Here is a 57178-nt window from a genome sequence, read left to right as displayed (position 1 = left end):
GGAAGGCGACTGCACAGGTCGTGCGTGACATTCGCGGCACGAAGGCGCGGGCGTTTCAGGATGGCGTGATCGAGATCGACCGCCGGCATGCCGAGGCAGTCGCGCGAACCGCGCTGTCACACGTGGCGGCAACGACGCGAGACCGATTCTTCGAGGCGAACGACGACATCCTTGGCGACGAGGTATGGGTGAGCACGCTGGACGGCCGCACGTCGCAGGAATGCCGCATTCGTGACGGCAAGCGCTACACCAGGGGGGGGCACCGGCCGGTGGGACACTCCTTGCCTTGGGGAAGCGGTCCGGGGCGGCTGCACTGGCAGTGCCGAAGCACCGCCATCGCGCTGCTCAAGGGGCAGACGGAGCTGTTCGGCACCCGCGCATCGAAGGGCGGTCAGGTCGATGCGAACGAAGGCTACGGGGCATGGCTGAAGCGCCAGCCGGCGAGCGTGCAGGACGACATTCTCGGGCCGTCGCGCGGGGCGCTTTTCCGCCGTGGGGGGCTGCAGATCGAGCAGTTCTCGAACGACAAGGGCAAGACACTGACGCTGGCCGAGCTGGAGGAACGGCACGCTGCGGCGTTTCGTCAGGCGGGCGTAGAATCGCGGGCGTGAAACCCCGCCACCTCACCGTCATCCCGAAGGCTCCAGCGCCCGACACGCCGCAGGAGCGCGGCCGCGCGCGCATCAAGGCGATGCCGAAGCCGGCCGAGATCGCGCAGTGCCCTCGATGCGGAGGGCGTGAGCTGATCGAAGCTCGGACGGGGGTGACGATCAGCAGAGGCCGGGCCAGCGGCGGCACGAAGTGCTTCTTGTGCGTGCTGTGCCTGGCGAGGGGCGAGCGTGTCATCGTCTCCTGACCTCGGGGTCCGGCGCTATCACAAGCTTGATCTCGCCGCGGATATGCTGATCGAAGCTGATGAACGAATTCGAGACGCGGCTTCGAATGTTGACTACGTGGCAGCGATCCTCCTCGCTGGCGCCGTGGCTTACATTGTCTTTCCGATCCTTGAGGAGGACGGAGTCATCCCTGTAAGAGAAGTGATGGCGAAGCTCGACAACCTCTTTGAAGGTCGCTTGCCTGGGTCCAAGAAAACCAATGCTTCCGACTTCCTCGTCAGTTACAACGCCCTTAAGCACACGGGGGGAAGGGGCCGCGGGGCGGCAAGCGAGAATCTTGAAGTGGAGATGTGCCTTTACTCGGAGGCCGTATCCATAATGGAGGACACCTTGATGGACGCCGCCCAGCTGCGGCCCGGCGACGAGACCCGCCAGCGTTTCAAACTGCGGATACAGCACCTTCTCACGTCAGACCTGTATTCCTTCGATTGATGGTCTGAAGCAATTCAATATGAGCCCGCTGCGTGCGGGCTTTTTCACATCCAGCCTCGGCCTTTGCCGGGGCTTTTTCGTTTCTGGAGGCCCCATGCCGAACATCAACGCAGGGCAGCGGACCGGCATCAACATTCCGGCGGGACAGGTGCTCACGCTCATCGGCTCATCGAGCGTCACCGGCATGCTGCGCATCTTCTCGCCGGACCGCGCGAACCGTTCGCAGACCAACGTTATGCCGGGAACGTCGAGCTACGGCCCGTACCCGGCAGACGTCAATGGTGAGCTCCAATGCTGGTCGGGTGATGTCGGCTATGCGGTGGCAGCATCTGCTGTGCCGAGTGCCAGTAGCGGATTGCCGCCGGGGGGGGATGCGGACTACGCCGCTGCGGTGGTGGGGGCGGCTGGCGCGGTAGTCCCGTTGCGCAGGTCGATTTCCGGTCTGCCCACCGCAATGGCGTTTGGCAATTCGATCACCGCGCAGAATCGCATTGGTGCAAACACCGTCAATGGTTCTGTGTCGTTTGATGCGCACCTGTGGTGGGCGCAGGCGCTGTCCGGACATGCGTTCGAGTGGCTTCAGACCGGCGCCACGGTTCAGGTCGGCGCATCTGCTTCGTCGTTGCTGACCCAAGGCATCTATGGGTATAGCGGTGCCACGTCGGTCGATATCTACAGCACGGCGTTTGCGGCGACCTTGGCAGCGTATCGGCCCAACTACGCGCTGATACAGATGATGGAAAACGACGTCACGCAAATCGTGGCGGGCGCCATCACGCGCGCACAGGCTCAGACCGCTTATCTGAACACGATTGCCGGCTGCATCGCGCAGGGAACCCGTCCGATCTTCATCGGCTGCCTGCCGTCCAAGAGCTACAGCACTGCGGCACACTCGGCGGAATACTGGGCGCTCACGAATTACGTCGAAAGCCTGCAATCTCAGTATCCGAACCTGATCTACGTGCCCGTATCTGACCTCTACACAGACAGCGCACTCACGACCCCGCAGCCGCTGTCCTCTGGCATCTATGCGAACTACACCGATACGTCTGTGCATCCGAAGGTCGCAGCCCCGCTGATCGGCGCGCGGATTGCTGACGTTCTGGCGGCCTGCGGTATTCGCGGGTTCGGCCTGATTCCAGGCCCTGGCGATGCGCGGTTCATTGGCGGCAACGCATTTACGTGCGGGACTGGCGGCACCGCCAGCGCGCCCGTAACGGGTAGCGTGGTCAATAATCTGACCATCGCCAACAATATGACTTCTGCGACCATCGCGGCAGCGGTAGTAAACGCGAATGGCCGCCAAGCGCAACGGGTGACTATTTCCGCAGGCACATCGACTGGATTTCAAAACCTCTACAGTCAATTCACGTCCGCTATTAACGCAGGAGCTTCGTCATTTTCGGTTGGCGACGCTGTGCAGCTATTTGTCGAATTAGAGATTGACAGCACTGTGAACCTGACCGGGTTGCGCGATCTGACCCTGGAGCTTGCGCACACGGGCGGCGCTGTCACCCCATACCAGATGTTCAAAAAGGCAAATGCGGATACGTTCGATACGATAACAATACCGACTGGACGAAAAATGCTGCTTGCGACTCCGCTTTCCGCAGTTACTGCTGGTACGACAGCGTTGCGAGCGTTCTTCTATGCCTACGCGAGCCAAAATGCGGCGGCAGCATCCGGGCAGTTCTTGAATACGAAATTCAGCATCGTGAATTGGTCGAAGACGAACTGATCCCACAGCCCGCCCCGCGCGGGCTTTTTCATTTCAGCCGTCGCGGATGCGCGGCCACTGTCTCCGGGCGGAAGCCCATAACCCCAAGGATGGAAATCCATGAAACTGAAGCTCGATGATCAGGGCCACGTCGTGGTCCAGGACGGCAAGCCGGTGTATGTCCACGATGACGGGAAGGAAATCCCGTTCGACGCCCCGTCTGCCCTGTCGAAGATTGGCGACCTGAACCGGGAAGCCAAGGGCCACCGCGAGCGCGCCGACGCAGCCGAAGCCAAGCTGAAGCCGTTCGAAGGGATCGAAGACCCCGCGGCGGCGATCAAGGCGCTGGCCACCGTCAAGAACCTCGACGACAAGAAGCTGGTGGATGCCGGCGAGGTCGAGAAGGTGAAGACCGAGGCGATCAAGGCGATCGAGGAGAAGTACGCGCCGACCGTGAAGCGTGTCGAGGAGCTGGAAGGCCAGCTCTACGGCGAGAAGATCGGCGGCAGCTTCGCACGCTCGAAGTTCATCGCCGAGAAGCTCGCCATCCCGGCAGACATCGCCCAGGCCGCCTTCGGCAAGCACTTCAAGATCGAGGACGGCAAGGTCGTGGCGACCGACGCGAGCGGCAACAAGGTTTTCAGCCGCGCGCGACCGGGCGATCTGGCCGACTTCGACGAAGCTCTGGAACACCTGGTCGAGACCTACCCGCACAAGAACCACATCCTGAAGTCGTCCGGCGCCTCCGGCGGCGGCGCTTCGGGCGGTGGCGGCAGTTCGGGTGGCGGCAAGTCCGTCACGCGCGCTCAGTTCGAAGCGATGGATGCGCAGGCTCGCGTGGCTCACACCTCGGCTGGTGGCACGGTCACCGACTGACGCACGAAACAGAAGCCGGAGCGATCCGGTAACCCCATGCGAGCCCGCCATTGAGCGGGCTTTTGCTTTTCTGGAGATTCAACACCATGGCAAATACGCTCACCGGGCTCATCCCCACCCTGTACGAAGCCCTGAACCGCGTTTCGCGCGAGATGGTCGGCTTCATCCCCGCGGTCACCCGCGACAGCAACGCCGAGCGCGCCGCGCTGAACCAGACCGTCCGTTCTCCGATCGGCGAAGCAGGCGCGCTGGAAGACGTAACCGCCGGCACGAATCCCGCGAACAGCGGCGACACGACGGTCAGCTACGTGGATGTGACCATCACGAAGTCGAAGGTCGCGCCGATCCGTTGGAACGGCGAAGAGCAGAAGGGTGTCGGCTCGACCGGCGTCTTCAACCGCGTGCTCGCCGACCAATTCACCGACGGCATGCGCAAGCTCATCAATGCGATCGAGGTCGATCTGGCGCTCGAAGCGAAGCTCACTGCGTCCCGCGCTTACGGCTCGGCCGGCACTGCGCCGTTCGGCACGGCCGGCGATCTGAGCGATGTGGCCGGCGTCCTGCGCATCCTGGAGGACAACGGCGCCCCGAAGGAAGACCTGCAGCTCGTGCTGGGCTCGGCAGCGATCGCCAACCTGCGCGGCAAGCAGTCGGTGCTTTTCAAGGTGAACGAGGCGGGCTCCAGCGACATGCTGCGCAACGGCATGACCGATCGCCTGCAGGGCTTCGCGCTGCGCAACTCCGGCGGCATCGTGGCCCACACGAAGGGCACCGGTGCGAGCTACCAGACCAACCTGGTCGCTGGCTACGCGATCGGCGACAAGGGCATCGCCCTGGATACCGGTACCGGCACCGTGCTGGCCGGCGACATCGTCACGTTCGCTGCCGACGGCAACAACAAGTACGTGGTCGGCAGCGCGCTGTCCGGTGGTTCGCTGGTGCTCAATGCGCCTGGCCTGCGCGCAGCCGTCCCGGACAACAACGCTCTGACGGTTGGCAACAACTACACGCCGAACGCGGCCTTCGCGCGCTCCGCGATCGTGCTGGCGACCCGCGCGCCGGCGGTTCCGGAGGGTGGTGACTCGGCCGACGACGCGATGATGATCACCGACCCGATCACCGGTCTGACCTTCGAGGTCCGCGTCTATCGCCAGTACCGCCAGGTGAAGTACGAGATCGGCATGGCGTGGGGTGTGCGCGGCGTCAAGTCGGAACACATCGCGCTGCTGATCGGCTGATCACCGCAACCCTGATCACCGGCCGGAGTACCAGCTTCGGCCGGTGTAGTGGAGGAATACACCATGGCAGGACTGACGAAAGAGCAGCGCGCGGCCCGCGCTGCTGCGGAGAAGGCAGCGCAGGATGCAGCCGCGCTCAAGGCTTCCGAAAGCGCACAGGCGGAGTCCGCGGCGCAGCAATCCGGAGCGGGCGAGCAGATCAGCGGCCAAACCGTCGCTGGAGAGGCGCTTCCGCCCGTGCTGACGGACGTGATGGAAGAAGCGATCGACACCACGCGCATCGAGGACGTGACCGAAGAACAGGAAATGCCCGCCTTCGAAACCGTCCGCATGGCCCGCGAAGAGCCGATGCATCCGGGTGGCCCGACGCATGCCGACGTGCATCCGGACGAGGTCGAGAACTGGTCGGCCGCAGGCTGGCGCGTCGAGTAAGACATGGCGCTGATCGTCGAGGACGGTACCGGTCGCCCGGACGCCGAGAGCTACGCCAGCGTGGCCCTGGCAGACGCCTATCACGCAGCGATGGGCGCCGTGTCCTGGGCCGCTGCAACGGAAGGTGAGCGCGAGATCGCTCTGCGCAAGGCGACCGCCTATGTCGAGGCGGCGTACGCGTGGCGCGGGGAGCGCGTGTCTTCCACGCAAGCGCTGGCATGGCCACGCGGTGGAGCATGTCGCGATGGCATCGAACTTCCCTCCGACGAGATACCGGCCCAGCTGCGGCGCGCAGTGTTCGAACTGGCCCTGAAGTCGCTCACCTCAGACCTGATGCCGGATGTAGCCCCGGAGGTCGTCACAGCGGAATCAGTGGGGCCGATCAGCACGAGCTACGGCACGGCGAGGAACGGTGGTCTGACGAGGTTCAGCCTGGTCGATGCCATGCTGCGCGACCTCGTTCTGGCGGGTGGTGCAGGCGGGTCGGTGCGGGTGTCGCGAGCGTGAGCAAGCCACCAAAGGTTACGACGCGGCGCGCCGATCCGTTGCAGGACTTCTACATCGACAGGGATGGCCATGAGTATTCGGTCGCTCGACTGATCGATGACGCCCGTGACCTTCCGGTGTTCGATGTTCCCGTAGCCGCGATCGACCTTTCCGGAGAGATCTGGTCGGGATCCAACATGCTTGAGCTGTCCTTCCACATCAAGAAGGTCATCGATGCCGACCTGAACCACCCGATCCTGCTGGATTGGCATGGCGCCATCGCTGACGGACGCCACCGGGTTCTGAAGGCGATCGTCACCGGGCAGCGCACGATCAAGGCGCGGAGAATCCAGTGGAAGGTGACCCCGTGCAGGAAGGCGGGTGATGGCGCATGAGTTCTTTCGATTACACCAAGACGGCGGCAACGGCTACCCGTCTGCTGCTGAAGTTCGGCCGTGCCGCAACGCTCACCCGGGTCGCTCCCGGCGCCTACGATCCAGCCACCGGTGCGCCTGGAGCAGGATCCACTGCGTTGCACGCCGGCACGGCCGCGCTGTTCGACTACCAGCAGAAGGACATCGACGGCACGCACGTTCGCATGGGCGATCAGCGCGCATACATCGCTCCGGATCTGGCGGCGACGCCGCAGACTGGCGACACCCTGACCATCGGAAGCGACGTGTGGTCGGTCATCGCATCGCGCCCGCTGGCTCCGGCCGGAACCGTGGTGCTGCACGAAGCACAGGTGCGCAGATGAGCGATTTCATGCGATCCATCGACCGTTTCATAGCCAAGGCGAACGGCAACGTCGACAAGGCCGTTCGGCAGACGGTTGTCCTGTGCGCGCAGGGTGTCGTTCTGCGAACTCCCGTTGATACCGGGCGGGCGCGCGGAAACTGGGTGCTTGGAGTTGGCACGATCAATTCCGGCACGAGTGCCGCGAACGACCCCAGTGGCGCCGGTGCCATTGGCCGTATTGCCGCCGAGGTTGCCGCATCGCGCGGGCGCGTGTTCTACGTGACCAATTCTCTGCCCTATATCCAGAGGCTGGAGGATGGCTACTCGAAACAGGCGCCGGCCGGCATGGTGAAGGCGACGCTCGCCGCCTTGCCCGCCGCCATTGATCGCTATGCACGGAGCCTGGCGTGAGCCGCGCGCGCATCCGCAAGCTGTTCGAATCCCGGCTCAAGAACTGGGCTGATTCCGAAACGCCGGCCGTGCCGATCGCATGGGAGAACACGAACTTCGATCCGCCGAAGGGACAGCCGTGGATGCGCTGCACGCTCATTCCAGCGGACACGGAAAGCGAGTACGTCGAGGGGGCTGACCGCCGCTACGTCGGGGTGTTGGCCTTGAATCTGTTCGTGCCTCGCGGCCAAGGCGCCGGCCCAGCTGAAGCCATCGTGGCCGAACTGGAGGCCTTGTTCCCGGCGAATCTCACGCTGACCGATTCCGGATTCACGGTCAGGACGACCACACCGCTTTCCGCTGGCCGCGCCGATCCAGAACCCGACGTTTTCGGCGTGCCGATGAGCTTGCGCTACTACGCGCAGACCTGAAGAAACCCGCCCGCAGCACCTACCCACCAGACCGCCGAAAGGCGGTTTTTTTGTTTCCGGAGACCACCACCATGAAGAAGCTGATGTCCTTTGTCGGCGCGCTGCTGCTCGCCTTCTTCGAACCCGCGTTCATCGCACTGACCAACTGGATGCACCGGCAGGGGCTTCTCCTGGCCGCGTCGTCGTTCCCCAACGGCACCGTCTTCTCTCTCGGCACGACCTACGCGGCCGCGAAGACCATCAGCGCGATCTCGAACGCAAGCCAGGGAGTTTGTTCCAGCACGACTCATGGATTCGGCGACGGAGACGTCCTGGTCATTTCGTCCGGCTGGCCACGGCTCGAAGGCCGCGTGGCTCGCGCTGACACGATCCTTACCGACTCGTTCGCACTCGAGGGCATCGATACGACCAGCACGATTCTCTACCCGGCCGGGGCCGGCGGCGGCAGTGCGGTCAAGGTGACCGACTTCGTGCCGATCTCTCAGGTGACGGACCTCTCGACGTCCGGCGGTGAACAGCAGTTCGCGCAGTGGGTGTATGTCGAGGATGGACAGCAGCGCCAGCGGCCGACCTTCAAGAATGCGCGGCAGCTGCAGATGGTCCTCGACTACGACCCGAATCTGGCATGGCATGCCGCGCTGCTGAAGGCCGACCTGCTGAACACGCCGCACGTTCTGCTGGCCACGCTCCCCAACGGATCGAAGATCTACTACAACATGTACGTGTCGTTCGACGGCGAACCGACCTTCACGGCGAACGTGAATCAGCAGGTCACGGCCAACTTCTCGTTCGCGAACCCGCGCAGCACGCGCTACGCGTCGTAATCGGGGGCGATATGGCATTCAAGCTCAAGCCGAACCCGACGTTCCAGGCCAAGGTCAAGATTGCTGTTCCTGGCCAGGACAAGCCCGAGGTGATCACCTTCACCTTTCGGCACAAGACCAAGGTCGAACTGGAGGCGCTGTTCAGCGAAGCGTCCAAGCAGACGTCCGACGTGGATCTGGTGGCCGAAATCGCCACGAACTGGGACGTCGCAGACGCGCCGTTCAACCGCGAGGCGCTGGAAGAGTTGTTCCAGAACTACCACGGCGCGGCGCTGGCCATCGTCGACGCCTATCACCAGCAGTTGCAAGCGGCCCGCCTGGGAAACTGAGGGCGACGGCACGGGAGATGTTCAGCCCGGCGCCGTCGTCGGCTGCATTGGGCGAGCTCGGCCTCACGGAGGACGATTTCGCCGGTCAGGAATTCGATGTGTGGCCCGAGAACTGGGTGCCACTTCAGGTGCTGTCCGCCATGCAGACGCAATGGCGGTGCGGACCGGCCGGTGCGATCGGCCTCGACTACAACGTGCTGCCCGAGATCTGGCGCCGATGCAAGGTGCCTCCCGCCGAGCGGGACCGCGTGTTCAGCGACCTTCAAGTGATGGAAGACGCTGCGCTTGCGGAACTCCGAAAACCCGCTTCCAAGTGACGCCGGCCCTCAGCCGGCGTTTTTCATTCTGAGGTGCGCATGACCGATATCGCGTCACTTGGCATCAAGGTCGATGCGTCGTCCGCCGACTCGGCCGGCAGCGCACTGGACCGCCTGCGTACTCGCGCGCGTGGTGCCGAGCTCGCAGTTGGTGCGATGCGCGCGGCCTTCGCGGGGGTTGCTGCGGCCGGAGCGGCGTTTACCGCTGTCGTCGGAAAGGTGACAACCGTTCAGCGGGAGTTCGATGTTCTGAACTCTTCGCTGGTTACGGTGACCGGCAGCGCACAGGCAGCAGAACGGAACTTCGCGTGGATTCGAGAGTTCGCTGCTACCACGCCGTACTCACTGAACGAGGTAACGGGCGCGTTCGTGAAGCTCAAGGCGCTCGGCCTCGACGCGTCGCGCGATGCGCTCGAAAGCTACGGCAACACGGCGAGCGCGATGGGGAAGAGCCTTGATCAGTTCATCGAGGCAGTCGCCGACGCCAGCACCGGAGAATTCGAACGGCTGAAGGAATTCGGCATCAAGGCGCGTCAGGATGGCGCGACCGTGGCCTTCACCTTCCGCGGCATCACGACCACGGTCCGAAACAGCGCTGATGAGATCGAATCCTATCTGCGCCGCATCGGCAACGTGGATTTCGCCGGAGCCATGGACCTTCGCGCACAGACCCTGGACGGCGCGCTGTCGAACCTCGGTGACACGTGGGACGAGCTGTTCCGCACCATCAGCAATCAGGGCGTGGGGCAGCTCATTCTCGACGGCGTGCGCGCCGCGGAGCAAGGCGTTCGGGGCCTGATCGACGCCCTGAACGACATGAGTATCGCGGCCAAGTCTGGACAGGACTTCTTGACATTCCTTGGCCGCGGCACCGGCTTGAAGACCCTGGACGACGACCTTGCCGAGAACGTCCAGAAGATCACGGAAATCAATGAGAAACTCATCAAGCTGCAGCAGGGCGGCGGCATCAATGAGACATTCAACCAGCGAAGGATCGACGCGCTCAAGAGGGAGCGCGCTGAGCTGGAGGCCGAAGGCAAGATTCTGGAGCGCGAAGCGGAACGTCGTCGCAAGCTGCGCGCACCGGCAAAGGCTGAAGAGTCGGATTCTGGCGGCCCGCGTTCATCCGGCGCCGGCTCTCAATCGAAGAGCGAGCTTGCGGCACTTCGCAAGCGCCTGGAGGACGAGCAGAAGCTTCGAATTCTTGCCGCCGACCAGATCCTTGGCACCGACGACGCGCAACTTCGCTTCAACGCCGATGTGGCGCGCGCCTACGAGGATTTCGACCGTCGCCGCGCCGCCGCGAATGATGAGGCGATCCGTCAGGCCAATGCACAGGAAGACGCCGTCGCGTCGCTCGCTGAGCGGTACCGCGACCTGGCGGATCCGACGCGCCAGTACCGGCAGGAGATCGAACTGGTCACGGCGCTCGAGGCGCAAGGCCGGCTGACCGCAGAAGAGGCATTCAACGCGCGCGGGCGACTGCTCGAGCAAGAGGCGTCGGCCGCTGATGGCGCGACCAAGCGGCTGAAGGAGCAGAAGTCCGCCGTCGAGGAGCTTGGAGTGACCTTCTCCAGCGCGCTCGAGGATGCCATCGTGAATTTCAAGAGCCTGGGCGAAGTCGCCACTGGCGTGCTCAAGGACATCGCGCGCTACATGGTCCGAAAGCAGATCACCGGTCCGCTTATCGAAGCTCTGGGCGCGTTGTTCCCGGGTTCCAACACCAAGAAATCGGCCGATGGCAACGCCTTCACCTCCGGCGGTTACGTCAGCGCGTTCGCTTCGGGCGGAGCTTTTGGGAACGGGGAAGTCCTGACCCGGCCGACGTTCTTCAGGTTCGCGAGCGGCGGTGCGTTCCGAAGCGGGGTGGCAGGTGAGGCGGGCCCGGAAGGTGCGCTTCCTCTGAAGCGCATGGCCAACGGAAAGCTCGGTGTCTATGCCGAGGCCGGCAGCGGCCCGACTGTGCTTAACGTCCGCGTCATCAACAACGCTGGAGCGCAGGTGCAGGTCGCGCAGAACAATGAGGGAGGTCTGGACGTCCTCATCGACCAGATCGATCAGCGCATTGCATCGGGGATCGTGTCGGGCCGTGGTCGGACGGCGCAGGCGATGCAGGGAACGTTCGGTCTGAATCGCGCGAGGGCCTTCTGATGACCTACCCGTCGTTTCTACCGCGTCCGGTGCTCGACGGCTATGCCATTGATCCGGTCGATCCCGTCGTGCGCACTGACATGGAGGCGGGACCCATCCGCCGCCGGCGCCGATCTACCAATCCGCCGACGCGCCTGAATGTGAGCTGGGTGTTCAGCAGCCTGCAGATGTCGGTGTTCGAGGCGTGGCACAAGCACTCGCTTCAGGATGGCGCGGCGGCGTTCGCCTGCCCACTCGTCAATGGCTCAGGCCTGCAGACATGGGAGAACGTGAGCTTCGCGACCATGTGGAAGGCGGTTCCAGAGGGGCCTGATGTGTGGCGGGTGACCGCCACGCTTGAGGCTGCCGAGCGGCCGGTGATGTCGGCCGATGCCCTGGCGGGGTATCTCTGATGCCTGACATCACCGCCAGCCAGCCCCTGCGCGAGCACGCCGCATCGGCCAATGTCGATGACATGGTGCTGCACACCCTGCAGGTCGACCACCCGGCCTTCACCGCGCCGCTGTATCTGGTCAATGACTACAGCAGCCTCACCGCGATGCTCGAAGACGGCGCGACCGAAGTGACGTTCGTCGCCTTCGGCTTCGACTTCCGCCTGCCCGATGTCGAGCAGGCCCAGTCGCCGGAGCTGGAGATCGCCATCGACAACGTGTCGCGCGAAATCCTGGCCTACATCGACCTCGCGGCGCAGTCGCAGGATCTGGCCACCATCACCTACCGCATGTACCTGGCCAGCGACCTCAGCGGCCCGTGCAACGACCCGCCGCTGCAGCTCACCGTGATGGCCGTCAATGCCGACGTGTTCCGCGTGCGGCTGCAGGCCGGATTCTCGAACTTCGCCAACGTGCGCTTCCCGCGCGAGGACTACACCGCGGCGCGCTTCCCCGGGCTGGTGGCCACATGATCGAGCATTACATCGGAAAGCCCTGGCAGAGCGGCGCGCAGGGGCCTGACGCCTACGACTGCTATGGGCTGGTGCGCGCCGTGCTGCGCGACTGCTGCGGCATCGAGGCGCCGCTGGTGGCGTTCGATGCCAGCCGCTCGGCTGACTGCCTGCGCACCGTCGAAGAGCAGCGCCGCCGCCATGTGTGGCGCGAGATCGCCGCCCCGCAGCCGTGGTGCGTCGCGCTCATGGGCCACGGCAAGAAGCCGCACCACGTGGGCATCGTGCTGCCGGATGGCCGCGTGCTGCACAGCGCAGAGGGCCATGGCGTGGTGGTGCACAGCCTCGCCCAGCTCGCCCTGGGTGGCTGGCGCATCCTGTCGCTGCTGGCCTGGGCCGGTGACGAGGTGGCGGCGTGAGCGCGCGCGATCTGCCCGTCGAGGCCATCAGCGTGCCGGGCACCGTGGTGGTGTGCTGCAACCCCTGCCAGCCCTGGCGCGACCGCACCGTGCGGCCCCTGCCGCGTAAGCGGGTGCGGGTCTGCACGCTGGCGCCACGCACTCGGCAACCGGTGGTGTGCCTGCTCAACGGCCGTCCGCTGCCACCGCACGCCTGGCGCCGGCGCGTGGCCCGCAATGACCACGTGGCGTTCATCGTGCTGCCGCATGGGGGCAAGAGCAATCCGCTGCAGCTGATCGCCACCATTGCGATCGCCATCTACGCGCCGCAACTCGGCGCGGCTCTGGCCTCGGAAATGAGCATCACAAGCGCGGTAGGTGTGGCTCTGGTAAAGGCGGGCGTGTCTCTCGGTCTGAGCATGATTGCGAACGCACTGTTCGGCGGCGCCGGCAGCCTGCGTACCCGCGACACGCCGGCGCCGTCGCCCACCTACAGCGTGCAGGCTCAGGGCAACCAGGCGCGCATCGGCCAGCCGATACCGGTGATCTACGGCCGGCATCTCGTCTATCCCGATTTCGCCGCCCAGCCCTACATCGAGTACAGCGGCGGCGAGCAGTACCTCTACCAGCTCTTCACCATCGGGCAGGGCTACTACGACATCGAGCAGGTGCGCATCGCCGACACGCCGGTGTCGTCGTTCGCCGAGATCGAGACCGAGGTCGTGGCGCCCGGCGGCACGCTCACGCTGTTCCCAGCTGATGTGGTCACCGCCGACGAGGTGAGCGGGCAAGAGGCCACCACCGGTGTGGCGCTCGGCCCGTTCGTGGCCAACAGCGCCGGCAGCTCGGCCAACTACATCGGCGTCGATCTGGTCATGCCGCGCGGCCTGTACTTCGCCAATGCCGACGGCGAGCTGGAGACGATGACCATCGTCTGGCGCGTCGAGGCGCAGAAGATCGACGACCTCGGTGCGCCGGTCGGCGGGTGGATCGACCTTTCCGGCTCGGTCAGCTATGCCGCTGCCACCACCACGCCGGTGCGCCTCAGCTACAAGTACTCGGTCGCGGCCGGCCGCTACCAGGTGCGCGTCACCCGGCTCAACGCGAAAAGCGATGACCTGCGCGTGGGGCATGAGCTGGTCTGGGGCGGGCTGCGCGCCTACTTGCGCAGCGTGCGCAACTACGGCGGCGTGACGCTGCTGGCCGTCAAGGCCCGGGCATCGAACAACCTCAGCGGCAATGCCGCGCGGCGCATCAACGCCATCGTGCAGCGCAAGCTGCCGGTATGGGACGGCACCACCTGGAGCGCACCGGTGGCCACCCGCAGCATCGCGTGGGCCCTGGCCGACATTGCCCGCGCGCAGTACGGTGCGCGGCTCACTGACAGCCGCATCGACCTCGCCGGCCTGCGAGCGCTCGACGCCGTGTGGTCGGCCCGCGGCGACACCTGCGACATCGTGGTCGACGACGCCCAGACCGTGTGGGACGCGCTGGCCACCGTCGCCCGCTGCGGCCGTGCCATGCCATTCGTTCAGGGCGGCGTGCTGCGGGTGGTGCGCGACCAGGCGCAGACGCTGCCGACGGCCATGTTCACCATGCGCAACATCGTGCGCGGCTCGCTCTCGCTCGACTACGCGATGGCCAGCGACGAGACGCCGGACGCGGTCGACGTGGCGTATTTCGACGCCACCACCTGGACCGAACGCATCGTGCGCTGTGCGCTGCCCGGCAGCACGCAGAGCACCGTGCGCACCGTGCAGCTGCCCGGCGTTACCAACCGCTCGCAGGCGTGGCGCGAGGGCATGTTCATGGCGGCGTGCAACCGCTACCGCCGCCGCACCGTCACGTTCCAGACCGAAATGGAAGGCCTCGTGCTCTCGCTCGGCGACCTGATCGCCGTGCAGCACGACATGCCGCAGTGGGGTGCATTTAGCGAGGTGGTGGCGTGGGACGCCGCCACCCTCACCGCCACGCTGGCGCAGGACATGGACTGGTCAGGCGGCCCGCACTACATCGCGCTGCGGGCGCGCGACGGCGCGGTGCTCGGCCCGTATGCGGTCACCCGCGGTGGTGCCGACAACATCGCCGTGCTCGACGACACGCCGGCCGAAACGCCCTACACCGGCACGCAGGCCGAGCGCACGCACGTGGCGTTCGGGCCGGGTGAGGCGCTGTACGTGCGCGCCATCGTGCTGAGCGTGCGGCCGCAGTCCACCACCCGCGCCGAGGTGGTCGCCATCGTCGAGAGCGACGCGGTGCATACCGCCGAGACAGGCGTCGTGCCAGGGGCCGACGCCTGGCAACTGCCGATTACGCCCACCCGCCCGCGCGTGGCCGGCCTCATCGCCCGCAGCGACGCGCTCGACGTGGAAAACGCCGTGCTCAGCTGGGCACCGGCCCCGGGCGCCGACCGCTATCTCATCGACGTGAGCGCCGACGGCGAGGCCTGGACCCGCGCCGGCGAGACCTCAGCCACCACCTACACCTGCCGGGCGCTGTACGGCCCGGCCACCCGATTCCGCGTTGCCGCCCTGGGCGCAGCGCTCGGGCCGTGGGCCGAAGTGCTCTATGGCTCAAGCGCTGCGTACATGTGGGACGCCGACCCCGACACGCCCATGTGGAGCGTGGATGACTCTCTGCCCATGTGGAGCTACTGATGACTGCGCTACCTCCGATTGCCGACTTCACCGGAACGGCTGTTACGCAAGGACAGTTCAAGACCGCGCTGACGCTGCTGCGCGCCTTCCTCGAAGGCAATCTCGGCTCCGCCGGAACCCAGTCGGCTGCGCTGGCCGCCCTTGGTGCGCTGGGTGGTGGCTACAGCCTCAAGACCAGTGCCTACAGCATCCTCACCTCTGACCGGGGCAAGGTGATCGCCGGAGACAGCACGTTCGAACTTACGCTGCCTGGCGCTGGCGGTGCTGGCGCAGGATGGATGGTCTGCGTGGCAAACGTTGGAATGGGGGTGATCACTGTCGCCGGTGCCCATGACATCAACGGCGAAGCATCGCTCAGCTTGGGCGGCTACGACAGCGTGCTGATCATCAGCACTGGCGGCGAGTGGCTGGCGGTTGGCGGCGGTCGCGTGCGGTACGCCCAGAACCAACTGACTGGCAGTGGCACGGTCACCGTTCCGCAGTGGGCGAATGCAGCGCTTGTGACCGCGCAGGCGGGCGGCGGCGGCGGCGGCGGTGGCCAGAACCCTGTGAGCGGATCGCTGCACGGATCGTTTGGAGGTGCAGGCGGGGCGTGCCGGCGGCATCTGATTTCCGGGCTCACGGGCGGGGACGCGATTGCATATGCGGTCGGCTCCGGTGGCGCCGGCGGCGCCAACGAAAGTATCGGAGCCGCCACCGCAGGTTCGACTGGCGGAGCCACTACGCTCGGTGCCGCCGGATCGCTACTGTCTCTGGGCGGCGGCGGCGGCGGGTCAACCTATTCGGCTGGAGGTGCCGCCCGGGCTGCGTCTGGGGCAGGTATTGCATCTCCGGAGTGGAATGGCGGTGTTGGCGGAGGTGGCGGCAAGTCTCCTACCGCTGGCTACGCAGGTCATATGATGATCGAGTGGATCCGCATCTGATGCTGAGCCGCGCCGACAAGCTGCACGCCGAGCGCTGCGAGCGCTCGGTGCAGCGCCACATGGACACCGTCGCTCAGTCGTGGAGCTACGACGACATGCGCGCCGCCTGCACCTATGCCGATGAGCCGGCCGTGCCCCAGTTCCAGGCCGAGGGCGCCGCACTGCGCGCCTGGCGCTCGCTGTGCTGGGCCGCCTGCTACCAGATGCTCAACCAAACCATCGCCGCCGGCACCCCGCGCCCCAGCGTGGAAGAGGTAATTGCCGCGCTGCCGCCTGTTCCATCACGTCCGGAGGTCTCATGACTGAACCCACCTCGACCGCGGCAGGGGCCGCCGCCGGCGCCCTCACGGTGCTGCCTGTCGCCATGCTGGGCGCACAGACGGACGCGCTCGGGCTTGGCCTCTTCGGCGCGCTGCTGGTCTGCATGTGGCTGCGCTCCGTGCGCACCCGCTCGCGTGCATTCAGCGCCGTGCTGCTGTCCGGCCTGCTGGCGGGCTACGGCTCTCCGATCGCCGCGTCCGTCGCCTCCGGATACCTGAGCGGGATGCATGTGGACGCCCTCCGGCTGCCGATGGCGCTGCTGATCGGCGTGCTGTCGCCGACCCTTGTTCCCATCCTGCTGCGCGTCGCAGCGGCGCGCGTCGATCAAGGCGGGGTGCTGTGATGGATGCGCTGCACGTATGCGGCATTGCGGCGGCCGTGGTGGTTCTGGTGCGCGTGGTCTGCTTGGCCAGTCACCTGTCACCGGACGGCTGGAAGGGAATGCTGCCGCGCTTCTTCGCCTTCTCCGTGTCGCTGGCCGCTTTCGGCGCCTCGGCATTCGCGGTGGCCGCTGACCTGCCGTTCTCTGGCCAGGCGCTGCTGATGAGCGTTGCGGGGCTGATCGTTTCGGACCGGAGGATGACCCGATGATCCTCTCGCCGATCCAGATCATGCGCATCGTGCCGCGCTGCCCGGACGAGATCGCGTGGACCGCCGGCCTGAACGAGGCGCTGCGCGAGTTCGGCATCGAGAGCCGTTTGCAGGTCGCGCACCTGCTCGCCCAGCTCGCGCACGAGAGCGCCGAATTCACGCGGCTTGTCGAGTCGCTGACCTACACCAGCGCGGAGCGCATCTTGTCCGTCTGGCCGTCCCGGTTCTGGCTGCCCAGCCCGCAGCAGCCGACGTGCCCGGCGGGCAAACGTGACGCCCGAGGATTCGTGCGCGCGCCGGTGCTGCTGGCGAGCTACGTCTATGCCGGCCGAAACGGTAATGGCGCAGAGAACACGTCGGACGGCTTCCGCTTCCGTGGCCGCGGCCCGATCCAGATCACCGGCCGCAGCAACTACGCGCGTTGCGGCCAGGCGCTCGGACTGCCGCTGATCGAGCAGCCGGATCTGCTGACCGATCCCGACGTCGGCGCGCGCGCTGCCGCCTGGTTCTGGACCGACCGGAAGATCGGACCGCTCGCGGACGCGAACGACATCGAGGCCGTCACCCGCAAGATCAACGGCGGCACGCACGGCCTCGATGACCGCCGCCGGTATCTACAGACCGCGATGCGGGTGCTGTCGTGATCGCCGGCACGTTCGTGCGTGCGTTGCCCGGCTGGGTGCTCTGGCTGGCGCTGACCGCCCTGGTCGCGGCGTCGGCCGGCTGGGGATACACGCGCGGGCTGTCAGCCGAGCGCGAGGCCCGCGACGATCTGGCCGCTGAATTCGCGCAGTTCCGCGCCGAGGTGGCCACCCAGGGGCGGCAGGCGCAAGCCAGAACCGCGGCCGAGATCACGAGACAGGAGACCATCAATGCCCAGACACATACCGCCTATGGCGTCGCGCTCGATCGCCTGCGCGCTCTGCACGCTGCTGACCGCCTGCGCCTCGCCGCCGATACAGCACGTGCCGGTGGCAGTGCAGTGCCCGCCGATACCGCGGCCGCCGGCCGAACTGATGCAGCCGCTGCCGACGCTGGACCTGATCCCGGTGGAGATGCGGCCGCCGAAGCTCCGGGCACGCTGACGGAGCGCTGTCAGGCCGCGACACTGCAATGCGTATGGCTCCAGCACTGGATCGATGAGCAATCCGCCGTCGTGCCCTGAGTGCGCGCGGCTGCGCGACAAGATCGCCGCGCTGCGGGAGGATCGCAGCGAGTGGCGGGCGATCGCCGTCATGCTCATGGGGCTATGCCGCACGCTGCGGGACATCGCGATCCGGCGGTGATGGCGGGGCGGAGGCTGGAAATATTAGACAACCGTCTAATATTCGCCCCACCAACGGCATAAATGAAAACGGCCCACATCGCTGTGGGCCGCTTGGCATTTGGCTCCCCGACCTGGGCTCGAACCAGGGACCTACGGATTAACAGTCCGGCGCTCTACCGACTGAGCTATCGGGGAAAAGAGACCGCAATGATAGACATCGTTTGTGGGTGCGTCAAGTTTTTGGTGAGGCATTTTTTCCGGTCGACTGCGCGGTCATTCCGCGGGCGAGTCGATTTATGATCGCGTCACCGGAGGTCGTTTTGCGCCGGTCGCATCCGCAACCGTGACCTCAGTCCGGTGCGTCAGGGTCATCCACGCGCTCCTGCACCCATGAACGAAAACGCTGTTTACGTGAAGACCGAGGCTGGCGAGGAGGCGGTGACAAAGCGCACCATCGTCCAGCGCAATCTGCGGTCCATACTCATCATGGTCGATGGGCGTACGCCGGTCGGCAGTCTTGCCCAGCAGTTCGGCGACCCCATGATCGTCGAAGGTCTGATCGGTGAGCTCGAACACCGCGGGCTGGTGCGTCGCCTGGACGCAGCGGCCGGCGCAGAGGTCGAGGACCGTGCGGAACTGTCCTCGATGCTGGTGGATATCGAAGATCTGGTGAGCCAGCCGATCACGCCTGTGGCTGACGACATCCGCCGTGCGCATGAAAAGTCGTCGACGCCCGAATCGCCGGTGCTGGAAGAGTTCGCGATGGCCTTGCCCGAACTGACCGCGCCAGCGGCGGCCGGCGCAGCCGCGCCGGCTGCGCTGCCGACCGACGATGTGCGCAGCGCCATCCGGCGCGCGATGATGTCGGCCTCCGCCGCCGAGCCGGCGCATGCGGACGGTCCGGAAGGGCCGTTGCGCCGCCTCTTCAATCTGTTTGCCGGGCGCGTGGGCAGCAGTGAACGGCGAGGCCCGCCGGGGTCGCTGTGGCGGCGTCTGTTCATCGGTCTGGTGGTTTTCCTGCTGCTGCTGGTCGCCACCTTCTTCCTGTATCCGTACAACCGCCACCTGCCTCACATCGAGGAGCTGGCGACCGAGCTGCTCGGGCATCCGGTGCATATCAGCAGCGTGTCGCCGAGCCTTCTGCCGGAACCCTCCATCGCGCTAGAGGGCGTGACGGTGGGCGCGCGCAAGCAGCTGCAGATCGGTGCGGTGAAACTGTTGCCGCGGGTGTCGACACTGCTGTCGGAGCGCACCGTGCTGCGGGAGATCCGCATCGAGAATGCAGGGCTGGATGTGTCTTTCCTGCCTGACCTGTCCCGCCGTCAGGACATCAACTGGGCGTCGCGCTGGGTGAAGGTCGAGCGGGTGCGCGTGGTCGAATCCAGCCTCACCCTGCTCGACGGAGCGATCGGAAAGCTCGCTGGCGATCTGGCACTGGACGACAATGGCGTGCTGACCCGGCTCTCGCTCAACACTCCGAACGGAGGGCTGAAGCTGCAGGGGGTCAATGAGTCGGGCGTGTGGAAGGTGTCGATGACCGCGCTGGGCTGGGAAACGCCGGGCCACCCGTCGCTGCTGTTCGACGTGTTCGAGGCGCAGGGCACGCTCAGCAGCCGGCGTCTGCAGCTCGACAAGGTGGATGTGAAGCTCTATGACGGCTATGCCACCGGCACGGTCGGGCTCGATTTCGGCGATGCGCCGCACTTCGAGGGTCAGGTGATGACCTCGCGCCTCGGTCTGGCTGGCCTGCTCAAGGTGCTCGCGCCGACGCTGCGACTGACCGGTGACCTGTCGATGTCGCTGGCGCTGAGCGCACAGGGCGGCGACTTTGAAACGCTGCGCAGGAATCTGCGCGGCAATGGCACGCTGGGTGTTCAGCGCGGCCATATCGAACGGGTGGATCTGGTGCAGGCGGTGCGCATTCCCCGCCCGGGCGGCGTGCGCGGCGGCAGCACCCGCTTCGACCGGCTGGAAGGCGAGGCAACGGTCGATGGCAGCGGACTTTCGCTGGCCCGCGTAGTGATGGAGTCCGGCCTGGTGGGCGCGCAGGGTGCGCTCCGTCTGGCGGACGGTCGTCTCGACGGACGGCTGGATGTGACCCTGCAGGGCTCGGCCACCACGGTGCGCGCGCCGGTGGCGGTCGAAGGACCGTATGCCGATCCGGTGGTGAAGCTGCTGCGCTGACGCGGTATCCGGACGACAGCGGGGCGGTCATTGTCCGCACGGCACGGCGGCCGGTCCGCCGTATAGTGTCGCCTCTCCGAATCGTACGGGTGCAGCACCATGACCATACTGGTAACCGGCGGAGCCGGCTTCATTGGCAGCAATTTCGTGCTGGACTGGCTTTCGTGCAGTGACGAGCCGGTCGTCAATCTGGACGCGCTGACCTACGCGGGCAACCGCGCCAATCTGGCTTCGCTCGACGGCGATGCGCGCCACCTCTTCGTGCACGGCGACATCTGCGACCGCGACCGGGTCGACCGCCTGCTCGCGCAGCACCGTCCGCGCGCCATCGTTCATTTCGCCGCCGAATCGCACGTCGATCGCTCGATTCACGGGCCGGGCGAATTCATGCGCACCAACGTGACCGGTACCTTCACGCTGCTGGAGGCCGCACGCGGCTACTGGGGCACGCTCGAAGGGGAAGCCAAGGCGGCGTTCCGCTTCCACCACGTGAGCACCGACGAGGTGTACGGCTCGCTCAAGCCCACCGACCCGCCGTTCGCGGAGACCAATGCCTACGAGCCCAACAGCCCGTACTCGGCCAGCAAGGCCGCGAGCGACCACCTGGTGCGCGCCTGGCACCACACCTACGGCCTGCCGGTGCTCACCACCAACTGCTCGAACAACTACGGCCCGTATCACTTCCCCGAGAAGCTCATCCCGCTCATCATCGTCAATGCGCTCGCCGGCAAGCCGCTGCCGGTCTATGGCGACGGCCAGCAGGTGCGCGACTGGCTGTACGTGAAGGACCACTGCGCCGCCATCCGCGAAGTGCTCGCGCGCGGGCGGCTGGGCGAGACCTACAACATCGGTGGCTGGAACGAGAAGCCCAACATCGACATCGTGCGCACCGTGTGTGCGCTGCTCGACGAAATGCAGCCGGATGCAGCCGGCCCCTACGAGCGGCTCATCACCTATGTGAAGGACCGCCCGGGCCACGACCGGCGTTACGCCATCGACGCGCGCAAGATCGAGCGCGAACTCGGCTGGAAGCCGGCCGAAACCTTCGACACCGGCATCCGCAAGACCGTGCGCTGGTATCTGGACAACCAGCCCTGGGTGCAGAACGTGCTCAGCGGCAGCTACCGCGACTGGGTGAACACGCAGTACGGCAGCGCGGAGCAGGGCGCATGAACATCCTGCTGTTCGGCAAGGGTGGTCAGGTCGGCTGGGAACTGCAGCGCGCGCTCGCCCCGCTGGGCCGGGTGACCGCGCTGGACTTCGACAGCGCAGGTGAGCTCAATAACAACCTGAGCGGCGACTTCAGCAACCCGGACGCGGTCGCCGCCACCGTGCGCACGCTGGCGCCCGACCTCATCGTCAATGCCGCCGCCCACACCGCGGTGGACAAGGCGGAAAGCGAGCCGGATCTCGCCCGCCTGATCAACGCCGTCACCCCCGGCCGCATCGCGCAGGAAGCGCGTGCGCTCGGCGCCCACCTCATCCATTACTCCACCGACTACGTGTTCGACGGCAGCGGCAGCGCTCCGCGAGACGAAGCGGCCGCCACGAACCCGCTCAGCGTTTACGGCCGCACCAAGCTCGAAGGCGAGCAGCTGATCGCCGCCTCGGGCGCCACGCACCTCATCCTGCGCACCAGCTGGGTCTATGCCGCGCGGGGCGGCAACTTCGCCAGGACCATGCTGAAACTGGCGAAGGAGCGCGAGCGGCTCACCGTGATCAGTGACCAGATCGGTGCGCCCACCGGCGCCGAACTGCTGGCCGACGTGAGCGCCCATGCCGCGCGCGCGCTGCGCCAGAACCCGCAGCTTGCCGGTCTTTACCACTGCGTCGCCGCAGGCGAAACCTCCTGGCACGGCTACGCCAGCCACGTGATCGAGCGTGCCCGTGAGGCCGGTCACGCGATCAAGGTTGAACCGGACGCCATCCTGCCCATCCCGACCACCGACTACCCCACGCCCGCCACCCGGCCGCTCAATTCGCGGCTGGACACCCGCCGGCTGCGCGACACCTTCGGCCTCACGCTGCCCGACTGGCAGCAGGGCGTGGATCGCATGCTGGCCGAGATTCTCTGAAACCTCCTCTGAAGCGCGTGAGCGCGCGATCAGACCGAACCCAGGAGTACCCCATGACACGCAAAGGCATTGTCCTCGCCGGCGGCTCCGGCACCCGGCTGCACCCGGTCACCATCGCGGTATCGAAGCAGCTGATGCCGGTCTACGACAAGCCGATGATCTACTACCCGCTGTCCACGCTCATGCTGGCGGGCATCCGCGAAGTGCTGATCATTTCCACCCCGCAGGACACGCCGCGCTTCCAGACCCTGCTGGGCGACGGCTCGGCCTGGGGCATGAAGATCGAGTACGCGGTCCAGCCCAGCCCGGACGGTCTCGCGCAGGCCTTCATCATCGGCGAGGACTTCATCGGCGGCGCTCCTTCGGCGCTGGTGCTCGGTGACAACCTCTTCTACGGCCACGAATTCGCGCACGACCTGAAAGCGGCCAGCGCGCGCGAGGCCGGCGCCACCGTGTTCGCCTACGGCGTGACCGACCCGGAGCGCTATGGCGTGGTCGAGTTCGACAAGGCGGGTCATGCCATCAGCCTTGAAGAGAAGCCCGCCAAGCCGCGCAGCCGCTACGCGGTGACCGGCCTGTACTTCTACGACCATCAGGCCAGCACCATTGCCAAGAGCCTGAAGCCCTCGCCGCGCGGCGAACTCGAGATCACTGACCTGAACCGCGTGTATCTGGAGCGCGGTGAACTGGAAGTGCAGGTGATGGGCCGCGGCCACGCCTGGCTGGACACCGGCACCCACGACTCGCTGATCGAAGCCGCCCAGTTCATCCAGACGCTGGAGAAGCGCCAGGGCCTGAAGATATCGTGCCCGGAAGAGATTGCCTGGCGTCAGGGCTGGATCGACGCCGATCAGCTCAAGCGCATCGCCGCCCCGCTCGCCAAGAGTGGCTACGGCCAGTACCTGCTGCGCATCGCCGACGAACAGGTGTTCTCATGAACGTGATCGAAACCGGCATCGCAGGGCTGCTGGTGCTCGAACCCAAGGTGTTCGGCGATGCGCGCGGCTTCTTCATGGAGAGCTTCAACGCGCGCACCTTTGCCGAGGTCACCGGCGTGAAGGCCGACTTCGTGCAGGACAACCACTCGCGCAGCGGACGCGGCGTGCTGCGCGGGCTGCACTATCAGGTGCAGCAGCCGCAGGGCAAGCTGGTGCGGGTGGCGCAGGGCCGGGTGTTCGACGTGGCGGTGGATCTGCGCAGGTCCTCGCCTACCTTCGGGAAATGGTACGGCGTGGAACTGAGCGGCGAGAACCACCGGCAGTTCTGGGTACCGGTCGGCTTCGCGCACGGCTTCTACGTGCTGAGCGACAGCGCGGACTTCCTGTACAAGACCACTGACTACTACGCACCGCAGCACGAGCGCAGTCTGGCGTGGAACGACCCGACGGTGGGCGTGCAGTGGCCGCTCGATGGCGAGCCGCTGCTGTCCGCCAAGGACCTGGCGGGCAAGCCGCTGGGGCAGTGCGAGGTGTTCGAGGGGCTTTGAGGCGGGGAGGGAGCATCCCTGGCGATGCAGCGACCTTGCCGGGATCGGGCGCGTGATCACGCGCTGTTCCGGTGTGGAGGCTGCCATCGCGGCGAGGCGCCGCTCCCACAGGGATCAGAACACCCGGGCGGCGCCAGGCTCCGTGGGAGCGGCACCTCGCCGCGACGAGGCCCGTGGCCACGGGATGCTCTGGGCGCGAAGCCGGGGTGAGCATGGTTCGCCGTCTGCGGAGCCGGTCAGCCCGGCAGAGGAGGCGCGTACCACCGCGCCCGCGGAGGGCGCCAGCGATCAGTCCTCGTTGTCTTCCGAGGTGGCTGCTGCCTTCGCGGCCTTGTCCGCAGCCAGCATCCGGGCGCGGGTTTCCGGCGTTTCAAGACTGACCCGACCGATCACGCCGTCGCGGTAGTCCTGCAGCAGCGTGAAGGCGGCCTTTTCCAGATCCGGTGCGCCGCCCTTGATGCGGTAGCCGCGCCGGGCGGCGATGTGTTCGATCACCGCCACACCGTCCATGTCCGGCGTGCAGCCGTAGCGCGCAGCCATCATCTGCGGATAGCGCGCCTGCAGCAGGTTGCCGAGAAAGGTCGCCACCTCTTCGTCGATGATGGCGTTGCGGCCGATGGCGTGGCTGGCCGCCAGCATCAGGCCGTCGCTCTCGTGCTCGATCTTGGGCCACATCAGGCCCGGGGTGTCGTACAGCGTGAGCCGCGGGTTCAGGTGGATGCGCTGGATGCTCTTGGTGATGGCCGGCTCGTCGCCGGTGGCCGCGACCTTTTTCTTTACCAGCGCGTTCATCAGCGTCGATTTGCCGACGTTGGGAATGCCCATGATGATGAGCCGCAGCGGCTTGAGGTTGTCGTCGCGGTGCGGCGCGAGCGACTGCGCGAGTGACTGGATGCGGCCCGCGTCCCCCGGCTTGCGTGCGGAAATCGCCACCGCCTTGGTATTGGGCTGGCTGTTGAAATGCTTGAGCCAGGCCGCGGTCACGTCCGGGTCGGCCAGATCGGCCTTGTTCAGCAGTTTCAGACAGGGCCGGTTCCGGTGCGTGCGGATGGCGTGGATCATCGGATTGCTGCTTGCCTCGGGCACGCGCGCGTCGAGCACCTCGACCACCACGTCGACCGATTTCATCGCGTCGGTCGCGTGCTTGCGCGCGGAGGTCATGTGACCGGGGAACCACTGGATGGCCATGAAAGGGGAGGTAAGCGGCGGGAAAGCAGGTGATTGTACCGGTCCGTCGAACCGTCGCGCCGTGTGACCGGTCAAAGGCGCATTCCGCCCCCGAGACCGACCATGCTCGTCCGCCTGATCTATGCCAGCCGTGTCCACCCGGACCTGACCCCTTCGGACATTGACCACATCCTCGCGCGCTCGCACGCGAACAATGCGCGCGACGGCGTGACCGGTGCGCTGTGCTACACCGGCGGCGTGTTCCTGCAATGCCTGGAAGGTGGGCGCAGGGCGGTGAATGAGGTCTATCACCGCATCGCAGGTGACCCGCGCCACACCGATCCGGCCATCCTGTCGTTCAGCGAAATCGTGGCGCGCGAGTTCGGCGACTGGGCGATGGGCTATGTGGCGCACACCGCCGACAACCGGGCGCTGTTCCTGAAGTACTGCCCGCTGCCGCAGTTCGATCCCTACACCATGAGCGCGGCTTCGGTCGAAGCGCTGCTGCAGGAACTGATGGGCGTGGCGCGCTGGCGCACCGCGCGCTGAACGCCGCCGCTTTCAGTCCGCGGTCAGTGCCGCGCCGTCCGAACGCGGGTCCGACGCCCCCTCCAGGCGGCCGTCCGGATGACGGACAATGAGCCCGGCGTGTCCGGCGCTGTCGTCGAAATCCGCCAGTTTTTCAACCGTGTGGCCGCGCGCGACCAGTTCGTCGAACACCTCCGGCGGCAGACGGCCCTCCAGCTTCAGCGTTTCGCTGGCCGAACCCCAGGTGCGGCCGAGCAGCCAGCGCGGCGCGGATACCGCCTCCTGAACGCCGAGCCCGCACAGCAGGTGACGCAGCAGCACCTGGGCCTGGAACTGCGGCTGACCGTCGCCCCCCATGCTGCCGTACACCACGGTGCGCCCGTCCTTCAGCTGCGCCAGTGGCGGATTCAGCGTATGGAAGGGCTTGCGGCAGGGTTCCAGCGTGTTGAGCGCGCCGGCCTGCAGAGAGAAGCTGATGCCGCGGTTCTGCCACAGCACGCCGGTGTCGCCGGCCACCACGCCACTGCCGAACTCGTGATAGATGCTCTGGATGAAGCTCACCGCACGACCGTCGCGGTCTACGGCGCCCATCCAGACCGTGTCGCCCGGCGCGGTCCGGACCCGGCCGCCGGCGCGTTCGAGATCGATGCCGTCCGCCAGTGAATCCAGGCATTCCGGCGTGAGCAGCGCCTGCGGGTCCACCCGCATGCGGGCCGGATCGGTCAGGTAGCGGTCACGCACCAGAAACGCCTGGCGGCTGGCTTCCACCACCCGGTGGATGAAATCGGCCGACTGGTCGCCCAGGCCGTCCAGCCCGACACGCTCGAGCTGGCCGAGGATGAGCAGCGACAGCAGCCCCTGGGTCGGCGGCGGCACGTTGTACATGTGGCCGAGCCGGTGTTCGAGCATCAGTGGCGTGCGCCACTGTGCGCGGTGGGCATGGAAGTCGGGCAGGCGCAGCGGGCTGCCGGTGCGTTCGAGGGCGCTCGCCATCTGCCGGGCCAGATCACCGGTGTAGAAGTCGCCCAGTCCGGTCCGTGCAAGATGGGCCAGCGTATCGGCCAGGCGCGGCTGGTACAGGGTCTGACCGGCAGCGGGCGCTTCGTCGCCCGGGAGGAACTGCAGCGCGAACCCGGGCTGTCCGCCGACTTCGGCCTGCTTGGCCTTCAGGCTGCGGGCCAGATTCGGGCTGACCGCCACCCCGTGACGCGCGTGGTGTTCGGCGTCGCGCAACAGGCGCGACAGCGGCAGTCGCCCGCCGGCTTCCGCCGCCGCCTGCTGCGCAAGCTGCCAGCCGGACACCGTGCCGGCGACAGTCAGCGCGGCCAGCGGTCCGCGGGTGGGGATGCGGTCCTCGACGTCGTGGTCCATGTACCAGTGACGGCTGGCCAGCGAAGCGGCGCCGCCGCATGCGTCGATGGCGCGGGGCTGCTCGCCCGGTTCGGCGATCAGCCAGAAACCGTCGCCGCCGAGCGCGTTCATGTGCGGATACACCACGGCGATCGTCGCAGCCGCGGCAATCATCGCTTCGATGGCGTTGCCGCCTTCGCGCATCACGTCGCGCGCGGATTCGGCGGCCAGGTAATGGGGGGCAACGGCGATGCCGCCTGCAGGTGCGGTCATGGTCTGCTCCGGTAGGGTCGTCGGCACGTCCGGCGCGATTGCCCCAGATGCCCTGTGCCGCTATGGTGCATCAGACTGGCCCGATGCGCACGAAGCGGGCGCGCCGGCGGGTGTTTCCCCCGCAGTGCGCCGTTTGCGGCGCGCGCTGCTGCGGCATGCATCTTGCGGAGCCGTCGCGCTGGCTGCTTTCCCGATCTTTCATTTCCGGCTCTGACCGATGCTCGATCCACGTTCCCCGATGGCGCGTCTTCGCCATGTCTGGCTCCGCCTCAGTTCTCTCATCCTGCGCCGCCGTCATTACGCCTACTTGAAGGTGTGGGCGGGGCGGCTGGTGCTGTGGGGCGGGGCGGTCGGGGTCGGGCTGCTGGCGGTCGGCTTTGCCCGACTGTCTGATCACGCGGTCCATTTCTTCCGCGACGGCGCGAAGGCGTGGTGGTGGCTGCCGCTCGTCGTCACGCCGCTCGCGGGCGCCGGCTGTGTCTGGATCACCCGGCGCTGGTTCGCCGGGGCAGAGGGCAGCGGCATTCCGCAGACGATTGCCGAAATGTCGCGCCCGGAGTCGCCCGGCTGGCGGCCCCTGCTTTCGCTGCGCATCGTCGTCGGCAAGGTGCTGGTGGGCGCGGCCGCGGTGGGCAGCGGATTCTCTCTCGGGCGCGAAGGCCCGACCGTGCAGGTCGGCGCGTCGCTGATGAACGCGCTGCACCGCTGGCTGCCCGGCGGGCTGCACATCCCGCGCACCCACATGCTGGTCGCCGGCGGCGCAGCCGGCATCGCCGCCGCCTTCAACACGCCGCTGGCGGGCATCGCGTTCGCGATCGAGGAACTGACCCGCAGCGTCGAGGCGCGCATGAGCGGCCTCATCATCACCGCCATCGTGCTGGCCGGCATCGTGTCGCAGACCTTGCTGGGCAAGGCCAGCTATTTCGGCCAGATCGCGATTGCCGGCAGTGACCGTGACATGGCGCTCGCCGTGGCGGTGACCGCACTGGTGTGCGGGGTGGCCGGCGGGCTGTTCTCGCGCATGCTCATCATTGCGTCGACCTCATGGCGCGGATCGCTGGCCGATCTCCGCCGGCGTCGCCCGGTGCTGTTCGCAGCACTGTGCGGCCTGCTGGTGGCGGCGCTCGGCGTGGTCAGCGGTGGCCTCAGCTTCGGCAGCGGTTACACCGAAACCCGTCACCTGCTTGAAGGCACGGCGCAGCTCGACTGGCATTACGCACCGCTCAGATTCATCGCGACGCTGATCGCCTACCTGAGCGGACTGCCCGGCGGCATCTTTGCACCCAGCCTGGCGATCGGCGCCGGCATCGGCCACGACCTGGCGCCGCTGCTGGGCCAGCAGGCGCATCCGGGCATGCTGCTGGTGCTGTGCATGGCCGGCTTTCTGGCCGCGGTCACCCAGGCGCCGATCACCGCCTTCATCATCGTGATGGAAATGGTCGACGGCTACTCGGTCATCATCGGCCTGATGGCGGTGTCACTGCTGTCGGCCGGCGTGTCCCGCCTGTTCAGCCCGCCGCTGTACCACACGGTGGCCCGACACCTTCTGGCGCGGAACACGCCGCCGCCCTGCTGATCAGCCGCGCGGGAAGGGCATCCAGACGTGCCGGCGGTAGTCGTACATCTGGCAGTCGTTCAGCACAGTCAGGAATTCCTTCAGCGTCAGCTTCACGGTCTTCACGTGGCCGCTGAAGGTCGTTTCCAGCGACGCCTGGGTTTTCACCAGCCGGTACAGCGGAATCTTCTTGTCCACGTGGTGGGCGGTGTGCTGGAACACGCGGGCGAACGAGAAGTCCAGCCAGGCCGGCACTTCGGTATGGATAGAGCCTTCCACCTGGGCACGGAAGTAGTTCCACTCGTCGCGGTTGTCATACCAGCGTATGGTCGGGTAGGTGTGGTTCTGGATGGTGACGAAGGTCATCACGTAGTTCCACACCAGGAAGGGCAGGCCGACGCTCAGCACGAGGTTCCAAGCGAACTGCTGGCCGTCGGCGGCAAACAGGTAAGCCATGAACACCTGAAAGCCGAGGAAGCCGAACACCGCAATGAAATCGGCCAGCGCCACCAGCGGCGGAATTTCCTTGCCGTTTTCCGAACGGCGCAGGATGAGCACCTTCCACCAGATGTCGAACAGGTAGTAGCAGCCGAAGCCCCAGATGCTGCGGTAGAAGCGGTGCACGCGCTTCTGCCAGGGCGACAGCGCGGCGAACTCGTCCGGCGACATCGGCGGGTAGACCGGGTCCATGCCCTTCAGATTGGTCCAGCCGTGGTGCATCTTGTTGTGCTCGATCTTCCAGGTACACACCGGATGCAGCGAAGGCATGAAGGCGAGGGTCGCGTACAGGCGATCAAAGAAGGGGCGGTTGGTCAGCGATCCGTGTGCGGCGTCGTGGCCGATCACGAACATGATGCCGATGGCCTGACCGCTCATGACGCCGAACAGCGCCTTGAGCGCAAGGTTGTCCATGGACAGCGACAGCGTCCACAGACCGGCGAACAGGCCGGTCACTGTCAGGAAGAGCAGGCTGCCGAGCGGCAGGCTGTAGGCGTAGGCAATGTCGGGCAGCGTCGATCGCACGTCGAGCGGCGTGGGGCAGCGTTGGGTCACGGCAGGACTCCTGTATGTCGGGGCGTGGATCAGGCGGCGACCGGCTGGGCGCTCATGTGCAGCGGCAGCGCGCGCATGCCGCGGAAGCCGAAGTTGGGCAGCCATTCCGGGTGATCGGTGGGGGCGGTGATGTGCGGGCAGCGCGCCAGCAGCACGGTGAAGGCGATTTCGGCCTCCAGCAGCGCGAGCCGGGTACCGATGCACACGTGCGCACCGTGACCGAAGGCGAAGTGCGTCGTGTCCTCGCGCCGGATGTCGAAGCGATCCGCGTCCGGGTAGCGCGCTTCGTCGCGGTTGCCGGAGGCGATGATGGGCACCACCATCTGGCCGCGCCGTATCGTGGCGCCGGCGTACTCGAAGTCTTCTGTGGCCAGCCGCACCAGATACTGCACCGGGCTGTCGTAGCGCAGCATTTCGCGCACTGCGTTCGGAATCAGCGCCGGGTCGTCCTGCAGCGCCTGCATCTGTGCCGGGTGGCGCAGCAGCGCCAGCATGCCGTTACCGAGCAGATTGCGCGTGGTTTCATGGCCTCCGAACATGAGCATGGCGCACTGCGAGGCCACTTCCTCGGCGGTCAGCGCTTCTTCGTCCTCCTCGATGCGTATCAGCAGGCTGATCAGATCCTCGCCCGGTTCGCGGCGGCGCTGATCGACCACGCGCTCGAAATAGCGGGTCATCGCGATCAGGCTGTCGCGCCCGCGGTGGGCGACTTCGATGGAACTGGCCGGATTGCCGAAGAAGCGGGCGATATGGTCCGACCACTCGATGAAGGTGTCCTGATCGGCGGCGTCCACGCCCATCAGTTCGCAGATCACCAGCGCCGGGAAGGGGTGGGCGAAGCAGCCTATGTAGTCAACCGGACCGTCGCCCGGCAGCCGGTCCAGCAGCCCGTGTGCGGTTCGGGTGACGGCGCCGCGCCAGGCTTCGATCACCTGCGGTGCGAAGCCCTTGTTCATCAGCTTGCGCAGCAGTGTATGTGCCGGGGCGTCCTGGAACAGCAGCCACATGCCGAACAGACGGTTGAATTCGTCGAAGGCCGGGCGCTCCGCTTCGGGCAGCAGTGCGCTGTAGCAATGGCTGCGCTGCGCGCTGAGGCGGGCGTCGCGCAGCACCGGCCCGATATCGGCGTGATGCGGCAGCAGCCAGGCGCCGCCCAGGAAGTCGCCCACCCAGTGGGCACGGCCGGAGGCGCGCAGCATCCGGTAGGTCGGGTAGGGGTCGGCGATGAATTGCTGGTCGAACATGGGCGAGGGCTCCCTGGGTCGTTGCGAAAGAATCGGGCTGCCGCCACCCTTTGGGTGCCGACAGGCTGCAGTGCATCGGATGTCCGCCCACCGGTTGAAGGTCGTGGTCCGGCGCGGACGCTCACCGGCTCGCGACGGATCAGGGGCCGCGTGCCGACGGGCGGGTGACGAGGTCGGGCTTCCGCCCGGGCGACGGTCAGACGATGACGAATGGCGCCGCACGCTGCAGACGGCGACGCAGCAGCAGGGCACCCAGACCGAGCGGGAACAGCAGCGCGGCCGACGGTTCCGGCACCGGCGCAGCGACCGCGCTCGCCAGTTCGCCGGCGAGCATGGAATACGCCCGTGTGCTCAGGTGTATCGAATCCCAGAAGAAGTACTCGTCCGGCGCACCGCAGGCCGAGAAGGCCGCGCCGTCATAGGCGAAGCAGGCATCCTGCGCGTTGGTCAGGCCGCCCGGTCGTGCCCCGGCCAGTACGCCGGCAATCGTGTCCTCGTACCATTTCTGCGTATCGAAATGCATCAGGTTCAGGCCTGCGGTCTGGCCGTCGATGGCGCCGAGCAGAGTGCCCAGGCGGCCGTTCATGGCATTTACGCCGTCGTGCAGCAGGCCGCGCAATGCCGGGTCGTCCGAGTAGAAAGGGGCCCAGAACGGCTCGTATTCAAGAGAAATGCTGTCGAGCACGACGATGTTGCGCGCTCCGGCGCCGATCAGCGTGGTCACGTTGCTTGCGATGTCATCGGCGGCCTGCATGCCGGCCCGGGTCAGCGCATCGCGCCGGCTGGCGTCGTCGAGTGACGGCGGCAGCATCTGGCCCAGTCCCCAGAAGTCGTTGTGCCCTCCCCACACGAAGTAGAGCGCGTTCGCGTCCGCAGCGCCGGTGGCCGAGAGGTGGGTACCGATCTGATTGCTCAGGCCGGTCTGCCCGATGTCGGTATTGACGAAGGGCAGCACGTTGCCGTGACCGCTGAGTGCCCCGGTCCAGGCGTAGTTGGTCAGACCGATGCCGAGCGAACCGGCCAGGTATTCGACCGCCGAAGGGCCGTTGGTGGGGCGTCCGTCGAAGAATCCGTTGGCGTAACCGGGAATCGCAAAGGGTGGCCACCAGGACAGCACCTTCTCGATGGGTTGCGCAGCCAGCGCACCGACCAGATTGCCGGTGTCGGAAAAGCTGTCGCCAAACGAATACATCGCCGAGTAAGGGGCTGCCCAGCCGGCCTGGCCGACACCTGACAAGGCGAGTGCGATCGCCATTCGCCGCATTAAAGTGCTCATCCGAATCTCCCGGTTTGAATCAGTTCTGGTTCTGTTCTTCGGATCCGTGCCCCGCGGGTCCATGCGTGTGTCGCACGATGACCCCCGGTTCGGATCGCGGCTTCGCCCTGAGCAATAGACATGCCCATCGCATTTGAAATCCGCGTGAAGAACATCCGGTTCTCGCTTCACGGATCGTCGGAATCCTTGTCCGGCGGTCGTTTCATGTATTCAGTCACGAATTGTTCACAGGTTCCGGAGACCGGGCAGCGCACTCGACACGGACACCGTTCATATTCGTGACAGGGCGGCGTAGGGACGCGCTTCGGGCGGGGTTCAGAGAGCATTCATCCGTGTTTCAAATGCCATTGACGTTCTCCAATGGCATGGGCTGATACAGGTGTCTCAATGCTGAACAGATTGTGTCCAACTGTTAAGAATGTTCGCTCACTGATTGATTGCGTTCTCCTCCACAGAAGGACAGGGGTCCCGGGTCGTGGTGTCGAACAGGCCGTTTTCCATGCGGGATCGATCTGGGGGCGCGATTTTCATGTGCGTTTTGCATATACGAAAGTCATCGTTCCGGGAGCCCTCTCTGCCTGCATGTGCTGCGGGTCATTGTCCCTGGCACGGTTATGGCTACTCAGCGCTCCGGTGCCGTGCGCTCAGCACGGAGGACAGTCAGAGACGGGGCAAACATCAGCGTGGATCCGCAGAAGGAAAGTCTGTTGGCGTGGATCATCGAAAGGCTGGCCGAGGTGCTGGGCCACGATGCTTCACGCATTCATCCGCACAGCGCGCTGGAGGAGCTTGGCCTCGAGTCGATGTCGGTGGTTGCGATGGGGCGGGTGCTCGAGGCGCATTTTCCGCTGCTGTCGAAGACCTTCCTGTATGACTGCAGGACAGTGGGTGACGTGCCCGACTATCTGCTGTCGCGCTTTCCCGACGAGGTGGCCCGACTTTCGGTGTCGCTGCGCCCCGCGGTGAGCCAGGCCGCAGCGCGGCCACGCTTCAGCGACGAGTGGATTGCGCTGGACGAGCAGGAGGCCGCGGCGGCGGACGCCGCAGGTCACGCCATCGCTGTCATCGGGCTGGCTGGCCGCTATCCGGGGGCCGATGACCTGGAGGCCTTCGCCTCGGTACTCGCCGCAGGCCGTGACGCCATCACCGAGGTGCCGGCCGAGCGCTGGTCGGTCGACGGGCTGTTCAGCCGTGATCCGGTCGCGCGCGCACAGTGGGCCAGCATGTCGAAGTGGGGCGGCTTCCTGCGTGACGTCGACGCCTTCGATTCCGCCTTCTTCGGCGTGTCTGCGGTCGACGCCGACGTAATGGATCCGCAGGAGCGCCTGTTCATCGAGTGTGCCTGGCACGCGCTGGAACATGCCGGCCTCGGTCCCGAACGCCTGCCGCGCACGCAGCCCGGTGGCGCGGCGCGGGTCGGCGTTTTCGCCGGCATCACCACGTTGTCCTATCCGCTGCTGGGCGAGGCGCACTGGCGCAGTGGCGGTGGCCAGGTGCCGACAGCCATGCCGTGGTCGGTGGCCAACCGACTGTCCTGGCTGCTGGATTTCGACGGTCCCAGCGTCGCGCTGGATACCGCGTGCTCGTCGTCGCTGACCGCGCTGCACCTGGCCTGTGAAAGCCTGCGCCGCGACGAATGCGCGGTGGCGCTGGCCGGCGGCGTCAATCTCTATCTGCATCCGTCCAAGTACGTACAGCTGAGCCAGCAGCGCATGCTGTCGCCGACCGGTCGCTGCCACGCCTTTGGCGACGCGGCTGACGGTTTCGTGCCGGGTGAGGGCGTGGGCGTGGCGGTCCTCAAGCGGCTAGCCGATGCGCGCGCGGCCGGTGATCGCATCCTCGGCGTCATCCGCGCCACCGGCATCGCGCACGGCGGGCGCACCACCGGTTACACAGTGCCCAGTTCGCGCAGCCAGGCGGCCCTGATCCGTGACACGCTGGCAAAGGCAGGGCTGGACGGCGCGCGCATCGGCTACGTCGAGGCGCATGGAACCGGCACCCGGCTGGGCGATCCGGTCGAAGTCGATGGCCTGCTGGAGGCATGGGGGCCATCCCGCCCGTCGCGTTGCGGCCTGGGTTCGATCAAGACCAATATTGGTCATCTTGAATCAGCGGCCGGCATCGCCGGCCTGACCAAGCTGGTGCTGCAGCTCCGCATGCGCACGCTGTTTCCGTCGCTGCATTCGGCACGCATCAACCCGGCCATTGATCTGGTGCGCACACCTTTCCACATTCCGCAGCAGAGCGAGCCCTGGCCCGGCGGCGAGCAGCCGCGGTGTGCCGCTCTCAGTTCATTCGGAGCGGGCGGCGCCAATGCCCACGTGCTGATCGAGGAATGGGCGGACACCGGTGCCGACGCGGCAGGCGGGCCGGCCGCCCAGCTGTTTCCGTTCTCGGCCAGTGACGACGAACAGCTTGACGCGGTCATGGCCCGGTTCTGCGACTGGCTTGCACCGCGAATGAGTGATCTCGACAACCCGGCCGGTCGGGCCCGCATTGCGGCCACGCTGCAGCTCGGGCGCACGCCCCAGCGCAGACGCGCGCTGGTGGTCGCCGCCACGCTGGCCGAGCTTCTGCAGAAGCTTTCGGGCGACGACATGCAGCGTGGCGGTACCGATGCGCCCGCACCGGCCGACGCGGACCCTGCCGATCCATTTGCGATCGCTGCACGCTGGCTGGCAGGCGAACCGGTCCGGTGGTCCGTCGCATGGCCGGTACAGCCGCGCCCGATCGACCTGCCCGGCTATCCCTTCCGCCGCACGCGGCACTGGATAGGTGGCCGGCAGGTCGCCGCAGTAGCGCGCTTCGGGCCCGTTGAATCCAGCCCCGCAGCGCCCGACGTGCTGTGCATCGACGTGGACGACTGGCGCGCTCGCAACCACATCGTCGATGGACACGCGGTGTTCCCGGCGGCCGGCTTCCTGCAACTGCTGGCAGCCACGCAGCCTGGCCGCGATGCGATCGAGTTTCGCGACCTCATGTGGGGACGTCCTCTGGTGCTCGACGCGCCGGAGCATCTGCGGCTGGCGCGGGAGGCGGATGGACGTTGCGTGGTACAGGGCAGCTCGGGGGACGGCGCGGCCGCGCACCTGCGCGGCGCGCTGCATGTGCTGAGCGGGTCGCCTTCCATGCTGTCCCTGACCATGGAGCGGCCGTCCGCCGGCTTCGACCGGGATGCCTTCTACGCCCGCTTCGAACGCATGGGTCTGGCCTACGGCCCCGACTTCAGGCCGGTACGTGCGCTCATGCGCCACGCCGATCACGCGGTCGCCGAACTGGCGGTCGAGCCGCGCGAGGACGTCGGCCGTTTCGACCCGGCGCTGCTGGATGGCGTCTTCCAGTGCGCAGTGGCGCTGGCACCGGACTCGGTGCTGTCGTCCGGGCGGGCTTTCGTGCCGTTCTCGATGCGCCGCTTCGCGCTGTACGCGCCACTGCCGGCGCGTGTCCGTGTCCGCGTCGACTACCGGGGTGCGCCTGCGCCCGGTCTGCATGCCTTCGACTTCCGCGTGTGCGACGACGGTGGCACCGTGCTCGCGGATATCGAGGGGTTCTGCTTCCGCGCCTGGGATGGCGCACGCACCGCACCGCTGCACCTGCTGCAGCGCAGCTGGTCTGCCTGCGACCGCCCTCGTTCGGTCGTCCTGCCGGTCGGGCCGCTGATGCTTGCAGCGGGCGCGGGCGTGCGTCTGGACAGCGTCGAATCCCGACTGCGCAGGCTGCACCCGGGGCAGACGCTGTGGCGGATCGATACCTCGTCACGCTTCCGCTTCCAGGACGGTGCGCACGTGGACATGGACGCTGCCGATCCGGCACACCGGCGCGCACTGCTCGAGCTGCTCCAGCAACGCGACGCCTTTCCGGACACGGTGGTGTGGCTGGCCGGCAGCGCGTGCGAAACGGTCGATGCCGATGTGCGGCGTTTCGTTTCGCTGGCGCAACTGCTGGTCGGCGCAATCGGTTCGCTGGGCGCCCGTGCGTTGCGGCTGGTCTATGTCGGTACGCCTTCGGCCGACGACGCGCGCTGTTTCCACGCGGCAATGAGCGGTCTGCTGAAAAGTCTGCATCTGGAAGCGCCGCGCGTGTCGGCGGTGCTGCTCGAACTCGATGCCGCAAGCCACGACGACCCGGTGCGGCGCGCCGACGCGATCGCGGCCGCGCTCGTCCACCCTGCGTCGCCCGGCCACGCACCGCGTCTGCGGGTGCGGGACGGACGGCTGGAAGAAGCCCGCTTCGGCTGGCTGGAGGCGCCCGCCACCGGCTGGCAGCCCACCCGCGGTGCCACCTATCTGATCACCGGCGGCATGGGCGCGCTGGGCCGGACTTTCGCGCGCTGGCTCGCCCGCTGCGGCGTGCATGTCGCGCTGCTCGGCCGCAGTCCGCTGGACGAAGAGGGCGCGCGTGTCGTCGCAGCGCTCGGCGGCGAGGGCGCATCGGTCGTCTATGTGCAGGGTGATGTCACCGACACCGCTTCGCTGGCGGGCGCGCTGCAGCAGGTCAGGGCGACGCTGGGCCCTGTGAGAGGCGTCATCCACGCCGCCGGCGTGCTGCGCGACGCCTTCTTCGTCAAGCACGGCGACGACGACTGGCAGGCGGTACTGGCGCCCAAGATCACCGCTGCGCGCCTGCTCGACCAGGCAACACGCGAGGACCCGCTGGAAGCTTTCGTGCTGTTCTCGTCGCTGGCCGGTGCGCACGGCAACGTCGGCCAGAGCGTGTATGCCTATGCCAACGCCTGGCTGGACGATTACGCCGAACTGCGCGCGCAGGCAGTGGCTGAAGGCCGGCGCAGCGGCCGTACGCTTGCGCTCGCCTGGCCGCTGTGGCGCAGCGAGGACGGCATGCAGGCGCCGCCGCCGGTCATGCAGTGGATGGCCGAGCGCGGCCTCGAACTGCTGGACGCCGAGCAGGGCATACAGGCCTTGCGCGCAGCGATGGCCACAACGGTGGCCGGTGTCGTGGTGTGCAGCGGCCGGCGTGAGGGCGTGGCCCGACTGATGAGTGTGGATGACGGGGCCTCCTGCGACACCGCAGCCGCCGCGTCTTCCGTGCCGGTCGCGCCGCCTGCGGGCGATATCGTGCCGGCGCTGTGCAGCCGTCTTGGCGACATGCTGGCCCGCGCCTGCGGCATTGCCCGCAGCCGCGTCGTGCCTGCCACGCCGCTGCAGTCACTCGGGCTGGATTCCATCATGGTGATGGACCTGAACGGTGAACTGGACCAGCACTTCTCGTCACTGTCGAAGACGCTGCTGTACGAAGCCGACACGGTGCAGGATCTCGCTTCGCGCATCGCCGCCGTCGAGCCCGACGCGGCCGCCCGTTTTGTCGGCGCAGGCCGGGGCGCGCCGGCAGCCGTTATGCCTGCCGCGGTTCTGCCGACACCGGAATCCCCCCCCGCACCTGACCAGCCCCAGCCGGCGCCGGCCGTCGTGGCACCGGACGACGGGCACGGCCTGGCGATTGCCATCGTCGGCATCGCCGGCCGCTACCCGCGTGCGGCCGATCTGGATACCTTCTGGGACAACCTGCTGCAGGGCATGGACTGCGTCGGCGAGCTGTCGCAGCGCTGGCCGGACGACCCCGCTTTCGCCCGACGCGAGGGTGAGGCGGCGAAGACCGGCGCCTACGCGCGGTGGGCTGCGCTGATCGACCAGCATGACTGCTTCGACCCGCTGTTCTTCGGTATCGCGCCGCGCGACGCCGAGCGCATGGATCCGCAGGAGCGGCTGTTCCTGGAGGCCTCCTGGCTGGCCATCGAGAACGCCGGCTACACGCCGCAGACCCTGCAGTCGCCGCCTTCGCGCGACGGCGCACGGGCGCGCGTGGGCGTGCTGGCTGGCGTCATGTACGGCGAGTACCAGTACTACGGCGCCGGTGGGTCACCGACGCTGACCAATTCGTCCTACGCCGCCATCGCAAACCGGGTGTCCTACACGCTGGGCTTCAGCGGCGCCTCGTTCGCGCTGGACAGCATGTGTTCGTCCTCGCTGACCGCGCTGCACACCGCCTGCCTGCTGCTGCGCGCCGGCGAATGCGACGCGGTGCTGGCGGGCGGCGTCAATGTGTCGGCACACCCCTATCGCTACCGCATGCTGAGCGAACTGCAGTTCGCCGCCAGCGACGGCCGCTGCCGCAGCTTCGGTGCCGGCGGCGACGGCTATGTGCCGGGCGAGGGCGTCGGCGTGGTGGTGCTCAAGCGACTGGCCGACGCGGTCCGCGACGGCGACCACATTCACGGCGTCGTCCGCGGTTCGGCCCTGGGTCACGGCGGACGCACGTCGGGCTTTACCGTGCCGACGCCGGTCGGGCAGAGCGAAGTGATCACCGACGCCTTCGCCTGCGCTGGCGTGCCGGCATCGCGGCTGGGCTACATCGAGGCGCACGGCACCGGAACCGGTCTGGGCGACCCGATCGAACTGCGCGGCCTGGCGATGGCGCTCGAAAGCGCGCTGGGCGATCAGGCGGTGCCCATCGGCTCGGTGAAGTCGCAGATCGGCCATCTCGAATCCGCCGCCGGCATCGCCGCCCTGACCAAGGTGCTGCTGCAGATGCGGCACGGCCGGCTGGCGCCGTCGATACACAGCGAGCCGGCGAACCCGAACATCGATTTCTCGAAGCTGCCCTTCCGCGTGCAGGCCACCGCGGCCGACTGGCCGGCCCCGCGCGACGCGGCCGGACGTGCGCTGCCGCGGCTGGCCGCGGTCAGCTCGTTCGGTGCGGGCGGCTCGAACGCACACATCGTGGTCGAGGAATGGCCGGTCGCACCGCAGGCGGATCTGCCGGGGCCGCACATCGTCGTGCTGTCGGCGCGTACTCCGGACACGCTGCGCACGATGGCGCAGTCGCTGGCCGTCCATATCGAGCGCGCGCTGCAGCACGGCGAGCCGCTGCCACTGGCCGATCTGGCGGCCACGCTGCGGATGGCGCGCGTCGCCCAGCCCAACCGGCTGGCGCTGATCGCTGTCGATCTGCCGTCGCTGCTGGCGCAGCTGCGCGCCAGCCTGGCGGGCGAGTTCTGGCAGCTCGACGCTTCCGTGCTGCAGGCCGGCGTGTTCAAGGGCGTGGCCGACGCCGACAGCGCGCCCGCACCGGTCAGCAGTGCGCCCGAGGCACTTGCGCGTGCCTGGGTCAGCGGCGCCTTTGACGACTGGAGCGCGCAACCGGTGCCGTCGCTGCGTCGCCGTGTGCCCTTGCCGGGCACCGTCTTCCAGCGTCGGCGCTTCTGGGCCCAGCCGGCTGCCGCCGCGCCGATCGAGGCGCCCCGGGTCGAACAGCCGGTGGCGCGCTATGCGGTCGACCCGCTGCCCGCTCCGCCTCAGCCGACCGCAGCCCCGGTGCTGTCGCCGCGCGACATCCTCGAACGCGTGAAAGCCGGCCGCATGGCGCCGGACGAAGCCAAGCGCCTGCTCGCCAGCATGCGCGCCACCGCCGACCAGTAAGCCCAGGCGCAGATCACAGGGACAGACATGACGAATTTCGATCACACGGTAGGCATCATCGGCGGCGGCGCCTCAGGCATCGGCCTGGCCAAGGCGCTGAGCGAAGCCGGCCTCGATTACGAAGTGCTGGAAGCCAGCAGCGGGCTCGGCGGCAACTGGCAGCCGAGCGGGCCGGCGTCGAAGATGTACGCCTCGGTGCACCTGATCAGCTCGCGTCGCAACACGCAGTTTTCCGATCTGCCGATGCCCGACAGCTACCCGCACTATCCGCGGCACAGCCAGATGTACGCCTACCTGATGTCGGTGGCCGAGCGCTACGCGGTCGCCGCGCACACCCGCTTCGACACCCGCGTGCTGCGTGCGCGGCCGGACGGCGGCGGCTGGCGCTGCGAGCTGGCCGACGGCGGCGTGCGCCGCTACGCCCATCTGATCGTCGCCAATGGCCTGCTGCGCATTCCGCTGGTGCCGAAGTTCGAGGGGCATTTCGATGGCGAGAGCGTGCACTCGGGCGACTACCGGTCGGCCGACCAGTTCCGCGGCAAGCGCGTGCTGGTGGTGGGCGGCGGCAATTCGGGCTGCGACATCGCGGTGGACGCCGCACTCAATGCCGACGCCGCTTTCCACTCGACCCGGCGCGGCTATCACTACATGCCGAAGTTCGTCGATGGCAGGCCGACGCAGGAATGGCTGATGGACATCGCGCCGAAGTTCACTGATGCCCAGGCCTACTGGGACCATGTGAGCGCGGTGTTCAAGCTGGCCGGCTATGACGGTACCGATTTCGGCCTGCCGGCACCGGACCACCGCATCGACGCCGCGCACCCGATCATGAATTCGCAGGTGCTCTACCACATCGGCCACGGCGACCTCGCGCCCAGGCCGGACATCCGCCGCATCGACGGCCGCACCGTCGAATTCACCGACGGCAGCCGCGAACAGATCGACCTCATCCTGTGGGCGACCGGCTTCCGCACCGACCTGTCCTTCTTCGACCCGGCCGATTTCGACGCGCGCGTCGATCTGGACCGGCTGTTCCTGCGCATGGTGCCGCAGCGCCACGACAACCTGCTGTTCGTCGGCTACCTGAACACGCCGTCCGGCCTCGGCAACGTGCTCAACATCACCGCGCGCTTCGTTGCCGCCTGCCTGTCGGCGCGCATCGCCGGCAGCGACAACTTCCGCCGCCTGCAGCAGCTGAAACAGCAGCCGGAGCGGCTGGATCTCGGCCAGGGCCGCTTCATGGACACCGACCGCCATCGCTACGAGGTCGACCTGTGGAAGTACATCCGCGCGGTCAATTTCGTCACCGGAAAGCTGCTCGACGGCGCCGCGCAGCCCGCGCCGGTCGAGGCGCTGACCGCATGAGCACCGATTTCACCACGCATACCGGGGATTCCGCATGGACATGAGCATCGCCGACGAACTGTCGCCGGAAGAGGCGCTCGCGCTGATCGAAGGACTGGAGATTGACGCCGCACCGGTGTCGCCCGCGGTACGGCCCGTCGTCGCACCGGTGGCACGCGACCCGGCTGCACCGGCCGCCCGGCCGGCGCTCGAGGTGGCGCTCGAGCAGGATCTGGGCGCGCTGGTGATGGCGGTGCTCAAGCTCGAAGCCGCCGACTTCTCGCCGACGCGCTCGCTGATGGACTACGGCATGGATTCGATCTCGTCCACCGAGATCGGCAACCGCTTCACCGCGCGTTTCGGCATCGTCATTCCGCCCACCGTGTTCTTCGAGTTCCAGGACCTGCGCGGGCTCACCCGCTACCTGCTGAAGAACCACAGCGCCGACGTGAAGCGCGTGCTGGGCGAACTCGAAGGTTCGGTCGCCGTCGCGCCGGAGGTTGCCGCACCCCGCGCACCTGAGCCCGTCGTGCCGGCGACGGCCCGGGTCGCCACGCCGATTCCGGTGCCCCGGCCGGTGCCCTCCGCAACGACGCCGGCAGCGCCGGCGGTGACCGTCGCAGCCGACTCGCCGCTGTCGATCGAGGCTCTGTGGGCGGAGCAGGGCGGGGCCGCTGCGCCGGGGGCCATCGCTGCGCCCGCACCCTCAGCCGCCACCTTGCGTGCACCGGCCGCTCGCGCACAGGACACCGCCACCCCCGAAGGCGGCGTGCGCCAGCCCTCGCGCGAACACCTCGACGCCCAGCAGGTGGTCGTCGACCAGGCGCGTTCGGTCAGCGTGCAAGGGCGTTCCGGCCGCATCATCGAAGCCGCGGTGTATGGGCAGGGGCGGCCGGTGCTGCTGCTCGGCGGCCTGGTCATGCACACCTCGGTCATGTGGCGGCTGCAGCTGCGCGAACTGGGCGAGCGCTACCGGCTGATCGCCTATCACATGCCGGGCTGCGGACGCACCGATTTCTACAGCCCGCTCACGCTGTCGTCGATGGCGTCCGACGTGGCCGAACTGCTCGACGGCCTCGGCATCACCGATGCGCTGCCGGTCATCGGCTATTCCTTCGGCGGCGTGCTGGCTCAGCGCTTCTGCCTCGACCATCCGCAGCGGGTGTCGGCGCTGGTCGCGACCGTCACCTCACCGTTCGCGCAGGGCGCGAACGACTTCGCGACGCTGATGCGCGAGCTGCAGACCAGTGACCGTTTCATGGAACTGAACCGCGGCTGGAATATTCCGTCGCTGCCGGCCTACCAGGCCGTCGTCGGCGCCTTCGACCACCGTGAGGCCCTGTCGGCGCTGCGCTGCCCGGCGCTGGTGATCAGCGGACGCGACGACCGTTACATGCAGCCAGCCTACGGTCGCGCGCTGGCCGATGCACTGCACGGCGCGCGCTACGTGTGCTTTCCGGGTGCCGGCCATCTGCTGGGTTTCACTCACTTCGAGGCCTACAACCGGCTGCTGCTGCGTTTTCTCGATGAAGTGGCGCCCGCGTGCAGCGAAGCTGCGGGCCTGCCGACGCTTTCGCCCGCCAGCGCTTTCATCAGGCCGGATGCCGACACGCTGCAGGTGCTGGAAGACTACGTGCGCCGCGGCGACCAGGGGCATTGCGCCATCCTGTCGCCGCAGTCGGCCCAGGTCGCGCTGCTGCTCAACCGGATACAGTCGCAGAACAAGACCGGTGACGAGGACTACCGCTGCCTGTTCCTGACTTCGCAGCACGAAGCGCTCGACGCCGCGCTGCGTCTGGCCCGGCACCGCGCCCGCAACCGCGACGCCGACAGCAGCGGCGAACTGCTGCTGGTCGATGCCGGCGAGGGCTGGCGCCGCTATTTCGATCCGCTGGACGCCGGCCCGGACGACGCGCTGGTACCCGGCGTCACTTTCGTGTCCACCGCGCTGGAAGCGCTTGAACGGCTGGAAGGCGGCGCTTCGCCGGTGGCCGTGGTGCTGGTGTGCGACGCCTTCACGCCGGTCGATGATGCCGACCGCCTGATCGCCGCCTGCGCGCGGCACGAGCGGGTGAGCGTGCTGGTCGACAACAACGACGCCGACACCGGCGCTGCCGGATGGATCGCGCCGGCCTGCCGCGAGCGCGCCGACATGATCGTGCTGGGCGAATCGATGGCCGGCAGCCAGGTGCCGGTGGCCGCCTGCATGGTGCGCGCGCCGGTACACCAGACCTGGAGCATGACGCCCAGCGAAAGCTATGTGCGCAACGTCATGACCAGTTTCGGCTTTCCGCTGGCGGTGGCGCGCGAAGCGCTGCTGGCGCGCTTCGCCGACCTGATCGACGGCGACACGCACAGGTTGATGCGGCGCATCGACGCCGATGTCGACGCCTGCTTCGATGCCCACCTGCGCTGGGGTAATTCCGGCTACGCCCGGGTGGCGCGCCTGCACGGCTTCGACGCCCGCTTCGAAGCGGCGCGCGGCATGAAGTCGCTGCTGCGCGACCGCGAAGGCACAGCGCGCACCGTGCTCGACTGCTTCGTGAACGTGGGCACCAGCCCGCGCGGCCTGAACCCGCTGGACGTCATCACCGGCGTTGCGCGCGTGCACGACGCGAACACCGATTACTGGAGCGAACTGGCTGCGCTGCTGAGCGAGCGCACCGGCCTGCCGCACGCCTTCCCGGCGTCGAGCAATGTCACCGCAGTGGAATCCGCGCTGACGCTGGCGGCGCTTGCTGCGCCGGCGAAGCGCCGCATGCTGTTCTTCTCCGGCGGTCTGGGCTTCTCGATGCTGAGCGCGGTGGCGTCGCACGACGCGGTGTTCGACATCTTCCGCAAGCCTTTCGAGCCGCTGTACCGCCACAGCGTGTTCATCGACGCGCACGCGCCGGACGCCGCACAGAAGCTGGAAGCCGAACTGCTGTCGGGCGACATCGGCCTAGTGTGGTTCGAAACCATACAGGTGGATGCCAACGCCACCCGTCCGCTGCCGCCGCAGCTGGTCGAGCTGATCGTCCGCCACCGCGAAGCCGGCGGCTATCTGGTCGGCGTGGACGAAACCCAGACCAATCTGATGACCGGCCGCCTGCTGCACAGCGCGCCGCAGGTGCCGTCACCCGACCTGGTGGCGCTGGGCACCGCGCTGTGCGATTCGCTGGTGCCGACTGGCGTCGTGCTGTGCAGCGACGCGCTGCGGCAGCGCGCGCAGCAGCGCTCGCCGGCGCGGCTGCAGGAGCTGGCCGGCCGTCAGTGCTGCCCGCTGTCCGCGCACATATCGCTGCACGCGCTCCGCAAGGTGTTCGAACAGGGGCTGGACGAACGTGCCCGGACCACCGGCGCATCGTTCAGGGCGAAGCTGACCGCGCTGCAGCGCGATGTGCCGATGATCACCGCGGTGCGCGGCGAGGGCCTGCTGCTCACCGTCGATCTCGACCTCGCCGGCGCTGATCCCTTCCTGCAGCGCAGCTTCGGCTACCTGCTGTGGGGCGCCATGCTGCGCGACCCGGTGCAGGGCGTTGCGGTCGCGGTCTGCCCGATCCACAACAACAGCCTGCGCTTCCTGCCGCCGCTGAACATCGCCGACGACGAGGTCGACCTCATCGTTGACAGCCTGCGCCGGCATCTGTCCGGCGGCATCGCGCCGGTGGTGCTCGACTGCGCCGCGCATTCAGCGCGCATCGGCGAAACGCGCACCGCCGAATTCCTGAAATCCCTCGTCCCCACCGAAAACAAGGAGGTCCGTCGCATGAGTGCTCCCCGTTCACTGTCCGCGCCGCCGGTCGCCCGCGACTTCACCCGCGCCTTCGTCGACCGCATCCCGGGTGGTGCACGCATGCTCGAACGCCTGCGCGGCAAGGGCCGCTCGCCGCGCCAGCTGCCGCGCGTATGCGTGGTCGGCGCCGGCGTCGGCGGCATTTCGATCGGCAAGGCGCTGACCGAGTACGGGATTCCGTTCGACTGCTTCGACGGCCGCGACCGCATCGGCGGCATCTGGGCCTTCGACCCGGAACGCAAGTTCACGTCGGTGTGGCAGGCGATGAACCAGAACACGCCGCGCGGTCTGTACCAGTACACCGATTTCCCGATGCCGGACGACTACCCGGATTTCCCGTCTCACCAGCAGGTGCATGCCTATCTGGAAAGCTATGTCGACCACTTCGGCTTCCGCGACCGCATACAGCTGAACACCCAGGTCAAGCGTGCCGAGCGCATCGGCGACCGGGGCTGGCGGGTGACGCTGGACAGCGGCGAGGTGCGCCACTACGACGCGCTCATCGTCGCCAACGGCCACCACAACGAACCGAACTTCCCGGATTACTACTACCGCGACGTGTTCGACGGCGAGGCCATCCACTCGCAGCACTACCGCTACCGGGAGGACTACCGCGACAAGGACGTGCTGGTGGTGGGCGTGGGCAACAGCGGTTCGCAGGTGGCGGTGGACATCAGTCACGCGGCGAAGTCGACCTGCATTTCGCTGCGCCGCGGTGTCTATGTGCTGCCGCACTATCTGTTGGGCCTGCGCATGGACCGCGCGATGGCCTTCCTGAACGACTGGTGGTTCAAGAAGATCCTGCCCTATCCGCTGTTCAACCTGGTGCACACCGGGCTGTACAAGGCGCTGATCCAGCGCCACTCCAGCATGGGCATGCCCAAGCCGGACCACCTGATGATGTCCAGCCTGCCCACGCTGTCGGAGAATTTCGCCAACCGCATCGGCGACGGCAAGCTGAAGATCGTGCCCGAGGTGAAGTACATCAAGGGCCGCAAGGTGTTCTTCGCTGACGGCAGCGTGCGCGAGTTCGACGCCATCGTCTATTCGACCGGCTTCAAGACCACCTTCCCCTTCCTCGACAAGCAGTTCCTGAACGCCGACGACAACAGGGTGCCGATGTTCAAGCGCATCTTCGTGCCCGGCGTGGACAACCTCGCCTTCATCGGCCTGTTCCAGGCGGTGACCTGGGGCTTCCTCGACATGATGGAAGCGCAGGCCAAAGTGGTGGCCGAGCATTACGCCGGCTTCTACCGCCTGCCGGAGGTCGCGGCGCAGCAACGTGACATCGAGCGCGAGCAGAAAATCATCCGTCGCGAGTACCTGGCGACGCTGCGCAACAACTATGAAATGCACGGCCCGACCTATATGCACGAACTGGCGAAGGAGCACGCGCGCGGTCGGACTCGCGCACGGAAGGCCGGGCTGCCGATGCCGTGCCCGGCCAGCGGCGTGCCGGTGACCGAGGAAGGTGCCCCGCAGGCGGCACCGGCACCGGCGCTGGCTGGAGCGGGTGTCTGATGCCGCTGCCGCCCCCGGGCGCCATCGCCATCGTCGGTCTGGCCGCACGCTTGCCCGGTGCAGCCGACGTCGCCGGCTTCTGGGACAGCCTGCTCGGCGAACGGCCGGCGATCGCCGAAGTGCCGGCCTCGCGCTGGGACTGGCGCGCGGTCCACGCGGCGCCGGGCGCCGCGGCGAACACCGCCTATTCCAACGTGGGCGGCTTCATCGACGACGTGGATGCCTTCGACCTGCGTCACTTCGGCATCGCGCCGCGCGAAGCCGAAGCCATGGACCCGATGCAGCGGCTGTTCCTGCAGTCGGCGTGGACTGCGCTCGAAGACGCCGGCATTCCGCCGCGCAGTCTGTCCGGCCGCCGGGTCGGTGTGTTCGCCGGCGTCGGCAATGCCGAATACACCGCGCTGATGCGCGCTGCGCAGTGCGACAACGACGCCTACCGGGCGACCGGCATGGCACTTACGCTGGTGGCGAACCGGTTGTCCTATGTGCTGAACCTGCGCGGACCCAGCCAGGTGGTCGATACCGCCTGCTCGGGTTCGCTGGTGGCGGTGCATCGGGCGATCGAACAGCTGCGCCTCGGCCAGTGCGAACTGGCGCTGGCTGGCGGTGTGAGCCTGATGCTGAGCCCGGAACTGCATGTCGCCTTCAGCCAGGCGGGCATGCTGAGTGCCTCGGGGCGCTGCCGTCCTTTCGACGCCGAAGCCGACGGCTATGTGCGCGGCGAAGGCGTCGGCGTGGTGGTGCTGAAGCGGCTGGACGATGCGCTGCGCGACGGCGATTTCGTCCACGCCTGCATCCTTGCCTCGGCCGAGAACCACGGTGGCCGCGCGCACAGCCTGACCGCGCCCAGCTTCAAGGGACAGGCCGAGGTGGTCGCGGCCGCCTGGCAGGCCGCCGGGCCGGCGGTGCGCCATCTGTCCCATGTCGAAACCCACGGCACCGGCACGCCGCTCGGCGACCCGATAGAGATTGCCGGGCTGAACGAGGCGCTGCGCCTGTGCGGTGCGTCCGATCCGGCGTGCGCGCCGGAGGGCGACATCCGGCTCGGTGCGCTGAAGGCGCGCATCGGTCACCTCGAAGCGGCCGCCGGCATCGCGGGTCTGATCAAGACGGTGCTCGCGCTGCGCCACGGGCTGATACCGGGCCATCCCGCTTTCGGACGGGCCAATCCGCAGCTCGAACTGAAGGCCTCGCCGCTGCGCATCGTCGATTGTCCGCAGGCCTGGGGCGAAGGGCCGCGCGTGGCGGGCGTCAGCTCCTTCGGCTTCGGTGGCGTCAATGCGCACGTCGTGCTGCAGGCGCAGCCGGCACCGGTGTGGTCCGGCGGCGATGCGCAGGCCGAGGTCGTGCTGCTGTCGGCACGCGACGCCGACACCTTGCGCGCGCGCGCAGCGCAGCTGTTCGACTACCTGTATCCGGAGGTGCAGCCGCGCGTGCTGTGCGCGCTGCAGCAGGCCAGCGACGCACTCGACGTCGACGCGCCGTGGCCGGCGCTCGGCGTCGATGCGGACAGCGTGATGCGCGCCGCACACGCCGCTGCTCAGGGCCTGGGCATCGAACCCGTGCGGCTCGATCTGCGCGACTGCATGTGCTGGGGCGATGTCGCCGCCGCATTGAGCGAAGCGCTGCCCGCCGCAGCGCCGTCCGACCGACTGCGCGCCCGCGCCAGTCTGTCTAGGGCGTCGCTGGCGCCGACCCTGCGCGCGCTGGCCGGCTCGCTGTTCCTCGGTCGCGATCTGCAATCGCATCGGCTTGCCGTCGCCGCGCAGGACGTCGGCGGACTCGCGCTGCAACTGGCCGCATGGCTGTGCGACGCGCCGGCGCCTTTTGTCGTCGTCGCGCAGAGCGCTAAGGACAGCGGCGGCGAGCGGCCGCTGCCCGACTGGCGGAGCGCAGCCAGTCTGGCCGACTGGCTGCGTGCGGCGCTCGCATTCCCTTCGCTGAGCGAACAGCTGTCCGCGCGCTACGCGGCCGATCACCTTGCGCGCGTGCCGCTGCCCACGCTGCCCTTCCGTCGCGACCGCGTGTGGTTCCGGCCGGCGACCCCGCTTGCGCCGCAGCCGTCTGCCCATCTGCCGCCCTCCCTTGTGCCGCACGACATCGACACGCTGCTCGGGCCGTGGACCGTCTTCTTCGGCAGCAGGCCCGCCTGCCTGCCGTCTCTGCTGCCGTGGCCGGGACATGTGGCGACCGGCGGCCCGGTCCGTTTCATTGACGTGGCCTGGGCGGCCGGGTCGCCGCGTCACCGGCGCCTGATGCCCGTCCTTGCCGACGGCAGTCTGCGCTATCGCGCGCAGGCGGACGACGGCGCGCAGACACTGCTGCGGGCCGGGCGCATCGTCGCCGGCGAGGGTCCGGATGCGACGGCGGGGGGGCCGCCGGCCTTCGCGATGGCAGTCGACCTGCCGTCGCCAGGCGATCCGCAAGCGCTGTGGATGCACTGGACGGTGGCCGTCGCCCGCGCACTGCAGGGCATGTTCCGCGACGTCACCACGGCGCCGCTGCTGCCCTACCGCGCGACGCGGGTGAGCTGGGCCGAGCTGCCGACCGCGGGACCGCAGCGCCTGCTGCTGAGCACGGACGCCGACAGCGGTCGCCTGGATCTGCGCGGCGAGATCGAGGGCCGCACGGTGCTGCAGATCGATGGCCTGGAACTGCGCGAAGCGCGCTGGCTGCTGTCGGTGGCGGCCGAGGCCGGTGCGGAGCTGCAATCGTGAGGGCGGTCGTCTTTCCGGGGCAGGGCGCGCAGCGCAAGGGCATGGGCGTGGACCTGTTCGAGCGCTACCCGCGGCTGGTGGCGCAGGCCGATGCGGTGCTCGGCTACAGCCTGCACCATCTGTGCACCGACGGCGCCGACCGTCTGATCGACACCCGCTACACCCAGCCGGCGCTGTTCGTCACCGGCTATCTCGGCTATCTCGATCATGAGCACCGGCATGGCGCGCCGGCCATGCTGGCCGGACACAGCATCGGCGAATTCGTCGCGCTGGCGGCGGCCGGCGCCCTCGACTTCGTCGACGCGCTGCGTCTGGTCGACCGTCGGGCCCGCATCATGGCCGGCATCCGCGACGGTGCGATGGCGGCGGTCATCGGTCCGGGGCGCGACGAAGTGGATGCCCTGATCACGCGCCTGGGTGTCGATGGACTCGAGATCGCCAACGAGAACAGTCCGACCCAGACCATCGTCGCCGGCCTGTCGGGCGAGATCGACGCCTTCGTCGAGCGCTGCCGCGAGGCGGGCACGCGGGCGGTGCGCCTGCGTGTCAGCGGCGCCTTCCATTCGCGGCACATGCGGCCGGCCGCCGCTGAGTTCGAACAGGCGCTGCGCGAAGTCGCCTTCCAGCCGCCGCGCAGGCCGGTGGTGGCCAATGTGACCGCGCGGCCGCACGACGGCCGGATCGCCGATGTGATGGCGGCTCACCTGTACAGCCCGGTGCGCTGGATGCAGTCGGTGCACGCCATGCTCGAAGCCGGTGTGACCGAATTCGTCGAGATCGGCCCGGCGCCGGTGCTCGCGCCGATGATCGGAGAGATCCGCAGTACCTGGAAACCGCCGGCCGTCGCGGCGCCGGTCGCTGTGGCGCACTGGCCCGAATTCGCGCCGCCGCCGGTGACCGGCCCGCACGCGACGCTGGCCGCGTCACTGCATGCGCTGTATCGGCAGCCCGCGCCCCGCGTGGCCGACTGGGCCGCGCTGTGGTCGCAGGGGCAGGGCGTGTCTGGCTGGCCGCCCCTGCAGCCCGTTGCGGCGCCGCGTGCGCTGCGCCGGCAGATACGCCTGGCCATCGAAGCCCTGATTCCGGCCGCTGCGTCCGCGCAGCACGCCCACCCTTCTTCACACCTGCACGGACGACAACCATGAGCACCGAACACGACATCGCGGACTTCATCACCGCCTTCATTGCCGACCGCACCGGCGTGGCTGCGAACGAGATCGAGCCTGACGAGAATCTGGGCAGCTACGGCCTGGGCTCGATGCAGGCAGTGGATCTGGTGGGCTCGCTGGAAGACCGCTACGGCGTGACCCTGCCGCCGGCGCTGGTGTTCCAGTACCCGACCGTGAATGAACTGTCGGTCGCGGTGGCGCAGCGCGCCGCGACAGCGGGGGTCTGATCATGTACGCCCGCATCGATACCGACGAACTGGCCGGCGCGCTGTATGACGAGGTGTCCGTGCTGTCGGTCGGCGACATCCTGCTCCGGCGTGCCCGCCAGCATCCTGGGCGGGTGCTGTTCCGCTTCCTCGACGAGCAGGGGCGGGAGGAGGACGTGCTGACCTATGGCGACGCCTGGCGACGCAGCAGCGTGATCGCGGCCGAACTGGCCGGGCAGGGCGCGGCCGGCGACCGCATCGCGCTGTTCTACCCGGCCGGTCTGGATTTCATCGTCGCTTTTCTCGGCTGCCTGCTGGCTGGCCGCATCGCGGTGCCGCTCAATCTGCCGAGCCGGCGGCGGGTGGACCGCTGCCAGCGCATCCTGCGCGACTGCGGCTGCCGGCAGGTGCTGACGGTGGCCGCACTGGAAGAGGGGTTGCGCGACATCCTGGCGGTCGATGCTGACCTGCCGCTGGCCTGGCTGGCCACCGACACGCTGCGCGACGAAGCCGAGGTAGCGGCCGTCCTGCCGCCGCCGGCCGACGATCGCATCGCCTTCCTGCAATACACCTCCGGTTCGACCTCGCACCCGAAGGGTGTCATGGTGAGCCAGCGCAACATCACCACCAACCTGCGCATGATGCGCAATGCCTGGGAGCTGGATCACAGGTCCAACACCGTGTTCTGGCAGCCGCATCATCACGACATGGGGCTCATCCTGGGCCAGCTGCTGCCCATCATGCTGGGCAACGAAACGGTGCTGATGGGGCCGAACACCTTCGTGCGCCAGCCGCTGATCTGGCTGGACGCCATTTCGCGCTACCGGGCGGTGCTGGCCGGCGGACCGAACTTCGCCTACGAACTGGCGGCACAGCGCTGGCAGCCGGGCCGGCTGGAAGACTGCGACCTGTCGAGCTGGCGCATCGCGCTGAACGGTGCAGACGTGGTGCGCGCGACCACGCTGGAGCGTTTCGCCGCCACCTTCGGACCGCTCGGCTACCGGCCGGCCACCATGCTGCCCTGCTACGGTCTGGCCGAAGCCACGCTGTTCGTGTCCGGCGGTCCGGTGTCCGAACTGCCGCGGCTGCGCAGCATCGATGCCCGGGCGGCCGAGTCGGAACGGCGGGTGACGGACGACCTCGGCGGCACCGGCCGCATCGTCGTCGGCTGCGGCCTGCCGTCGCAGGAAATCGACATCGCCATCGTCGATCCGGCCACCGGTGAACGGCTGGAGGCCGACCGTCTGGGCGAAATCTGGGTGTCCGGCGCCACCAACGCGCTCGGCTACTGGCAGCTGCCGGAACAGAGCGCGGCCATCTTCGCTGCGGAGATCGCGGACGAGCCCGGCTGCCGCTACATGCGCACCGGCGATATCGGTTTCATCGGGGCGGACGACGGGCAGGTCTATATCTGCGGCCGGATGAAGGATCTGCTCATCGTCGATGGCCGCAATCTGCACCCGGAAGACGTCGAATACACCATCATCGAATCGCATCCGCTGATCAAGCCGCAGAGCTGCGCGGTATTCGAGGACGAGCGCGGTGAGCAGCGCAGGCTGGTGGCAGTGGTCGAAGCCGACCGCGAACTCAAGCGTGCGCTGCCCGACATCGAGAAGGTGCTGCGCATGCAGGTGCGGCGCGCGGTGTCCGAAGAACACGGGGTCGCGATCGCCGACATCGTGTTCATCGCCCCGGCCACGCTGCGCAAGACCACCAGCGGCAAGGTGCAGCGCAGCCTGATGAAGCAGCTCTATCAGCAGGACGGGCTGGATCTGCTGCAACCGGTGGCGGTGTCCGATGCAGTCTGAGCCGGGCTGCGGCAGCGTCGTCCGCATCTGCGACGCCGGGCCGCGGGCGCCGTCGGTGCTGGCGGTGCCGTATGCGGGCGGCAGCGCGCAGTCCTTCTTCGCCTGGAAGCCACTTCTGGAAGGGCGGGTTTCGCTGTGGGCGCTCGAGCTGCCGGGTCGGGGCCGCTGCTTCGGTCAGCCCATGCCGCCGTCGCTGGTGGCGCTGGCCCAGGGGCTGGCCCACACGCTGCACGCCCACGGTGTGCAGCCCGATCTGGTGTTCGGTCACAGTCTGGGCGCGCTGATTTCCTTCGAGCTGCTGCGTGCGATGCGCGCGCAGGGGCGGGGGCTGCCGGCCGCCGCGCTGATGACCGGGCGCATCGCGCCGTCAAAGCCGACCGCCTTCGGGCTGCCGCGCTTCACCCGCGGTGACCTGATCGACTATCTGCGCGACCTGGGCGGGACACCGGACAGCGTGCTGCACAACGATGCGGTGATCGACATGATGCTGCCGGTGCTGCAGGGCGATCTGGAACTGATCGCCTCTCACGAGCACCGGTCTGCCGCGCCGCTGGATCTCGATCTGGCGGTGGCGGGGGGCTTCGACGACAGGCGGGTACCGATGGACGGGCTGCTTGCGTGGCAGCAGGCGTTCTCCGGCGACTTCTCGCTGCACATGTTTCCCGGCGGTCATTTCTTCATCGAGGAAGACCGTCCGGCCGTGGCCGAACTGCTGTGCGGGCTGGCCGGGCGTGCCGCACTGCGCAGCGAGGCCGCCTGAGGTGGCGAGATCGGGCGCGGGCGACGCGGTCCGGGTGTTCGTGGCGTCGGTCGATGACCATGACGCGGAACGGCTGCGTCATCTTGAACAGGCGGTCCTGCTCCCTGACGAACGGCGTCGTGCCCGGGAGATGCTGCATGCACCCGGACGCCGGGCCTACATTCTCGCGCACGCGCTGCAGCGGCTGGTGCTGCGCGAACTGCTCGGCTACGCACCGGTGTTCGCGGCCGGGCCGAATGGCAAACCGGAGCTCGCATGCCGCAGTCTCCACACCAATCTCAGCCACAGTGCGAAGCATGTGGCGCTGGCGGTCAGTCCGGATGCCGCAGTGGGCGTCGATATCGAATCCCTGCCACCGAAGGTCGATATGCATCAGGTCATGAGCGCCGCGCTGACGCCGCACGAACGCGAGCGGGTAAGGGCGGAATCCAATCCGCCGCTGTCCTTCCTGATTCACTGGACGGCGAAGGAAGCCTACGTGAAGGCGACTGCGGAAGGTCTGTCGCGCAGTTTCTCTTCGCTCAGTCTGGCCACCTCGGATCTGTCGCTGCACCTCGAAGGCCCGGACGTGGTCCGGCATGTCCTGCACTGCAGTGCCTTTCCCGACCATGTGGTCGCGGTGTGCGCACTGGGCGACAGCCTCGCCGGCTGCTGCATCGAACATGCACTGTGCGACATCCACGGTCTGACAACCCGCATGTTCCTGTCCTGAGGCCGTTCTTGCGGCGCCTCTCCACGCGCGCCACGGTTGCATCACAGTGCGCAGTCGGAGGGCGACCTCCCCGACACTTGTTAGGAATGATTCGCAGTCCGTAAAGGTTTCTCTGTGGGATACTTTCAGGGATTCGATTCTTTGCAGACCATGACTGATCCTTCCATTTCCGATGCATTGACCCGCACGCTGCGTACCGTGCTGCGTCCGGTTGTCCGGCTCATGCTGTCCAAGGGCGTCACGCTTCCGCTGGCGGTCGAACTGATGAAGCGGGTGTTCGTGCAGGTTGCGCTGGAAGAGAGCGCGACCGACAAGCCGGTGACCGACAGCCGTGTGAGCCTGCTGACCGGCGTACATCGCAAGGACGTGAAGCGCCTGCGCAACCTGCCCAATGCCCACGCCGACCTGCCGCGCACCGTGTCGCTCGGCGCACAGCTGGTGAGCCTGTGGACCCGCCGCGCTCCGTGGGTGGATGAACACGGCGAGCCGCGGCCGCTGCCGCGGCTGGCCAGCGCCGGCGGCGATCTGTCCTTCGACGCGCTGGTGGCGGCAGTGAGCAAGGACATCCGCGCCCGTCCGGTGCTGGACGAGTGGCTGCGCCTGGGCGTGGCCCGTCTGACCGATCAGGACGAAGTGGTGCTCAACGCCGCCGCCTTCGTTCCGCAGGAGGGCTTCGAGGAGAAGCTGTCCTACCTCGCGCTGCATGTCGGCGACCACGCGATGGCGGCGGTCGAGAACACGCTGGGGCGCAGCGATCCATGGTTCGAGCGCAGCGTGCACTATCGCGGCCTGTCGGGCGCCGATGTGGAGGCGCTGCGGGCTCGCGCGTCCGAACTGGGCATGAAGGCGCTGCAGACCCTGAACGGTGAGGTGAAGGACGAGGTTTCGGTCGCCGACGCGGACGCCGTTAACAGACGCTTCACGTTCGGCGTCTATTTCTACGCCGATGACGATGAAAGGTCAGAGGAGACCTCGTAGTGCGCCTGATTGCTGCCCTGCTTTGCCTGATGGCCCTGGTGCCGGCACAGGCAGCACCTGTATGTGTCGATGCCGGCCAAGGACCGTCCGCTGAAGCGGGGGGCGTCGGCGGTACCGGACATGCGCCGGGCGAGGGCGGCGGCATCGGCGGTACCGGCGCACGCCTCGGCGTGGTCGGCGTCATCACCGGTTTCGGTTCCCTCTGCGTCAATGGTCTCCGGCTGCAGTACGACAGCAGCGCGCGCATCAGCGAAAACGGCCGCGACACCGGCGCGCAGGCGCTGGCGGTGGGGCAGTTCGTGTCGGTCGAGGTCGAGCGGACGGGCGACGCACTGCTGGCGCGCGACATCGGCATCGTCCAGCTGCTCGAAGGTCCGCTCAGCGCGTCGCCGGAGGGCGGTCGCTTCGAGGTGATGGGCCAGCCGGTGCGGCTGCTGCCCGATGCGCAGGTCCAGGACGGGGGGCGTCCGCTTCAGCCGGGCGACCCGGTCAAGGTCAGCGGCATGCGGGCGCCCGGCGGGCTGGTGCATGCGTCGCGCATCGAACGTGCTCCCGCGCTCGAACTGGCCAGCGTGATCGGCGATGTCAGCCACGACAACGACGTACCGGGCATCGACGGACTGCCGGTGGAGGGGGCGCTGGGCGAAGCGGCGGAGTCGCCGACGCGACAGCTGCTGGCGCGTGGCCGCTGGGACGGCCGGGTGCTGCGCATCCTGGAAACCCGCATGGACCCCTCGCTGCGCTTTGCCGACCGGGTGAACAACGTGGTGCTCGAAGCGCTGGTCAGTGGCCGCCTGGACGACGGATCGCTCAATGGCTGCGGGCTGCAGGTGGTCGGTGCGGCGGCGGCCCGTCTGCGCGGCCTGGCCGCCAGCGACCTGCTCGACGTGCGCCGCGTGCGCATGACCGGGCACATCGCGCCGGACGGGCGCTTCGTCGCCGAAGAGCTGGACGCCCGTCTGCGCGGCCAGCCAGAGCCGGTCCGCTGACCTTCGGCCGAACAACGCCGGCCGGCTGTTCCCCTGAAACCGTGAGCGCTTCATGGATTGACACGTTCGTGTACTGCAAAACGTGGGATAATTTCACTCACAATTGCAGCCACTCCAGAACGTTTCATGACCGACGCCGGCATTCCGGATCTTCTGACGTCCGCGGTCCGCACCGTACTGCGTCCGCTCGTCCGGCTCATGCTGGCGCGCGGCGTTACGCTGCCGCTGGCGATCGAACTGCTCAAGCGTGTCTATGTTCAGGTCGCGCTGGAGGACTGCGCGCCGGGCGGCGCATCGACCGACAGCCGGGTGAGCCTGATGACCGGCGTGCATCGAAAGGACGTGAAACGCCTGCGCGCACTGCCGGACGCCGGGGCCGAACTGCCCCGCGCGGTGTCGCTGGGCGCACAGCTCGTAAGCCAGTGGACCACCGCCGGGCGCTGGCTGGATGCAGACGGCCGCCCGCGCGCACTGCCGCGGCTGGCCAGTGCGGGGGGCGACGGTTCGTTCGACGCACTGGTGGCTTCGGTGTCGCGTGACATCCGCGCCCGACCAGTGCTGGACGAGTGGCTGCGCCTGGGCGTGGTGCACCTGAATGAGGCCGACGAGGTCGTGCTCAACACCGCCGCTTTCATTCCGCAGAGCGGCTTCGACGAAAAGCTCAGCTATCTGGCGATGAATGTCGGCGATCACGCGATGGCGGCGGTCGACAACACCCTGGGCCGACCCGATCCGTGGTTCGAGCGCAGCGTGCATTACCGGCGGATGACGCCGGAGGCGGTGGCCGCCCTGCGCGTGCGCGCGTCCGAACTGGGCATGCAGGCGCTGCAGACGCTCAATGCCGAAGCGGCGCGCGCATCCGCCCCCGCAGCGGACGAGGCCACGGCCCGTCGCTTCACGTTCGGCATCTATTTCCACGCCTCGGCGGCCGACCGCCAGGCGCGAGACTGAACCATGCTGTCCCGCCTGCTGACCTTCCTTTTTCTGATGCAGGCCGGACTTGCGCTGGCGGCGCCCGCCTGCCTGGATCCTGAACTTGACGGCCGCGATCCGCGCGTTCCGGCGGTACAGGGCGGGGTCGGCGGAACCGGCCGCGCGCCGGGCGAAGGCGGTGAGGGCGGCATCGGCGGCACCGGCGTGCGCAGCGCGGGGCCGACCGGTGGCACCGGCGGTACCGGCATGCAGGCGCAGGGTCAGGGCGGGCTGGGGGGCACCGGTGCACGGGCGGCGGGCCCTGGCGGGGTGGGTGGAACCGGCGCCCGGGCTCAGGCGCCT

The 57178-nt window shown here is 67.8% G+C and carries 52 protein-coding genes, 1 tRNA gene and 1 pseudogene (1 of these 54 cut by a window edge); 47 read left to right on the top strand and 7 right to left on the bottom strand.

The features are described 5' to 3' along the window. The 27 genes from METUNV1_RS08265 to METUNV1_RS08135 all read left to right on the top strand — a co-directional run. Window positions 1-611, top strand: partial view of a structural protein gene (locus METUNV1_RS08265; RefSeq protein ID WP_008060713.1) — the 3' portion only. 466 nt of this gene lie to the left of the window's left edge; 611 of the gene's 1077 nt are visible here — the last part of the coding sequence; its start codon lies beyond the left edge, outside the window; the stop codon is at window positions 609-611. After that, the gene (locus METUNV1_RS08260) at window positions 608-856 is read left to right on the top strand and encodes a hypothetical protein (protein ID WP_008060711.1); all 249 of its coding nucleotides are present in this window, start codon (window positions 608-610) and stop codon (window positions 854-856) included. Before METUNV1_RS08265 ends, METUNV1_RS08260 begins: the two co-directional genes overlap by 4 nt. Window positions 857-899: 43 nt before the next feature. After that, window positions 900-1328, top strand: a complete 429-nt coding sequence (locus METUNV1_RS08255; RefSeq protein ID WP_043359412.1) for a hypothetical protein — start codon at window positions 900-902, stop codon at window positions 1326-1328. Between the two features lie 19 nt (window positions 1329-1347). After that, a complete protein-coding gene (locus METUNV1_RS08250) occupies window positions 1348-3066 on the top strand; it encodes an SGNH/GDSL hydrolase family protein (protein ID WP_193374306.1) in 1719 nt (572 codons plus the stop codon). A gap of 99 nt (window positions 3067-3165) precedes the next feature. Further along, the gene (locus METUNV1_RS08245; protein WP_008060705.1) at window positions 3166-3921 is read left to right on the top strand and encodes a DUF6651 domain-containing protein; all 756 of its coding nucleotides are present in this window, start codon (window positions 3166-3168) and stop codon (window positions 3919-3921) included. A gap of 86 nt (window positions 3922-4007) precedes the next feature. Further along, window positions 4008-5159, top strand: a complete 1152-nt coding sequence (locus METUNV1_RS08240) for a major capsid protein (protein ID WP_008060703.1) — start codon at window positions 4008-4010, stop codon at window positions 5157-5159. Between the two features lie 63 nt (window positions 5160-5222). Next, window positions 5223-5591 (top strand): hypothetical protein, encoded by a 369-nt coding sequence (locus METUNV1_RS08235; protein ID WP_008060702.1) that lies wholly within the window; start codon window positions 5223-5225, stop codon window positions 5589-5591. A 3-nt stretch (window positions 5592-5594) separates the two neighbouring features. Beyond that, window positions 5595-6098: a DnaT-like ssDNA-binding protein gene (locus tag METUNV1_RS08230; RefSeq protein ID WP_008060700.1), complete on the top strand. Its 504-nt coding sequence runs from the start codon at window positions 5595-5597 to the stop codon at window positions 6096-6098. Then, a complete protein-coding gene (locus METUNV1_RS08225) occupies window positions 6095-6472 on the top strand; it encodes a hypothetical protein (protein ID WP_008060698.1) in 378 nt (125 codons plus the stop codon). Before METUNV1_RS08230 ends, METUNV1_RS08225 begins: the two co-directional genes overlap by 4 nt. Further along, a complete protein-coding gene (locus METUNV1_RS08220; RefSeq protein WP_008060696.1) occupies window positions 6469-6834 on the top strand; it encodes a hypothetical protein in 366 nt (121 codons plus the stop codon). Before METUNV1_RS08225 ends, METUNV1_RS08220 begins: the two co-directional genes overlap by 4 nt. After that, window positions 6831-7226 (top strand): hypothetical protein, encoded by a 396-nt coding sequence (locus METUNV1_RS08215; RefSeq protein ID WP_008060694.1) that lies wholly within the window; start codon window positions 6831-6833, stop codon window positions 7224-7226. The genes METUNV1_RS08220 and METUNV1_RS08215 overlap by 4 nt, the downstream gene beginning before the upstream one ends. Next, entirely contained in the window at window positions 7223-7636 is a 414-nt protein-coding gene (locus tag METUNV1_RS08210; protein WP_008060692.1) for a phage tail terminator-like protein, read from the top strand. The genes METUNV1_RS08215 and METUNV1_RS08210 overlap by 4 nt, the downstream gene beginning before the upstream one ends. A 71-nt stretch (window positions 7637-7707) precedes the next feature. Beyond that, the gene (locus METUNV1_RS08205) at window positions 7708-8460 is read left to right on the top strand and encodes a phage tail protein (protein ID WP_008060690.1); all 753 of its coding nucleotides are present in this window, start codon (window positions 7708-7710) and stop codon (window positions 8458-8460) included. 11 nt (window positions 8461-8471) lie between these two features. Beyond that, window positions 8472-8789 carry a phage tail assembly chaperone gene (locus tag METUNV1_RS08200; RefSeq protein ID WP_008060688.1) on the top strand — a complete coding sequence of 106 codons (318 nt, stop codon included), beginning with the start codon at window positions 8472-8474 and terminating at the stop codon, window positions 8787-8789. A gap of 17 nt (window positions 8790-8806) precedes the next feature. Next, a complete protein-coding gene (locus tag METUNV1_RS08195) occupies window positions 8807-9106 on the top strand; it encodes a DUF1799 domain-containing protein (protein ID WP_043359410.1) in 300 nt (99 codons plus the stop codon). A gap of 39 nt (window positions 9107-9145) precedes the next feature. Beyond that, on the top strand, window positions 9146-11257 hold the full coding sequence (locus tag METUNV1_RS08190) for a tape measure protein (RefSeq protein ID WP_008060684.1): 2112 nt from the start codon (window positions 9146-9148) through the stop codon (window positions 11255-11257). Next, complete coding sequence (locus METUNV1_RS08185) at window positions 11257-11649, top strand: hypothetical protein (RefSeq protein ID WP_008060678.1); 393 nt, start codon at window positions 11257-11259, stop codon at window positions 11647-11649. Before METUNV1_RS08190 ends, METUNV1_RS08185 begins: the two co-directional genes overlap by 1 nt. Further along, window positions 11649-12161, top strand: a complete 513-nt coding sequence (locus METUNV1_RS08180; protein WP_008060677.1) for a DUF1833 family protein — start codon at window positions 11649-11651, stop codon at window positions 12159-12161. Before METUNV1_RS08185 ends, METUNV1_RS08180 begins: the two co-directional genes overlap by 1 nt. Continuing rightward, window positions 12158-12559 carry an NlpC/P60 family protein gene (locus METUNV1_RS08175; RefSeq protein ID WP_008060676.1) on the top strand — a complete coding sequence of 134 codons (402 nt, stop codon included), beginning with the start codon at window positions 12158-12160 and terminating at the stop codon, window positions 12557-12559. The genes METUNV1_RS08180 and METUNV1_RS08175 overlap by 4 nt, the downstream gene beginning before the upstream one ends. Beyond that, window positions 12556-15195 (top strand): phage tail protein, encoded by a 2640-nt coding sequence (locus METUNV1_RS08170; RefSeq protein ID WP_008060675.1) that lies wholly within the window; start codon window positions 12556-12558, stop codon window positions 15193-15195. Before METUNV1_RS08175 ends, METUNV1_RS08170 begins: the two co-directional genes overlap by 4 nt. Continuing rightward, window positions 15195-16118, top strand: coding sequence for a hypothetical protein (locus METUNV1_RS08165; RefSeq protein ID WP_008060674.1), 924 nt, complete (start codon window positions 15195-15197; stop codon window positions 16116-16118). The genes METUNV1_RS08170 and METUNV1_RS08165 overlap by 1 nt, the downstream gene beginning before the upstream one ends. Continuing rightward, the gene (locus tag METUNV1_RS08160; RefSeq protein ID WP_051165267.1) at window positions 16103-16420 is read left to right on the top strand and encodes a hypothetical protein; all 318 of its coding nucleotides are present in this window, start codon (window positions 16103-16105) and stop codon (window positions 16418-16420) included. Before METUNV1_RS08165 ends, METUNV1_RS08160 begins: the two co-directional genes overlap by 16 nt. Next, window positions 16417-16782 (top strand): hypothetical protein, encoded by a 366-nt coding sequence (locus METUNV1_RS08155; RefSeq protein ID WP_008060672.1) that lies wholly within the window; start codon window positions 16417-16419, stop codon window positions 16780-16782. The genes METUNV1_RS08160 and METUNV1_RS08155 overlap by 4 nt, the downstream gene beginning before the upstream one ends. Next, window positions 16782-17030 (top strand): hypothetical protein, encoded by a 249-nt coding sequence (locus METUNV1_RS08150; RefSeq protein WP_008060671.1) that lies wholly within the window; start codon window positions 16782-16784, stop codon window positions 17028-17030. Before METUNV1_RS08155 ends, METUNV1_RS08150 begins: the two co-directional genes overlap by 1 nt. Then, window positions 17027-17674: a glycoside hydrolase family 19 protein gene (locus METUNV1_RS08145; RefSeq protein ID WP_008060670.1), complete on the top strand. Its 648-nt coding sequence runs from the start codon at window positions 17027-17029 to the stop codon at window positions 17672-17674. The genes METUNV1_RS08150 and METUNV1_RS08145 overlap by 4 nt, the downstream gene beginning before the upstream one ends. Beyond that, window positions 17671-18195, top strand: a complete 525-nt coding sequence (locus tag METUNV1_RS08140; protein ID WP_008060669.1) for a hypothetical protein — start codon at window positions 17671-17673, stop codon at window positions 18193-18195. The genes METUNV1_RS08145 and METUNV1_RS08140 overlap by 4 nt, the downstream gene beginning before the upstream one ends. Continuing rightward, complete coding sequence (locus METUNV1_RS08135; RefSeq protein ID WP_008060668.1) at window positions 18170-18316, top strand: hypothetical protein; 147 nt, start codon at window positions 18170-18172, stop codon at window positions 18314-18316. The genes METUNV1_RS08140 and METUNV1_RS08135 overlap by 26 nt, the downstream gene beginning before the upstream one ends. 100 nt (window positions 18317-18416) lie before the next feature. On the opposite strand, the gene METUNV1_RS08130 is transcribed toward METUNV1_RS08135, so the two are convergent. Then, window positions 18417-18492 (bottom strand) — tRNA-Asn (locus tag METUNV1_RS08130). A 195-nt stretch (window positions 18493-18687) separates the two neighbouring features. On the opposite strand from METUNV1_RS08130, the gene METUNV1_RS08125 reads away from it, so the two are divergent. The 5 genes from METUNV1_RS08125 to rfbC all read left to right on the top strand — a co-directional run bounded on the left by METUNV1_RS08125 (window position 18688) and on the right by rfbC (window position 24042). Next, complete coding sequence (locus tag METUNV1_RS08125) at window positions 18688-20481, top strand: AsmA family protein (RefSeq protein ID WP_008060667.1); 1794 nt, start codon at window positions 18688-18690, stop codon at window positions 20479-20481. Window positions 20482-20580: 99 nt separating this feature from the next. Next, a complete protein-coding gene (gene rfbB, locus METUNV1_RS08120) occupies window positions 20581-21654 on the top strand; it encodes a dTDP-glucose 4,6-dehydratase (protein WP_008060666.1) in 1074 nt (357 codons plus the stop codon). Beyond that, a complete protein-coding gene (gene rfbD / locus METUNV1_RS08115; protein WP_008060665.1) occupies window positions 21651-22556 on the top strand; it encodes a dTDP-4-dehydrorhamnose reductase in 906 nt (301 codons plus the stop codon). The genes rfbB and rfbD overlap by 4 nt, the downstream gene beginning before the upstream one ends. Before the next feature lie 53 nt (window positions 22557-22609). Then, on the top strand, window positions 22610-23494 hold the full coding sequence (gene rfbA / locus METUNV1_RS08110) for a glucose-1-phosphate thymidylyltransferase RfbA (RefSeq protein ID WP_008060664.1): 885 nt from the start codon (window positions 22610-22612) through the stop codon (window positions 23492-23494). Beyond that, window positions 23491-24042, top strand: a complete 552-nt coding sequence (rfbC, locus tag METUNV1_RS08105; RefSeq protein WP_008060663.1) for a dTDP-4-dehydrorhamnose 3,5-epimerase — start codon at window positions 23491-23493, stop codon at window positions 24040-24042. Before rfbA ends, rfbC begins: the two co-directional genes overlap by 4 nt. 288 nt (window positions 24043-24330) lie before the next feature. On the opposite strand, the gene ylqF is transcribed toward rfbC, so the two are convergent. Then, the gene (gene ylqF / locus METUNV1_RS08100; RefSeq protein ID WP_008060662.1) at window positions 24331-25230 is read right to left on the bottom strand and encodes a ribosome biogenesis GTPase YlqF; all 900 of its coding nucleotides are present in this window, start codon (window positions 25228-25230) and stop codon (window positions 24331-24333) included. A 102-nt stretch (window positions 25231-25332) separates the two neighbouring features. Between ylqF and METUNV1_RS08095 the strand changes: the two genes are divergently transcribed. Then, window positions 25333-25758, top strand: a complete 426-nt coding sequence (locus tag METUNV1_RS08095) for a BLUF domain-containing protein (RefSeq protein ID WP_008060661.1) — start codon at window positions 25333-25335, stop codon at window positions 25756-25758. A 12-nt stretch (window positions 25759-25770) separates the two neighbouring features. Here METUNV1_RS08095 and METUNV1_RS08090 read toward each other — a convergent pair whose 3' ends face one another. Both METUNV1_RS08090 and METUNV1_RS08085 read right to left on the bottom strand, forming a co-directional pair. Then, the gene (locus METUNV1_RS08090; protein WP_008060660.1) at window positions 25771-27360 is read right to left on the bottom strand and encodes a gamma-glutamyltransferase family protein; all 1590 of its coding nucleotides are present in this window, start codon (window positions 27358-27360) and stop codon (window positions 25771-25773) included. A gap of 70 nt (window positions 27361-27430) precedes the next feature. Further along, window positions 27431-27616, bottom strand: coding sequence for a hypothetical protein (locus tag METUNV1_RS08085; RefSeq protein ID WP_162096763.1), 186 nt, complete (start codon window positions 27614-27616; stop codon window positions 27431-27433). Here METUNV1_RS08085 and METUNV1_RS08080 point away from each other — a divergent pair. Then, window positions 27599-28936, top strand: a complete 1338-nt coding sequence (locus METUNV1_RS08080) for a chloride channel protein (protein WP_085983290.1) — start codon at window positions 27599-27601, stop codon at window positions 28934-28936. The genes METUNV1_RS08085 and METUNV1_RS08080 overlap by 18 nt on opposite strands. On the opposite strand, the gene METUNV1_RS08075 is transcribed toward METUNV1_RS08080, so the two are convergent. The 3 genes from METUNV1_RS08075 to METUNV1_RS08065 all read right to left on the bottom strand — a co-directional run bounded on the left by METUNV1_RS08075 (window position 28937) and on the right by METUNV1_RS08065 (window position 32467). Further along, the gene (locus tag METUNV1_RS08075; RefSeq protein WP_008060657.1) at window positions 28937-29968 is read right to left on the bottom strand and encodes a fatty acid desaturase; all 1032 of its coding nucleotides are present in this window, start codon (window positions 29966-29968) and stop codon (window positions 28937-28939) included. A gap of 29 nt (window positions 29969-29997) precedes the next feature. Next, window positions 29998-31212, bottom strand: coding sequence for a cytochrome P450 (locus METUNV1_RS08070; RefSeq protein ID WP_008060652.1), 1215 nt, complete (start codon window positions 31210-31212; stop codon window positions 29998-30000). Between the two features lie 196 nt (window positions 31213-31408). Further along, window positions 31409-32467, bottom strand: coding sequence for an SGNH/GDSL hydrolase family protein (locus METUNV1_RS08065; protein WP_008060650.1), 1059 nt, complete (start codon window positions 32465-32467; stop codon window positions 31409-31411). Window positions 32468-33195: 728 nt separating this feature from the next. Here METUNV1_RS08065 and METUNV1_RS08060 point away from each other — a divergent pair. The 13 genes and pseudogenes from METUNV1_RS08060 to METUNV1_RS08000 all read left to right on the top strand — a co-directional run. Continuing rightward, window positions 33196-39924, top strand: coding sequence for an SDR family NAD(P)-dependent oxidoreductase (locus METUNV1_RS08060; protein ID WP_008060648.1), 6729 nt, complete (start codon window positions 33196-33198; stop codon window positions 39922-39924). A gap of 27 nt (window positions 39925-39951) precedes the next feature. Continuing rightward, window positions 39952-41289: a flavin-containing monooxygenase gene (locus METUNV1_RS08055; RefSeq protein ID WP_008060646.1), complete on the top strand. Its 1338-nt coding sequence runs from the start codon at window positions 39952-39954 to the stop codon at window positions 41287-41289. Between the two features lie 34 nt (window positions 41290-41323). Further along, the gene (locus tag METUNV1_RS08050) at window positions 41324-46564 is read left to right on the top strand and encodes an alpha/beta fold hydrolase (protein WP_008060644.1); all 5241 of its coding nucleotides are present in this window, start codon (window positions 41324-41326) and stop codon (window positions 46562-46564) included. Further along, window positions 46564-49281 carry a beta-ketoacyl [acyl carrier protein] synthase domain-containing protein gene (locus tag METUNV1_RS08045; protein ID WP_008060642.1) on the top strand — a complete coding sequence of 906 codons (2718 nt, stop codon included), beginning with the start codon at window positions 46564-46566 and terminating at the stop codon, window positions 49279-49281. Before METUNV1_RS08050 ends, METUNV1_RS08045 begins: the two co-directional genes overlap by 1 nt. Next, window positions 49278-50426 carry an ACP S-malonyltransferase gene (locus METUNV1_RS08040; protein WP_008060641.1) on the top strand — a complete coding sequence of 383 codons (1149 nt, stop codon included), beginning with the start codon at window positions 49278-49280 and terminating at the stop codon, window positions 50424-50426. The genes METUNV1_RS08045 and METUNV1_RS08040 overlap by 4 nt, the downstream gene beginning before the upstream one ends. Beyond that, window positions 50423-50677 carry an acyl carrier protein gene (locus METUNV1_RS08035; RefSeq protein WP_008060640.1) on the top strand — a complete coding sequence of 85 codons (255 nt, stop codon included), beginning with the start codon at window positions 50423-50425 and terminating at the stop codon, window positions 50675-50677. Before METUNV1_RS08040 ends, METUNV1_RS08035 begins: the two co-directional genes overlap by 4 nt. A 2-nt stretch (window positions 50678-50679) precedes the next feature. Then, window positions 50680-52464: a fatty acyl-AMP ligase gene (locus tag METUNV1_RS08030; RefSeq protein ID WP_008060639.1), complete on the top strand. Its 1785-nt coding sequence runs from the start codon at window positions 50680-50682 to the stop codon at window positions 52462-52464. Continuing rightward, entirely contained in the window at window positions 52454-53224 is a 771-nt protein-coding gene (locus tag METUNV1_RS08025) for a thioesterase II family protein (RefSeq protein WP_008060638.1), read from the top strand. Before METUNV1_RS08030 ends, METUNV1_RS08025 begins: the two co-directional genes overlap by 11 nt. A 1-nt stretch (window position 53225) precedes the next feature. Beyond that, window positions 53226-53936: a 4'-phosphopantetheinyl transferase family protein gene (locus METUNV1_RS08020; protein ID WP_008060637.1), complete on the top strand. Its 711-nt coding sequence runs from the start codon at window positions 53226-53228 to the stop codon at window positions 53934-53936. A 150-nt stretch (window positions 53937-54086) separates the two neighbouring features. After that, complete coding sequence (locus tag METUNV1_RS08015; RefSeq protein ID WP_043359399.1) at window positions 54087-54914, top strand: DUF6502 family protein; 828 nt, start codon at window positions 54087-54089, stop codon at window positions 54912-54914. Next, window positions 54914-55903 (top strand): DUF5666 domain-containing protein, encoded by a 990-nt coding sequence (locus METUNV1_RS08010; RefSeq protein WP_139026327.1) that lies wholly within the window; start codon window positions 54914-54916, stop codon window positions 55901-55903. Before METUNV1_RS08015 ends, METUNV1_RS08010 begins: the two co-directional genes overlap by 1 nt. Window positions 55904-56029: 126 nt before the next feature. After that, window positions 56030-56854 (top strand): DUF6502 family protein, encoded by an 825-nt coding sequence (locus METUNV1_RS08005; RefSeq protein WP_008060633.1) that lies wholly within the window; start codon window positions 56030-56032, stop codon window positions 56852-56854. 3 nt (window positions 56855-56857) lie between these two features. Continuing rightward, window positions 56858-57178: pseudogene (locus METUNV1_RS08000) on the top strand (DUF5666 domain-containing protein); the annotation flags it as partial.

The organism is Methyloversatilis universalis FAM5 (assembly GCF_000214035.2).
GTDB classification, from domain to species: domain Bacteria; phylum Pseudomonadota; class Gammaproteobacteria; order Burkholderiales; family Rhodocyclaceae; genus Methyloversatilis; species Methyloversatilis universalis.
Note: the sequence above shows the minus strand (reverse complement) of the source record. Positions and strands in the feature narration are given on the sequence as shown.

Coding starts and splice junctions, on each gene's coding strand:
- METUNV1_RS08175 (WP_008060676.1), top strand. CDS start 12,158: ATGATCGAGCATTACATCGGAAAGCCCTGGCAGAGCGGCGCGCAGGGG.
- METUNV1_RS08190 (WP_008060684.1), top strand. CDS start 9,146: ATGACCGATATCGCGTCACTTGGCATCAAGGTCGATGCGTCGTCCGCC.
- METUNV1_RS08090 (WP_008060660.1), bottom strand. CDS start 27,360: ATGACCGCACCTGCAGGCGGCATCGCCGTTGCCCCCCATTACCTGGCC.
- rfbB (WP_008060666.1), top strand. CDS start 20,581: ATGACCATACTGGTAACCGGCGGAGCCGGCTTCATTGGCAGCAATTTC.
- rfbA (WP_008060664.1), top strand. CDS start 22,610: ATGACACGCAAAGGCATTGTCCTCGCCGGCGGCTCCGGCACCCGGCTG.
- METUNV1_RS08070 (WP_008060652.1), bottom strand. CDS start 31,212: ATGTTCGACCAGCAATTCATCGCCGACCCCTACCCGACCTACCGGATG.
- METUNV1_RS08215 (WP_008060694.1), top strand. CDS start 6,831: ATGAGCGATTTCATGCGATCCATCGACCGTTTCATAGCCAAGGCGAAC.
- rfbC (WP_008060663.1), top strand. CDS start 23,491: ATGAACGTGATCGAAACCGGCATCGCAGGGCTGCTGGTGCTCGAACCC.
- METUNV1_RS08155 (WP_008060672.1), top strand. CDS start 16,417: ATGACTGAACCCACCTCGACCGCGGCAGGGGCCGCCGCCGGCGCCCTC.
- METUNV1_RS08135 (WP_008060668.1), top strand. CDS start 18,170: ATGAGCAATCCGCCGTCGTGCCCTGAGTGCGCGCGGCTGCGCGACAAG.
- METUNV1_RS08035 (WP_008060640.1), top strand. CDS start 50,423: ATGAGCACCGAACACGACATCGCGGACTTCATCACCGCCTTCATTGCC.
- METUNV1_RS08180 (WP_008060677.1), top strand. CDS start 11,649: ATGCCTGACATCACCGCCAGCCAGCCCCTGCGCGAGCACGCCGCATCG.
- METUNV1_RS08150 (WP_008060671.1), top strand. CDS start 16,782: ATGGATGCGCTGCACGTATGCGGCATTGCGGCGGCCGTGGTGGTTCTG.
- METUNV1_RS08195 (WP_043359410.1), top strand. CDS start 8,807: ATGTTCAGCCCGGCGCCGTCGTCGGCTGCATTGGGCGAGCTCGGCCTC.
- METUNV1_RS08235 (WP_008060702.1), top strand. CDS start 5,223: ATGGCAGGACTGACGAAAGAGCAGCGCGCGGCCCGCGCTGCTGCGGAG.
- METUNV1_RS08255 (WP_043359412.1), top strand. CDS start 900: ATGCTGATCGAAGCTGATGAACGAATTCGAGACGCGGCTTCGAATGTT.
- rfbD (WP_008060665.1), top strand. CDS start 21,651: ATGAACATCCTGCTGTTCGGCAAGGGTGGTCAGGTCGGCTGGGAACTG.
- METUNV1_RS08045 (WP_008060642.1), top strand. CDS start 46,564: ATGCCGCTGCCGCCCCCGGGCGCCATCGCCATCGTCGGTCTGGCCGCA.
- METUNV1_RS08240 (WP_008060703.1), top strand. CDS start 4,008: ATGGCAAATACGCTCACCGGGCTCATCCCCACCCTGTACGAAGCCCTG.
- METUNV1_RS08200 (WP_008060688.1), top strand. CDS start 8,472: ATGGCATTCAAGCTCAAGCCGAACCCGACGTTCCAGGCCAAGGTCAAG.
- ylqF (WP_008060662.1), bottom strand. CDS start 25,230: ATGGCCATCCAGTGGTTCCCCGGTCACATGACCTCCGCGCGCAAGCAC.
- METUNV1_RS08125 (WP_008060667.1), top strand. CDS start 18,688: ATGAACGAAAACGCTGTTTACGTGAAGACCGAGGCTGGCGAGGAGGCG.
- METUNV1_RS08015 (WP_043359399.1), top strand. CDS start 54,087: ATGACTGATCCTTCCATTTCCGATGCATTGACCCGCACGCTGCGTACC.
- METUNV1_RS08030 (WP_008060639.1), top strand. CDS start 50,680: ATGTACGCCCGCATCGATACCGACGAACTGGCCGGCGCGCTGTATGAC.
- METUNV1_RS08250 (WP_193374306.1), top strand. CDS start 1,348: ATGAGCCCGCTGCGTGCGGGCTTTTTCACATCCAGCCTCGGCCTTTGC.
- METUNV1_RS08085 (WP_162096763.1), bottom strand. CDS start 27,616: ATGGCGAAGACGCGCCATCGGGGAACGTGGATCGAGCATCGGTCAGAG.
- METUNV1_RS08205 (WP_008060690.1), top strand. CDS start 7,708: ATGAAGAAGCTGATGTCCTTTGTCGGCGCGCTGCTGCTCGCCTTCTTC.
- METUNV1_RS08185 (WP_008060678.1), top strand. CDS start 11,257: ATGACCTACCCGTCGTTTCTACCGCGTCCGGTGCTCGACGGCTATGCC.
- METUNV1_RS08050 (WP_008060644.1), top strand. CDS start 41,324: ATGGACATGAGCATCGCCGACGAACTGTCGCCGGAAGAGGCGCTCGCG.
- METUNV1_RS08005 (WP_008060633.1), top strand. CDS start 56,030: ATGACCGACGCCGGCATTCCGGATCTTCTGACGTCCGCGGTCCGCACC.
- METUNV1_RS08230 (WP_008060700.1), top strand. CDS start 5,595: ATGGCGCTGATCGTCGAGGACGGTACCGGTCGCCCGGACGCCGAGAGC.
- METUNV1_RS08080 (WP_085983290.1), top strand. CDS start 27,599: ATGGCGCGTCTTCGCCATGTCTGGCTCCGCCTCAGTTCTCTCATCCTG.
- METUNV1_RS08245 (WP_008060705.1), top strand. CDS start 3,166: ATGAAACTGAAGCTCGATGATCAGGGCCACGTCGTGGTCCAGGACGGC.
- METUNV1_RS08145 (WP_008060670.1), top strand. CDS start 17,027: ATGATCCTCTCGCCGATCCAGATCATGCGCATCGTGCCGCGCTGCCCG.
- METUNV1_RS08065 (WP_008060650.1), bottom strand. CDS start 32,467: ATGGCGATCGCACTCGCCTTGTCAGGTGTCGGCCAGGCCGGCTGGGCA.
- METUNV1_RS08055 (WP_008060646.1), top strand. CDS start 39,952: ATGACGAATTTCGATCACACGGTAGGCATCATCGGCGGCGGCGCCTCA.
- METUNV1_RS08095 (WP_008060661.1), top strand. CDS start 25,333: ATGCTCGTCCGCCTGATCTATGCCAGCCGTGTCCACCCGGACCTGACC.
- METUNV1_RS08025 (WP_008060638.1), top strand. CDS start 52,454: ATGCAGTCTGAGCCGGGCTGCGGCAGCGTCGTCCGCATCTGCGACGCC.
- METUNV1_RS08220 (WP_008060696.1), top strand. CDS start 6,469: ATGAGTTCTTTCGATTACACCAAGACGGCGGCAACGGCTACCCGTCTG.
- METUNV1_RS08165 (WP_008060674.1), top strand. CDS start 15,195: ATGACTGCGCTACCTCCGATTGCCGACTTCACCGGAACGGCTGTTACG.